Source organism: Rhodococcus sp. D-46 (assembly GCF_011290655.1).
Taxonomy (GTDB): domain Bacteria; phylum Actinomycetota; class Actinomycetes; order Mycobacteriales; family Mycobacteriaceae; genus Rhodococcus_F; species Rhodococcus_F qingshengii.
Map to the genome: position 1 here is coordinate 395,505 of NZ_JAANTF010000008.1, position 47,615 is coordinate 443,119.

The window sequence follows — 47,615 nt, forward strand, 5'->3', positions numbered from 1 at the left end:
GCTGCCGAGTATCCCTCGAGATCGACGGCCAGAATGTCCAAATCGACATCTTCGGCGAGCGGTACCGATTTTCCGGAAGCGCGCAGAATTGCTTTGCGAGCCTCCGCATCCGGCGGCGGTACGAATACGAGACGTTCGAGTCTGCCGGGGCGCAGGAGAGCCGGGTCGATCAGATCCGGTCGATTGGTGGCGCCCAACACCACGACGTCGCGTAGCGGTTCGACGCCGTCGAGTTCGGTCAGCAACGCGGCTACGACGCGATCCGACACCCCGGAGTCGGAACTTTGACCACGACGCGGGGCAAGGGCGTCGATTTCGTCGAGGAAGATCAACGAGGGCGCCGAATCGCGTGCGCGCTGGAACAACTCTCTTACGGCCTTTTCGGAGGCGCCGACCCACTTGTCCATCAGCTCCGCGCCTTTGACGGCGTGGACGCTGAGGTGACCTGAGCTGGCAAGGGCACGAACGAGATACGTCTTACCGCAGCCGGGAGGGCCGTAGAGGAGCACGCCGCGAGGTGGGTCGACACCGAGGCGTGCGAAGGAGTCGGGGTGCTGTAGCGGCCACAGCACCGCTTCGGTGAGCGCCTGTTTGGTTTCGACCATGTCGCCGACGTCGTCGAGGGTGACGCTGCCGATCGACAGTTCTTCGGTACTCGAACGGGACAGTGGCCGAATCACTTCGAGGGCCCCGACAAGATCTTCCTGCGTGATCTCCGGAGAATCACCGGATTTGGAGGCCCGCGTCGCCGCTCGCAAAGCAGCTTCACGGCAGAGCGCCGCGAGGTCGGCGACCACGAATCCGGGTGCGCGCGAGGCGATGGCGTCGAGTTCGAGGGTTCCGGTGGGCACTCGGTGGAGCAGGAGTTCGAGCAATGCCTTTCGAGTTGCGCCGTCCGGCAGGGTAAGTGCGAGTTCTCGATCGCAGAGATCCTGGCCGCGAAGGCGCGCGTCGACGGTCTCCGGATGGGCGGAGGTCGCGACGAATGCCACGCCCGGGGTTGCGACGGCGCTGCGCAGTTGTTCGAGGATCAGTGCGGACACCGGTTCCGCGGTGGCCGGAAGCAGAGCGTCGATGTCACTGATCAGCAGTACACCACCGCCGCGCACGGCAGCAACGGCGTCGACGATTCGCTGCAGGCGGGTATTCGCCTCGGTGGCACCGACTCCCGGGCCGTCGAGTTCGACCAGTTTGCGCGAGGACAGGACCGAGCGGGCCAACGTGGCTTTGCCCACGCCGGCGGGGCCCGTGATGAGGACGCCGAGGTGCGGGGAGGCGCCGAGCGTACGGAGCAGTTCTGGTTCGTCGAGTGCCAGGCCGAGCCACTCGGTCAGCTTGGCTGCCTGCGCTTGCGCGCCGACGAGGTGATCCAGCGGAACCGACGGTGCAGGCTCGATCGCGACGGCGGCCGGACTGGAAACAAGCGCACTCGGTGTCAGTGTGCCCGCCGAGCCGGAACTCCAGTTGACCGCCGAATTCGGCTGGACGCTGACCGGACCACCGGCAGGTTCGACGGCCGTGACGGTGAGCAGTTCGGATGTCCACGCGACGCCGAAGGTACGGGAAAGCGCTTGGGTGGCTTCGGAAGTGCTCGTACCCGGACCAAGATCGCGGGGGAGGAGCGAGACCGTGTCGCCGACGCTGACGACCTTGCCCAGAAGGGCTTGTCGCAGAACCGTCGAGCTGATCGAATTTGTCGCCATGGACGAGCCGGTGACGGAGACGGATCGCGCTCCGTACACCGTCACCGGACCGACCACGACGGATGAGTTCTCGGTCAGGCCGACGTTCGACATGGTGACGTCGTCGAGAAGGATCGTGCCTGCCGGGGTTCCGGTGGGCGCACGGCCCGCGACGGTCGCGGTGCCGCGGGCTCCCATGAGTGCGATGGCATCCCATTCGCGGATGCCCAACGCCGCCAACGCTTCGGGGTGCAAGCGCACTACCCCGCGGCGTAGGTCGGCGGCAGAGGTGTTGAGTCGAACGGTGAGGGCGAGTTCCGGCGAAGTCACCTCTCGAGAGTACGTCGTGGACTAGCGGGGTCGCCGCAATCCGAGACGAGCGGCCGAGCGGCGGCCACCGACGTTGGGTTGGCGTCGGATCGCGCGGCGTTCGGAAGGCTTGATGTCCCAGGTTTCGGGACGTGCTGCCACCCACCGCTTCGAGTGCACGGCAAACGGGATGTGCACCAGGTAGATCGCGATGAGAACGATCAGCAGGATGTACGGGTAGGTGATGAGTGCGGCTGCAGCCAACGTCACCAGGACGAGCAGGCCGGCCGCCATGTGCGGCGGCACGGATACCGACTTCATCGCCAGCGTCGGGATGCGGCTGACGATCAGTGCAGCCGAGAAGAGCGTCCACACGATGACGACGAAGTGCGAAGACCACCAGCCGTCACCCCACTGAGCCGTCGCGGCCAGGGGAGTGAGGGCGATGAGTGCGCCGGCCGGAGCCGGAACGCCGACGAAGTACTCACGTGCATACGCGGGGACGTCGTCGTCGTCGAGCAGGGTGTTGAAACGTGCGAGTCGCAACACGATGCTGACCGCGTAGATCAACGCGATGATCCAGCCGATGCTGGTGCCGTCCAGCAAGGTCACGTACAGGACCAGGGCCGGGGCGACGCCGAAGGAGATGGAGTCGGCCAGTGAGTCGAGTTCGGCGCCGATCTTGCTGGTGGCGTCGAGCAGTCGCGCGATGCGGCCGTCGAGTGAATCGAGGACGGCAGCTGCGCCGATCATCGCGAGCGAGGTACCGGGTTGTCCGTCGAGAGCGAATTTGACGGCGGACAGCCCGGCGCACAGCGCCAGGATGGTGATGACGGACGGCAGCAACCGCACCGCCTGGGTGCGTTTGGGCATCTTCGCGCCGGGTTGGGCTGCTCCCGGCTTCTTCACGGCTGACTTCATCTTCGGCGTCTTCACGGCAGTTGCGCGATAACTGTTTCAGCACCGATCGTGCGTTGTCCCGGCTCGACCAGGAGTGTGGTTCCGGCGGGGAAATAGGTGTCGACGCGTGAGCCGAAACGGATCAGTCCGTACGTGTCGCCGATCGGCAGGACGTCACCGACACCGGCGTAGCAGACGATGCGGCGTGCAAGCAGTCCCGCGATCTGGACAACCGCAACGTCGTGACCATCGGCGGTTTCGATCAGCATGCTGTTGCGCTCGTTGACCTCGCTGGCGTCGGCGAGATCTGCGGAGAGGAACTTGCCTGCCTGGTGAACGACCTCTTTGACCGTTCCACCGACAGGGCTGCGCTGGACATGCACGTCGAGAACCGACAGGAAGATGCTGACGCGCGGGCGCGGCTCGCTTCCGAGATTGAGCTCGGCGGGCGGAACGGCGTTGTCGACCAACGCCACCTCGCCGTCGGCGGGTGCGACGACGACGCCGATGCGGTTGGGCGGCACCCGGTGCGGGTGACGGAAGAACGTGGCGCATGCGGCGGCGGTGGTCAGACCGGCTCGGCGCACCCACTTACGGTTGCGGCCCAGAGCTGCAACTCCCAGCGGGGCCAGCACGAACGGCAGGCCGGCGGGATGAAGTGGCGGAATCGCATGGCGAACCAGATCGACGATATGTCCGATCCCGGTGGGTTGCGGGGTTCCGGGGGGTGTGGGTCGGCGTGCCACAGGCTCCTCTAACTACTCGGTAGGTCTTCTGCTGGTCGCACTGACAGTACGGGGTGGTAGAGCATCCATAGATTACGTGAACGCCTTCTCTCCTACAGGCTGTAGTGGCATCAAGTACGAGTAGTACCCGACACAGTCGCCGGTGCGTATCGCCAGCGGGAGCGTCGCACCGCTTACTCGGATCACCAGTTGCCGCCCCGGTTGGGCTGCGGCGGCGTCGCGCAGTCGCTGCCGGTCGACCAGTACTCGGAACTTCTCACGGGGATCCGTTCCGCCCGGATCCACCCGGGCACCACCGTCTTCGCCGACGCTGACGACGGCACTGTCCTCGGTGCCGTTGAGCAGGGCGGCAAGGTGGTCGCCGCTCAGTTCGACGGCGTTGTGGTGCTCGCGCAGGATTCGGTGATCGGGGAACTCTCCGTCCTCGATCAGGGGGCTGGACACCTCACCTCCCGGATACGACGCAGTCACCGTGCGCGCGGAGAAAGTCAGCGTCACGACGCCGGCGACGTCGCGCAACAATCGCGCGAAGGTGACGGGAACGACAGCGGACACCGTCAGAGCGGAGTGAACTGTCACCTCGGCGACCGCGAGCCGGAACTGATCAGTGGTGACAAACGCAGCGACGCCGTCGTGAATGTCGAGGTGGACGCCGCGAAGTATCGGGAACTCCGATTCCTCGTTCACGGCGAACAGCACGGCGTCGAGTGCGCGTCGTAGATCCCACGAGTCGATGTCCACGCCGCCGGAGATAGGTAGCGCGTCGATCAGGCGGTGGATTCGTCCCAGTTCGGCCCGGGCGTCGGCGAGACCGTCCTCGAGGTTGCGCAGATGGGCGTCGAGGCACGAATGGGGTTCCGGTCCGGTCAGGACGGCCATCATGTCGCGGATCGGAACACCGACGCGCCGCATACCGGCGATCACGCGTGCGTCGCGGAGTTGGTCGTCGGTGTACCAGCGGTAACCGGTGTGCGGATCGACGGAATGCGGGACGAGCACGCCTTCCTTGTCGTAGAACCGCAGCGCGCTGATCGGGAGCGCCGACGCCCTGGACATCTCGCCGATCGTCAAGAGGGCGGAACTAGTGGTCACGGATCAATTCTGCCCGCAGTCGCTCGATAGCGCCCCTGATCATCCGGCCGTAACCGTCGTCGGCGAGTGTGCCGACCGACGCCTCGGCCTTCGTCAGATGCTCGACGGCCTCGCCGTCGCGTCCGAGTTTGCGGTAGTCGGCAGCCAGGTTGAGGTGCAGCGATGGATAGAAACCGGCGACCTGCAGCGATGCGTGGTGTTCCTGGGCTCGCGCGTCGGTCAACGAATCTGCAGCGTCGAGGGCGCGCAGGTCCCAGCAGAGCTCTTGAGCCGGATCGTCTTGAACGTCGGCCATGTAGTGCGCGAGGGAGACGATGTGGAGCGCATCGGGGGCGGCGCTGATCTCTTCCCACACCTTCTCGAACGCAGAGCGAGCCCCGGCTCGATCGCCGGAGCTCGCCAATTCTTGTGCCTGCGCTATCTGTGTCATCACGGGATCCATGGAACGGATCCTGATGCCTCGACCAGGTCGAGGGTCAAGCAGAGGTGCGTGCAGCCGCCTCGGCCTCGCTCTTCACACGCTTCAAGGTGGCATTCATGCCTTCAACGAGCTCGACCTCGAAGTCGGCGTTTCCGCCCAGGACGGTCTTGACGAGGAACTGCGAGACCTTCGACGTTCCGGTGGGAGCCTCGCGACGCTCGGTCACTTTGGTGCCGGTAGCGGTCGGCTCGAGTTCGTAGGACCAGATCGTGCGGTTCTCCGCGATGCGGAACGCCACCGACTTGTTGGGCTCGAAGCGAACGACCTTCGACGACGTCGGCCAGACCAGCAGGCCCTTGCGGTTGACGTTGATCGTCTTGGCACCCTCACGGACGGTCCCGCCGATTACCTTCATCACCTTGCACTGGGGGCTCCATTCGCCCATGCGCTGCAGGTCGGCGACGATTGCCCACACGTCCTGCGGTGATGCGTCGATGTCGATGCTTGCTTCGAGGGTGTTGGACACAGTCTCTCCAGTCGAGTTGATGCTACGTAAAGTTACAAACACTTTTGTCGATCGTAAGCGATCCGTCAATGGACCATGTGTGTCAGGTCACTGTACGGCCGTCCAACAGGGTCGTGCGGGAACACGCGCGGTGGTAGCGGACAATGGTTCGCGCACGTATGACGATCCATCCGACTGGAGTACCGAGAAGTGAACAGCGACGCAGCGACGCAGGATGGCCTCAAGCGAGGGCTGACAGCGCGCCATATCCGCTTCATCGCCCTCGGATCAGCCATCGGAACCGGACTGTTCTACGGCAGCGCCGAGGCCATCAAACGAGCCGGCCCGTCGGTGCTCCTGGCCTACCTGATCGGCGGTATCGCGGTCTACCTGGTGTTGCGAGCGCTCGGCGAGATGGCGGTCCGTAACCCGGTTTCCGGTTCGTTCAGCGAGTACGCGAACAAGCACCTCGGACCACTCGCCGGTTTCATGACCGGGTGGACGTACACGTTCGAGATGGTGATCGTGTGCCTCGCCGACGTCACCGCCTTCGGCCTTTACATGCAGTTCTGGTTCCCGGACGTACCGAGATGGATCTGGGTTCTGGCTGTCGTCTTCTTCATCGGCGCGATAAACCTGTTGAGCGTCAAGGTCTTCGGCGAACTGGAATTCTGGTTCACGCTCGTGAAGATCACCGCCATCATCGCGATGATCGCCGGGGGCATCGCGATCATCGTGTTCGGATTCGGCGTTCACGACACCGATGCCGGAATCAGCCACCTCTGGTCGGACGGCGGGTTCTTCGCGACGGGCTTCGGCGGATTCGTCGCGTGCTTTGCGATCGTGATGTTCGCGTTCGGCGGCACCGAGATCATCGGTATCACCGCGGGCGAAGCCGAGGATCCGGCGCAGACCATCAGGAAAGCCGTCAACACGGTCCCGGTGCGCATCATTCTCTTCTACATCTGCACCCTGGCTGTCATCATGGCGATCATTCCGTGGCAGACCATCAACTCCGACAACAGCCCGTTCGTCCAGATCTTCGAGAATCTCGGATTGGGAACGGCCGCTTCGATCCTCAACATCGTCGTCATCACCGCAGCCCTGTCGGCCATCAACAGCGACGTTTTCGGTGCGGGTCGCATGATGTTCGGAATGTCGCATGCCGGCCAGGCCCCGCAGGTGATGAAGAGAGTCTCCGCCAACGGTGTTCCGTGGATGACCGTTGTCATCATGACCGTTGCCCTGTTGGTGGGAGTACTGCTCAACTACCTGATCCCGGACCAGGTGTTCCTCGTCATCGCCTCGCTGGCGACCTTCGCCACCATTTTCGTCTGGATCATGATCCTGCTCTCGCAGTTCCGTTCCCGCGCTCAGATGAGTGCAGACGAAACAGCGGCACTGAAGTTTCCAGTGCCGCTGTGGCCGTACGGTCAGATCTTCGCGATCGTGTTCCTGGCTTTTGTCATCGTGTTGCTCGGCGTCATCGTCGATACCCGAGTTGCCTTGCTCGTCGGTGCCGGATGGCTGGTTCTGCTGACGGGCGCGTACTACAAGTGGGTGAAACCGGCTGTCAGCGCAGCGGATCGAAGCGGCGCATGACGGTCGGCGTCTGAGCGCCGGTCATCGAGTCGGCCACCATCTTTCCGGTCAACGGACCCAGGGCGATTCCCCACATTCCGTGACCACCGGCGACGTGCACGCGCGGCGAGCGCGTGGCGCCGATCAACGGCAAACCGTCGGTAGTGCACGGCCGTGAGCCCACCCACTCCTCTTCCCGTGCAGTCCAGTCGATGCCGCTGAGCATCGGCTTGGCTGCATCGATGATCGCCTGCACCCGGCGCGGATCCAGCGGCGCGTCGGGGCTGCGGAATTCCATCATTCCGGCCACGCGGAAGCGATCGTGCAACGGCGTGCACGCAACGCGCTGGGTGGGGAAATACACAGGGTTCTTGGGGAGGTGCTCAGGCTTGACACTGAAGCTGTATCCGCGTCCGGCCTGCACCAGTTTGCGCACACCGAACGGTGCGGCGAGCTTGTTCAAGCGGGCACCACTCGAGATGACTACGGAGTCACCGTCGCGTGAATCACCCTGTGCACTGCGAACACTGACTCCGCCGACCCGATCGTCGATCTGCGTGACCTCGAAACCGCTGACGATTTCTCCACCGCGTTCACGAACCGCGTCCGCCAACGAGTTCACGAACAACGGGGGATCGATGAAACGCTGATTACGCAGACGCAAACCGGCTTTCACACCCTGGCCGAGTGAAGGCTCGAGCGAATGAATCGCGTCGTAGTCGAGGAGGTCGAAGTCGACCTCGCCGCCGGCAGCTTCGACGTGATGGAACTCGTCCACCAAGGTCTGTCGGTCCTTCTCGGACGCAAACGCGGCGAGGAAAGGATCGGCAAGGCGCGTCAGCTCTTTGACGCCACCGTCGGCGAGTTCGTCGTACGCGCCCAAGGCTGTTCGGTTGACCTCGGTGTAGACCGACATCGCTTCCTGCCACTTCGACTGCGTGCAGTGGCGCGCGAACCCGACCAGGAACCGAATCAGCTTCAGATCGGTGGTCAGTGGCACGTACACCGGGGACGACGGGCTGAGCATCGCGCGCAAGCCGTATTGGAGCACTGCGGGTTCGGGCAGCGGAAGCGTCAATGCGGGGGCAAGCCAACCGGCGTTGCCCCAGCTCGCGTCGGCTGCGACCCCGTCGCGATCGACGACGGTGACCTCGACTCCACGTTCCTGCAAGAACCAGGCCGTCGACAATCCGACAACGCCCGCACCGACCACGACCACACGATCGGGGCTCTGACGAGTTCCCATGACGCACTCCTTCTACAGACTCTGCTCGAACCGAGACGCCGGTCACATCCGGCTCTTCTCTCAAGCATGAATCGCGGGGGCGGCAAAAGGACTGGCCGTTCGGCCATCGTCGGAGCTACCTCGTTGTGGATTCGCACAACGCACCGCCGCGCCTGCTCAGCGAGCGAGTTTGAACTGCAGCATCAGAATCAAGCGGGTGTCGGCGTCGGTCAGGTCGACGCCGCACATCTCCTTGCCTCGACGCAGGCGGTTGCGGAGCGTGTTGGGGTGAACATGCAGTGCGGCAGAAGAATTCGCCACGTCACCGCCGTGCTCGAGAAAGGCCTTTGCCGTCGCGACCAGATCGCTGCCGTGCTGAGAGTCGTGACGTTCGAGGCTTCCGAGTGGTGTGGAGTCGCCGAGTCCGTCGATGATGTCGGCGACGTGCAGGGCGAGAACGGAGGCCAACGTGTCCCTCATTCCCGCGACGGTTCCGCCGGACCGGCCATGACGAAGCGCTCCGAGAACATGGTCGGTGTCCGAGCGCGAAAGATGTGATTCGCTTGTAGACTTCACTGTCCGACCGACGGCCACTGCCAGGAATTCGCGGCCACGGGCGCGGGTGAGGAAGTCGGCGGACAATCGGCGAGCGTTGGTCTCGTCGGTCGCGATGACAAGGTAGATGGTCTCGGACAGTTGAGCGGCAACGGCGTCGACGGCCAGAGTGTCGAGGTACAAGCTCAAGGACGCGACCAACCCCGCCGGCAGTGGTCCCGCAACGGTTCCGACGGCGACGACGGTGAGCGGGCCTGCCAACCGCAAGTCGTCTGCGGCGCGGAATGCGGGTTCGCCACCGCCGATCAGAGCTTGGACGCGCTGGGATTGGCGACGGCGTGTGCTGTCGACCCGGTCACGCTCCGAGGCGATTCTCTCGGCCACGACAGATACCGCGGATCGAAGTATCGATTCCTGTGTGGGCGTCGGTGTTCCGGCGAGTGCGACCCAGATCGAGCCGACGGGGTGATCGTTCTCGCGAACTGCGATGACCAGGCGCGGCGTGATCGCAGGGTCTTCGAGATCAACGTAGATTGGGTCGCTCTCTCGGTGGAGACGATCGAATACTCCTGCATCGGAGAGTAATTGGCGGAATCGGCTGGGTACCTGCCGGCCGAGGATCGTGCCGATGCGGGCTTCGTCCACGGCCTGCTCGCCGCCGGAGTACGCGAGGACAGTCGAGTTCTCGTCCTCGATCGTGACGGGAGCGCCGAGCAATTCGGCCAGAGAACCGGCAACGGAGAATAGGTCGTCGTCGCGCAGGTCCATGGGTGGGAGCCTACTGAGCGATCGACGGATTTCGGGTTCCGACGCCTCGGCAGGACCTCGATGGCGAATATAGGCTGGTGCAATGGCCGACATCGAAGGTGTTCTGTTCGATATCGACGGAGTCCTGCTCACGTCCTGGCAGCCGATCGAGGGAGCAGGGGAAGCCGTACGCGAAGTTCGGCGGCGGGGATTGGCCTGTGGGTTTCTGACCAACACCACTTCGCGCAGTTCGTCGCTCATCGCGCAGGGGTTGTGCGACGCCGGTATCGAGGTCGAGGCGAGCCAGATAGTTACTGCCGCCAGGCTCACAGGGGAGTACGTGCGGGCGACGTATCCGGACGCGCGGGCGTGGGTCCTCAATCACGGTGACGTGTCTGCCGATCTCGAGGGAATCGAATTCGACGACGCCGATCCTGAGGTCGTGATTCTCGGCGGTGCCGGCCCGGAGTTCACTCACGAGGCGCTGAGCCGAGTGCTCGAACTTCTGCTCGCCGGTGTGCCCGTCGTCGCGATGCACCGCGGGATGATGTGGGAGACCGTAGACGGCCTTCGGATCGACACCGGAACGTACTTGCCGGGCTTCGAGGAAGTGGCAGGTGTAAATATCGCCGCAGTGGGTAAACCGTCTCTCACGGGGTTCCTGACAGCCACGGAGCTGATGCATGTCGAACCTGAGGCGACGGTGATGGTCGGCGACGACCTGATCGGGGACGTCCTCTCCTCACAACGAGTCGGCTTGACCGGAGTTCTGGTGCGCACAGGCAAGTTTCGGCAAACAGTGCTCGATCTGTCGGTTCAGAAGCCTGATCATGTCATCGATTCGGTCGCGGATCTTCCGGCCCTTCTCGGGGTCGTCCTCGAGGCTTGACCAGGCGGGGGTGACGGACTTCACTCGAGCGGGTACTCTCGCGCCCGAATCCAATGAACTTGTTCCACGAAGGAGTTTTCTATGCCCTTGATCTCGTCAGTCTGGTTCCGTCGCTCATCCTCTCGAGTCAGCGGAATTTCCAGTAGTCGGTTGGGGGGCCGCCTGGCGAGAACAGGGGCTGTGATGACTGTAGGTATGGGGCTCGCCGCCGGGCTGGCGCTGACCGGTGCGGGAGCTGCTTCGGCAGCCCCCGTCACGTGTGTCTCGCCGCCGTCGGCCAATGACATCCAGGTCTCCGAGACCGCGAGCTGCGGCGCGCAGTCCGTCGGAGCCGGCCGTTCGCAGGCCGGTGCTGCCGAGAGCGGTACCGCTGTGAGCGTCGCCGCCGACAACGGCTACTCCAATTCATATGCAAACGGCTTCGGAACCGCGCTGGGGGCTTCTCGCGGTAACGGTCAGGCGCAGGCATTTGCGCTCGGCGGCGGTATCGCGCGGGCCGGGGCGGCTGACGGCAACGTCACCTTCGCCATCGCTGGTTACGGAGCGGGCGCTACGGCCGATGCCAACGGCGTCGACTGCGTCGGAGTGCTCTCGTTTGCGGTCAATTTGAGTAACGGACAGTTCTGCATCGCGGGCTGAGGCTCAACCTTGCACTCGGCACGCTCGAGTGCTAAAAATGCAGTTGGCACTCGCGAACCGTGAGTGCCAGGTCGAGGCAGTGAGACCGGGAACCATAGACACCCCCGGTCGTCCGTCGCGGGCACTGACTAGACCACAGGCGTAGATGGGTGACCAGGCAAATCGGTCGCCCGTGTAATGAGGTGACTGGTCAAACGGTCGCCTTGTGCCGATGAGGTGACCCGACGAGCGGTCACCTTGTGTGTCACCCCCTATCCGGAGGATCACTTCGCAATGGCAAAGATCATCGCGTTCGACGAAGAGGCACGTCGTGGCCTCGAGCGAGGCCTCAACGCCCTCGCCGACGCTGTCAAGGTGACGTTGGGCCCCAAGGGTCGCAACGTCGTTCTCGAAAAGAAGTGGGGCGCCCCCACGATCACCAACGATGGTGTTTCCATCGCCAAGGAGATCGAACTCGACGACCCGTACGAGAAGATCGGCGCCGAGCTCGTCAAGGAGGTCGCCAAGAAGACTGACGACGTCGCTGGCGACGGCACCACCACCGCTACCGTTCTCGCACAGGCTCTGGTCCGTGAAGGCCTGCGCAACGTCGCAGCCGGCGCGAACCCGCTCGGCCTCAAGCGCGGCATCGAGAAGGCTGTCGAGGCTGTCACAGCTCGCCTGCTCGAGACCGCCAAGGAGATCGACACCAAGGAGCAGATCGCTGCTACCGCCGGTATTTCCGCCGGCGACCCGTCCATCGGTGAGCTCATCGCCGAGGCTATGGACAAGGTCGGCAAGGAAGGCGTCATCACGGTCGAGGAGTCCAACACCTTCGGCCTGCAGCTCGAGCTCACCGAGGGCATGCGCTTCGACAAGGGCTACATCTCGGCGTACTTCGCCACCGATGCAGAGCGTCAGGAAGCCGTCCTCGAAGACGCGTACATCCTGCTCGTCAGCTCCAAGATCTCCACGGTCAAGGACCTGCTGCCCCTGCTGGAGAAGGTCATCCAGTCCGGCAAGCCGCTCCTGATCATCGCCGAGGACGTCGAGGGCGAAGCTCTCTCCACCCTCGTGGTCAACAAGATCCGTGGCACCTTCAAGTCTGTTGCCGTCAAGGCTCCCGGCTTCGGTGACCGTCGTAAGGCTCAGCTCGCCGACATCGCCATCCTCACCGGTGGCGAGGTCATCAGCGAAGAGGTCGGACTCTCCTTGGAGACCGCAGGCCTCGAGCTCCTCGGCCAGGCACGCAAGGTCGTCATCACCAAGGACGAGACCACCATCGTCGAGGGTGCCGGCGACGCCGACGCAATCGCCGGTCGTGTCAGCCAGATCCGCGCCGAGATCGAGAACAGCGACTCGGATTACGACCGTGAGAAGCTGCAGGAACGTCTGGCCAAGCTGGCCGGCGGCGTTGCAGTCATCAAGGCCGGCGCTGCTACCGAGGTCGAGCTCAAGGAGCGCAAGCACCGCATCGAAGATGCAGTGCGTAACGCAAAGGCAGCCGTCGAAGAGGGCATCGTCGCCGGTGGTGGCGTTGCACTTCTCCAGGCAGCTCCCGCACTGGACGACCTCAAGCTCGAAGGTGACGAGGCAACCGGCGCGAACATCGTTCGCGTTGCACTGTCCGCTCCGCTCAAGCAGATCGCATTCAACGCAGGCCTCGAGCCCGGCGTTGTTGCGGACAAGGTCTCCAACCTGCCCGCAGGTCACGGCCTCAACGCTGCGACCAACGAGTACGGCGACCTGCTCGCTGCAGGCATCAACGACCCGGTCAAGGTCACCCGCTCGGCACTGCAGAACGCAGCGTCCATCGCGGCTCTGTTCCTGACGACCGAAGCCGTTGTCGCTGACAAGCCCGAGAAGGCCGGAGCGCCTGCAGGCGATCCGACCGGCGGCATGGGCGGCATGGACTTCTGAGTCCATCTCCACCTAGCTCCTAGAGCCCGGCCCACCGTTTGGTGGGCCGGGCTTTTGCTTGTGCGGAGGTATTTGCGGGCATTTTTGTCCACTACTGCGACGCGATCGCGGTTTCCCGTTGCGCGCTCGATGCTGTGTGCGTTTACGCCCGCGCTTACGCCCGGTTGTGTCGGCGTCTTCGGACCACTGTGATGATTTCGTCCGCCACAGCGTCGAGATGGGCCATCGCGGTGGCGGCGGAGTAACGCAACACCATCCATCCGTCGAGAACGAGTGCGTTCTGACGCCGTCGATCGTTGTTGAAAGTTGCGGGGTCGGTATGGAATTCGCGCCCGTCGATCTCCACGATCACCCGGGCTCGCGTGTCGACCAGATCGCCGAAGTAGGGTCCGACCCGAGCGTTGATCTCCAGGTGAACGTTGCGCGCAGTCAGTGCACGGGCGACTGCTCGCTCCGGTTCCGAACGAGTGAGCGGGCAACAGGTGCGGAGTTGTTCGCGTACGGCGGGGATCCCGTGCCTGCCGCGGCTCGCATCACACAGTTGGGCTATCGACTTCCACGGCACTCGGGTCGATACCGCCGCGTCGAAGAAGGCCTCGAGTGCGGGCCGTGGCAACGTGGTCGCGACGTCGATGAAGCACTGCTCGATCGGCACGATCGGTAAACCCATCCACTCATCCGACGAGACTCCTGTTCGTCGGTGAAGCCGTACCCACTGCGGACTGGCTGCTCGGACGCTGGGAGCCACGGTGGCCTCGACGAAGAGTGGTTCCTCCGGCAGGAGATCCCACAGCCAGGCTGCGCTGGTATGGCTGAGGACGGCCTCAGGCTTCCACAGTGTGACCGCGACGCAACGCTCGAAGTATCCAGGTTCTTCGGTGGAGTACACCGACGGCAGGATTCGATGGAGTCGCCCTGACCGCGTGGATCGGGAGATCGAACTGCGCGAAGTGCCCTGCTCGAGCAACTGGTTTCTTGTGACAACTTCCACGTATGCACTGTGGCGGCAAGAGCCTGACGACGCGGATTCAGAAGCCACTTTGTGGATGGCCGCGTGTGTGTGGACAACCTCATGGCGTAACAGGTGTATCGAGAAGGTGGGGAACGAGAAGCTTCATCTATCCGAATGTTGAAGGATGTTTGATATTTTCCGTCCCGATTGTTCGCCTCCGCTAACCTGTGAAGTGCGGATACGTCTAGTTCTTTTGGTGGATAATTCTGTCCTGAATACCCTCAAGTACTAAGCCTTTCGGACGACGTAAATTCCGGTTGCTATTCCATTTTGCTCGATTTTCAGGCGTCTTGGACGCTAGACCTGCGAATATGGAACAGGTTTCAGATCCATCTGAAATTCTTGGGCAAAAAGCACCCAAACCGGATCCTATTGCACTACCTTGATGTCAGTCACAGCCGCGGAAAGTGGGCACCAGCCCCGGAGGATCTCGGCTTCATCGTTCGACTGGGATTCTTTAATTGCTGCTCGGACCGGTTCTTTGTGGGCTGCATCAAGCATTCCAATGTAAATGTTCCGTGAGTATTCGCGGCCAATCGAAAGCGTGGGATTCAATATGATCGTCATGTTCCTGCAGACAACGGCGGCATTGTTCACCGACCTGCTGGGTAACGTCTGGTCCGGTTCGCTCATGCCGGGAATCGACGGGGTCACCGGATCGTTGGTTTCGGCAATCGACCTCAGTTGACGGCACCTGCAAGTTCTTCTTCCAATGTTTTTGATGACAGGAGCGAATGATGGATCTGGGATCGATTGCGGACGTTCTCGAGGGCGAGGCCGGGGGGTTGATCAAAAACATTCTCGGGATGGCTTTGTTTACCCCGTTTATCGCCTCGGTTGACTTCGGCTGGTTCCCGAACGTCGACTGAGAAGTGAATTGCTTTAGCCAGTGAACGAAATCAATCTCAAGGAGTGTGAAATACGGTGGACACAGCTAGTTTGATAGGTGCGCTCGCAAGCGTTGACGTCGGATCCCTCGTGGATCCACTGTTCTACTTGGTCAAGGTCGTTGACGGAATCTTCGTGTCGATCACCGGAAGCCTCAACATGGGCGGTGCGCTCGGTGAGGCTGCGGCGGGCAGCGTCCAATCGGTCCTCGGCTCCGTAGCCGGCCTGTAAAAGGAGAAGGAGAAAAGATGTTCGATCTCTTCCTGGACTACCTGTCCAAGATCGTCGATTTCGGATCGGTCGATCTCGTGGGCACGTTTGTGAAGTATTTGAACGCGCTGTCGTCTTCCCCCACGCCATAGAAAGAACGGAATCGGTCATGCTGCAAACTTATTTAACCGGAATGATCACGTGGGTATCGAACATGCTTGGTCTCACTTCCACTGGAAGCAAGATCATCAAGGATCCTCCACAAAAGCCGTGATCACTCCAGCGACTGCATCATATTGTTCGGTTGTCGAGGACAGCATCGTAGCGGAGCAGTCAGGCGAACCTGCACAACCTGCACTTGCTTGAAACTTTGGTCCCCGTAGCCCTCTGGCTTCGGGGACCATCGGTTTTGCAATCACTGGCCTCATAGTCACAAGCTTTGCACTCAGGCGAATGTGCGGGCAACCAGCCGCGATACAAGGAGTTCAATGGGCGCGTCCAACACGTCAGGCGCAAGGATGGCGCAGCTGAACCCACGCGATGCCGAATTCATCTATCACGAGGGCGCTGGTCACCTGAACCATCTGATCGCTGTGTACTTCTTCGAGACATCGTTGCACCCAAGCGCGGAATTCACGGCAGAACAGGCAGTGGACTGGGTTACCGCACGCCTCGGATGTGATCGCATGTTCACTCAACGAGTCCAACGGACTCCGTTGGGACTGGACCATCCCTACTGGGTGACAGACCCTGACTTCGACGTCCGAAAGCACGTGTACGTCAACAAGATCAACGACACAGGATGGGCAGCGCTGCAAAAGCCGTTGAGCGCGTTGTTGACCACGAAGATGGACCTGCGCCGTCCGCCGTGGGAACTGCACTTCTTCGTAGGTTTGGAGGGACTTGAAGAATTGCCGGGCCGACTGACGGCGGTGGTGCTCAAGTCTCACCACAGTGCAGCTGACGGTATCGCCATCAGGACGTTGGGCGAGGCTATCTTTTCGGGCAAGGTGCAGCAGGCTGGGTCCGAACCGTCTGTGCCGTTTGTGCGAGCGAGGATATTCACCAAGTCGCTACTGGGGTTTCCCGGCCGAATATATCGCTTCGCAAGGCAGGTACCAGGCAACCGACGCGCTCAGAGAGATGCTGACGCTGCGAAGAAGGCAGGAGAATGGGTGGAGAGCCTCAACGAGAGGCCTGCAATTCGATTCAACGGCAAGGTGAGTGGAGCTGCCTCACTCGAACCGATGACAATGTCCGGGGAGCAGGTCCGTGAGATCAAGGATTCGGTGCCCGGTGCCACTGTCAACGACGTTCTACTCGCCGTTGTCGGAGGCGCTCTGACGCGCTACCTCACGGAAAAGGATGAAAGGCCAAGCGATTCCTTGATCGCGATGGTTCCTCGCTCGGTGCGTAAGGTCGAAGCGTGGGAGTCGGCGAATCAGTTGGTGGCTCTGCTGGTGGATATGCACACCCAGGTCGAGTCCCCATTGGAGAGGTTGGCGCTCATTTCGAGTTCGGCACGGTCGGAGAAGGCGCGCACGTCCCATCCCGCGGTCAGGCGTGCCGGGGCCGCAGTCGAGACCACGCCCGCGCCTTTGATGAGATTGATGGCGTATGCGCGCAAGCAGAACGATCACAGCCTCGATCGACCGCGTTACCAGCACACGATGGTGAGTAACATTCCACTCTCGGTCGAAGGGTTGACGCTTGCCGGCGCCCCGGGCGCGGCTGTGCTTGCAGTGCAAGCGCCCATCGACGGGGATGGGCTACGGCATTTCATGGTCGCCGCAGCAGGTGGGGGACTGACCCTCAACGTCATCGCGGATACCGCGACCATGCCCGATCTCCACCATTACATCGAACTACTGCGAGCAAGTTTCGATGACTTGGCAGCGGCAGCCGCGATGCAGACTGCGGATTCACCTAACCAAGAGGTTGCCTCCTGATCGATCGGAATCGCAGGCACCTTCTCCGATTGCTGGATTTGGTGACACCCAACGATTCCGAGCAGAACCCAGAGGATCTGCATGTCAGCTCGCTACAATTCGGACATTCGTTCAGCGTCGGAATTGAGGGGAATGCATGATCTTTCGGAACTCGTTGCCAGCCGCGGTATCTCAGATGGGACCGCGAGACGCGGAGTTCGTCTACAACGAGTCCGGCGGACATCTGAGCCACATGGTCTGCGCCTACTTCTTCGACACGACGGGCCATCCGCTCGCAGAGATGACGCACGACGACGCGGTTCGGTGGATCACCGAAAGATTCGGGTACTGGCCACTGTTCACGAGTCGACTCCAGCGAGTTCCGCTGGATCTGGACTATCCCTATTGGGTCCCGGCCGATTTCGACGTCGATGATCACGTGCACGTCCATCGTGCCCCTGTTGCCGGGTGGGCCCCGGTTCGTGAATTGCTCGGGCGCTCGCTCGGGGAGCCGATGGACCTGTCCCGGCCGCCCTGGGAGTTGCACGTCATGACCGGCGTGCACGGGATCGACGAGCTGCCGGGCAATCTGACGCTGATCATGCTCAAGACCCACCACGGGGCTGGTGACGGTCTGGCGATCCGCGATCTGACCAACCTTCTGTTCTCCGGTCCGCCGAAGCCGGAGACGAAGCGTGCCGGTTCGGGGCTTTCGTCGCTGGATTTGATCGGGCGCACGGTCGTCGGTTTGCCCGGCCAGGCGATCCGTTTCGGCCGGGGTCTGTCCGTGACAAAGGTTGCGGCCGAGACGGTTCGGGAGGCGGAAGAGGCCGGAGAGCTGCCTACGTACTCGGCCGACCGCCTACCGACCCGATTCAACGGCGTGCTGGGCGGAGACATCACGATCGATTTCCTGACGCTGGACGGCGCAGACATCAAAGCGATCCGAGCGGCCGTTCCGGACGTGACGGTCAACGACATCTTCCTGACCGTGGTCGCCGGTGCTCTCGACGCATACCTGTCGGAAAAGGGCGAGAAGTCGGCCAGTGGGTTGGCGGCGATGGTTCCCCGATCGATGCGGCAGATAGCCGAATGGGAATCGGCCAACCAACTGGCGCTGTTGACGGTCGATCTGCACACGGACGTCGAAGATCCGGTCGAGCGGCTGACACTGATCAGGGATTCGGCGCTGATGGCAAAGGGGCGGAGTTCGCACCCAGCCGTCCGTCGTTACGGCACACGCATCGAAACCTCGCCTGCGGCTCTGCTCAGACTCACCGGTCTCTCGCGTCGGCTCAACAAGCTGGACCCTTCGCACAAGGTCATTCAGAACACGACGATCAGCAATGTCCCGGTATCGGTCGACGGCAATGTTTTCGAAGGTGCGCCGGCGGTGGCAGTTCTCGGCGGGCAGGCGCCGGTCGACGGAGATATTCTGCGCCACTTCCTCATTGCCGCGCGTGGAGGTTCTCTGACGCTCAATGTCATCGTCTCGCAAGAGACGATGCCGGATATCGAGCACTACGTCGAATTGTTGCGGGTGGGGTTCACGACGCTTTTGCAGGCAGTTTCTGACCAAAATCGTGAGGTAGTCGAACGATAAAGTGCAACTTGCGTCGGAACTTGTGGTGAATCGACGATTTGTGTTCGGGAAATTTCTGTCGAATTCATCCTAATTAAGGTAATTGTCCGTAGTGGTGTCGAGTCGTTATCTCGCGGATTAATGTGACTGTCGACACGTCGAGTGTCTACCGCCGGACTGGTTCGATAATCGTCACCGACGGTAAAAAGAATCACCTACGCGAGGAGCTGAACATGGGTTCGTTGATGGATATTCTCGGTGGTCCGAATGGGGACGGTGCACCGATGCAGGCTTTGCTGACAATGCTGCTGGGATTGGACAATGTCGGTGCAAACCTCTTCGGTTCACTGGCTGACACCGCCGGTGGAATCTTCGGATCTCTCGACACCCTCAGCTTTACGCCGCCTGTCGTTCCCTGAGTTTTCTGATCGGCGTCATTTGCTCGTCCCAAGTGAACCACTGAACATCTAAAGGAGAACGTCATGCTTGAAGGATCTGTCATGGACGCTGCCGGCTCAGTCGGTGCGATCATCGGTCAGGGGTTGGGCAGCGTCAGTGGCCTGGCCGTCAAGGGTCTCGAGGCCCTCGCTGCGCTCAGCGGTGGAGAGTTGAAGGCCGCCAAGTAGATTGTTGATTTCGGGGCCTGCTCGTGTTGGCGCGTAGGCCCCGAAATACCTTTTGTCGGCGCGTAATTCTCGCCATGTCAGGTGCCGGAATCCTCAACCTAACGGCATGAGCATCCAGGCGGCGAGATATACCAAAGCCGCGGTTCCGCCCGTGCAAATAGCGGCGATAACGGCGAGTAGACGGACAAGATTGACGTCGGCGCCGAAGTAATCTGCAATTCCGCCGCACACTCCGGCGAACATTTTCTTGTCGTTGGAACGGGTGAAGGGGCGAGGTGTGTTGCTTTCGAATGTCATGCTTCAATTCTGAAGCGAGATCGCATCAGGCACCATCGGGGACGACCCCCATCTGCACCCTGATCTTTTGAGCCCGTCGTGTCATACCCCGGTAGTTCATCCCAGCTTCACCGAACGGTTGCTGCGGGAGACTACCTTGTCGGCGGTGACCGATTTAGCAGAACGCCGACCGTTCCTCAGCGCCTTCGCGGATCTCTCGACCGCCGTCGATCTGGCCGACACCGCCGCCTTCACCGTCGACGACAATGACGACGACGATCCGGTGCTGCTGACGTCGCCGGACGGTTTCGAGGTCGACACCTGGCGGGAGGGCTACCCGTACGACGCACGGATGCCTCGGGACGAGTACGAAATGTCCAAGCGTCTGCTGCAGATCGAACTCCTCAAGCTGCAGAACTGGTCGAAGGAAACCGGCGCACGGCACGCCATCGTGTTCGAAGGACGCGACGCTGCCGGCAAGGGCGGAACGATCAAACGATTCATGGAGCACCTCAATCCTCGCGGCGCACGGGTCGTCGCATTGGAGAAGCCGTCGGCCCGCGAGTCGACGCAGTGGTACTTCCAGCGCTACGTGCAGCACCTTCCGGCTGCCGGGGAACTGGTGATGTTCGATCGGTCTTGGTACAACCGGGCCGGGGTCGAGCGGGTCATGGGTTTCTGCACCGACGAGGAGCATGAGCGATTTCTGCGCCAGGTGCCGTTGTTCGAGCAGATGCTCGTCGACGACGGCATCAGCTTGATCAAGTTCTGGTTCTCGGTTTCCCCGCTGGAGCAGCGCACGCGGTTCGCGATCAGACAGGTCGATCCCGTGCGGCAGTGGAAGCTTTCGCCGATGGACATCGCTTCTCTGGACAAGTGGGATGCGTACACGGCGGCGAAGGAAGAGATGATCCGGTTCACCGATACCGACACCGCTCCGTGGACCGTCATCAAGAGCAATGACAAGAAACGCGCACGGATAAACGCGATGCGTCACGTGCTCAGTCAGTTCGATTACGACAACAAGGATTACGAGATCGTGGGTACTCCGGATCCGCTGATCGTGGGAAGCCTCGAATAGTCGGCGCGTGGGCTCTGCCCATCCGCGGCGTGGGTGGTTAGTGTGAGTTGAATGGAGACCGTACCGATCCAACTCCCCGACGGCACCGTGACCCCGATCCGTCTGTTTCCCGGACCGAACGACGACGCACCCGTGGTGGTGATGTTGCCCGGGCTCGGAGTTCCCGCCGGGTTCTACGATCCGGTGGCGCAGGCCCTGGTCGAAGCCGGCTTCAATGCGGCCATCGGTGAACTGCGTGGCCAAGGTGACAGCAAACCGCGCCCGAGCGCGTCGAGTGTTTTCGGATATCAGGAACTGGTCTCGATCGATTGTCCGGCGACGTTCGAGGTGGTGCGTGAGCGGTTTCCGGCCAGCACACCATTTCTGATGGGGCACAGCATGGGCGGCCAGATCGGGGTCATGTACGCGTCGAGGATTCGGGGCCGGCTCGGCGGACTGATCCTGGTTGCCTCCGGATCGCCGTATCACCGCGGATTCCCCGGAATCCGTGCGCCCGGACTCTATCTGGGTTCGTCCGCGATGTCGGTGACAGCCAACATCGCCGGCTTCTGGCCTGGAGACCGGGTCAACGTCGGCGGCTTCGGTCGACAGTCGAAAGTACTGATCACCGATTGGGCCCGGTTCGCCAGGACCGGTCGCATGGAACCCGTCGGTGCGGATATCGACTACGAGGAGCGGATCGCTCGCCTGACCTTGCCGGTTCTGTCGATCACGATCGAAGGGGACGATCTCGCTCCACGCCGGTCGGCAAAGAACCTGGTGGACAAGCTCTCCGGGGCCCAAGTGACGATGACGCACATCGACGAACCACTCGGTCACAACGGTTGGATACGCAATCCCACCGCTGTGAGCGAGCGCGTCGTCGCGTGGTTGCGCGACCGCTGAAAGATCAGGCGAGTTTCTGCCAGAGGAACTCGTAGGTCAGCGCAGTCTTGAAGGCCAGCTGAGCATTGTCCGCGGCGCCGCCGTGGCCACCCTCGATGTTCTCGAAATACAGCACCGGCTTGCCCAGCTCTTCCAGCCGTGCGGCCATCTTGCGGGCATGCGCGGGGTGGACGCGGTCGTCGCGGGTGGACGTCGCGATCAGGATCGGTGGGTACGACGCGGCGGCGTCGATGTTCTGATACGGCGAGTACTCCGAGATGAATGCCCACTCCTCCGGGACATCGGGGTCACCGTATTCGGCCATCCACGAAGCGCCGGCCAGCAGGAGATGGAATCGGCGCATGTCCAGCAGCGGGACCTGACAGACGATGGCGCCGAAGAGCTCGGGGTACTTGGTCAGCATGATGCCCATCAGCAGGCCGCCGTTGCTACCGCCCTGAGCTGCCAGAAGATCCGGGGTCGTGATTCCGCGATCGACGAGGTCTCTCGCGACGGCAGCGAAGTCTTCGTGCACCTTGTGGCGCCCGGCCTTGAGAACCTGTGTGTGCCAACCGGGTCCGTACTCGCCGCCACCACGAATGTTCGCAACCACATAGGTTCCGCCCTGCGTCAGCCAGGCACGGCCCAGAGAACCGCTGTACGACGGTGTCAGCGAGATCTCGAATCCGCCGTACCCGTAGAGCAGGGTAGGGCCGGGCTCGCTACGCGGACTGCGCACCACGAAGTACGGAACTTGGGTGCCGTCGGCAGAGGTGGCGAAGAACTGCTCCGTGGTGATGCCCTCGGCGTCGAAGAACGCGGGAGCCTGCTTGAGGGCAGTGGGTTCGGTTTCGCCGATCACGCCGTGCAAAAGAGTTGCAGGGGAGGTGTATCCACTCGAATTGACGAAGTACTCGTTGCTGACATCAGGGTCGGTGTCGAGAATTTCGATACTGGTCAGTTCTGGAAGCCCTTCGAAAGGTCGATCCTCCCAGCCGTTTTCGCCCGGCGTCAGGATTCGCAGCGTCGTGCGCACGTCGGTCAGGACCACCAGAATCAGATGATCGCGTGTCCAGGTGTAGTGCTCGAGCGAGGAATGTGCGTCGGGTTCGAAGATCGATGTCAATGCTCGTGAGCCGGCAAGGAAATCGTCGTAACGGATGGCAAGCAGTGCGCCGGTCGGATATTCGGTGTCCTCGACGGCCCACACGGACTTGGTGCGGATCAACAACCACTCGTGGTGAATCGAGATCCCGGCGTCCTCGGGGACGTCCACGAGCACCAGTTCACCGTCGGGGCGAACTTCGAAATGCTGAGAGTTGTAGAAATCGACCGAGCGAGTGACGAAGTCCCGTTCGAACCCGGGCGTCGGATCGTGCGAAGCCGAGATGGCCACGTCCGTGGCCTGGCCCTCGTAGACGGTCTCGGCGCTGGAGAGGGGAGTGCCGCGCTTCCACCGCTGGGCCAGACGGGGATATCCGGAATCGGTGAGCGACCCCGGTCCGATATCCGTTCCGACGTAGACGGTATCGATGTCGATCCAGTCGATGTCGGTCTTGGCCTCGGGAAGGTAGAAGCCGGGATTCTCGCCCTCGGGAGCGAGGAACTCGCGCTTGTCGATGTCGAACTCGCGAACGACCGCCGCGTCTGCCCCGCCGCGGGAGAGGCTGATCAATGCACGGTTGCGGTGTGGCCGTAGAAGTTGCGTGCCCTTCCAGACCCAGTTCTCGCCCTCGGCCTCGGCCAGGGCGTCGAGGTCGACGAGGACGTCCCATTCCGGGTCGTCGGTGACGTACTGATCGAACGTCGTGCGTCGCCACAATCCGCGAACGTGGGTGCTGTCGCGCCAGAAGTTGTAGAGGAACTCACCTCGACGGCGGACGTAGGGGATTCGCGCGTCGGTATCGAGGATCTCGCGCACGTCGCTCTGTAGTCGATCGAAGCGCTCGTTGTCGGTGAGCTGCTCCTCGGTCACGGCATTGTGCTGACGGACCCAATCGAGTGCAGACTCACCGGTCACGTCTTCGAGCCAGAGGTAGGGGTCGTCGCCGGTGGTGGGCTGCTGATCGGAAGTCATACGTCCATTCTTACTGCTCGCTCCCGACAGCACTCGACCCCGCTCCCGAAACACTGGAGCGGGGTCGAGTGAGAACGAATCGGGTCAGACGCCCAGGGAGTGAGCGAGCATCGGCCAGGAGTTGTGGAGATCGTCCTGCCAGTAGCCCCACGAGTGGGTGCCGGTCGGCTTGAAGTCGAAGGTGGCCGGGATCTTCAGATCGCTCAGGCGGTAGGCGAGGTTGTGGGTGCAGTAGTTGACCGCTGCCTCGATGACGCCGCCGACGATCGCCTGGTTGGCGAGCGCACCGACCTGACCGTTGATCGCGGGATTGGCGAGAGTGTCGTGTGGGCCGGGGAGTCCGGAGCCGGTGGAGACGTAGAGTTCGGTGCCGCGGAGCTTCTCGGCGTTGAGGACCGGATCGTTGTCCTTCCAGCCCTGACCGTCGAGCGGGCCCCACATGTTGGTGATGTCAGCTCCGCCGCGGGTACCTGTGACAAGTTCGATCGCACTCTGACCGACGGGGGTGCTGGTCTCAGCGCATCCGCTGTACGCCCCGACGCCCTTGTAGAGGCCGGGAGCCGCGATGGCGAGGTTGAGGACCGAGGTCGCGGTCATGGAGATCGCGGAGATCGACTGGACCTTGTTGGTGTTGAACTCGGCGTCGATGACGGGCGGGAGTTCCTTGGTGAGGAACGTCTGCCACTTCTGGCGACCGAGAACCGGATCGTCGTTCACCCAGTCGGTGTAATAGCTGAACGCGCCTTCGAGTGGAGTGACGACGTTGACGTTCTTGTCCTGGAAGAAGTTCATGACGTCGGTCTTGCGTTGCCAGGTCGCCGAGTCTTCGCCGCCGCCTGCACCGTTGAGCAGGTAGAGCGTCGGGCGGGGTTCGCTGCCATCTGCGGGGAGGATGACCTCGAGCGGGATGTTGCGATCCATCGCCGGGGAGAAGACCGAGATGGTGACCTTGCGGTCGCCGGTCTTGGTGTTGCTCACGACGTGCGATCCGGACGTGTCACCGCCCGCAGAAGCTGTCGCCGGACTGATCAGCATCGGCAGCACCGTGGCCACTGCGAGAGCTGCGATCACACTGCCACGCTTGAAAATTCGAGCACGCATACGTTCGGATCCTCCACCTGAATGTCTTCGGATCCGGAACGGATCGAAGTGCCTGTGAGCCCTTACTGGAACAGGTTCACTTTTTGTTATGTGTCAGTAAAGCAGAGCGGGCGCAGAAAGTGACGCGATTCGATTGCCTGACAATTGAATTGGCCCCGGAATTAACCCCCGAATCAACCCCCGAATCGGCCCAGACAAGCACTCGACCCCGCTCCCGGAAGTGCAGGGAGCGGGGTCGAGTCGGAACGATTTCGGTCAGATGCCCATCGAACGAGCGAGCATCGGCCAGGAGTTGTGGAGATCGTCTTCCCAGTAGCCCCACGAGTGGGTGCCGGTCGGCTTGAAGTCGAAGGTGGCCGGGATCTTGAGATCGTTGAGGCGGTAGGCGAGGTTGTGGGTGCAGTAGTTGACTGCTGCCTCGATGACGCCGCCGACGATCACCTGGTTGGCGAGTGTGCCGACCTGTCCGTTGATCGCCTCGTTGTTCAGGGTGTCGTGCGGGCCGGGGAGTCCGGAGCCGGTGGAGATGAAGAGCTCGGTGCCGCGGAGCTTCTCGGCGTTGACGACGGGGTCGTTGTCGATCCAGCCCTGGCCGTCGAGGGGGCCCCACATGTTGGTCACGTCAGCGTCGCCGCGCATGCCCACAACCAGTTCGATGGAGGACTGGCCGACCGGTGTGCTGGTCTCGGCGCATCCGCTGTATGCACCGACGCCCTTGTAGAGGCCCGGAGCTGCGATGGCGAGGTTGAGGACCGAGGTCGCGGTCATCGAGATCGCGGAGATCGACTGGACGCCGTTGGTGTTGAACTCGGCGTCGATGACGGGCGGGAGTTCCTGGGTCAGGAACGTCTGCCACTTCTGACGGCCGAGGGACGGGTCGTCGTTCACCCAGTCGGTGTAGTAGCTGAATGCACCTTCGAGCGGGGTGACGACGTTGACGTTCTTGTCAGCGAAGAACTCGTTGACGTCGGTCTGACGCTGCCACGTCGCCCGGTCTTCGCCGCCGCCTGCACCGTTGAGCAGGTAGAGGGTCGGGCGGGGTTCGCTGCCGTCTGCCGGGAGGATGACCTCGAGCGGAATGTCGCGTCCCATGGAAGGGGAGTACACCTTGATGGTGGCGATGCGCCCGTTGTCCGTGCGGCTCGAGAGCTTGGAACCCGTTGTGTTTGCCTTGGCAACAGTTGCCGTGGTGGTCGACGGATCTCCGCCTGCGGACGACACTGCAGGGCTGATCAGCATCGGCAGCACGGATACTGCGGCTACAGCGGCGACCAGACGGCCACGCTTGAAAGTGCGAGCACGCATACGTTCAGAAACCTCCACCTAAAATTCCTTCGAATCCGCCCAGGAGTGAACGGTCCTTTGTTGCTGTTCCCGTACGGGAATTCATGCTGGGTACATGCTCTGTCGATAGGTACAGGGCGTGTGAGTCTTGTAAGTTCTACCGCATCGGTGCGTTATCCGCCAGTGAACCAGAGATTTGCTGAACGTACGACCAGTTTCAGGTGAATTTCCCTGATCATCGACGGGATTAGTGAGTGAACCGGACATATCCACTATGGGAACAACATTGTTGCCTACCTCTGCAGTCGAACGCGTCTGTCGAAGATCTTCTCCGATATCAGCGCCCAGCGGGGAGTTACGTTTCGGTGAACGTCGGTTACTCGCCGCAGACTCGCGCGGACTCGACGGCAATCGCCAAGAGTTTCGCGTGGCAGGCGCGGGTCGAGTTCCCGGAGATCACCCCTGTCTTCACCGTCGACGGCGTCGTCGAGATTCAGGAGTCCGGCGGAATCGCCCTGGCCTTCGACCTGGAGGACTCGAATCCGCTGGAGGGAGACCTGGCCAACGTCTCGTACTTCTACGACCTCGGAGTCCGCTCGATGTTGCCGACGTATAACTACATGAACGCTGCCGGCTGCGGCTGCTTGGACCTGGCGGACACGGGGTTGAGTGGATACGGCCGTGACCTGGTTGCCGAGATGAATCGCGTCGGAATGACGGTCGACGGCTCACATTGTTCTGTACAGACGGGGTTGGACATCTCAGCTATCACCCAGCGAGCAATGATCTACAGCCACTCGAACCTCCGAAGGTTGTGGGAGCATCCGCGCAACATCACCGACGATCAGGCCAGAGCGTGTGCGGAGACCGGCGGCGTCGTCGGGATCAACGGCGTGGGCATATTCCTCGGCGTCAACGGACCGGATGACGACCAGGCTCGGCTGTCCGCGATGGCCGACCACATCGAAGAGGCTGTGGGACTCGTCGGCATCGATCATGTCGGGATCGGCTCCGACTTCTCATTCGACGCCGACGACTTCCGCGAAGAGATCGAGCAGAACCCGTCGTCGTTCTCCGAGGCGTACACCGCGTGGGGGCCACTGCAGTGGACTCCTCCGGAGGAGGTGCTGACACTTGATCAGGTATTGCGTGAGCGGGGCTTCGACGAGCCGTCGATCGAGGCCGTGTACGGCGGAAATTTCGCCCGAGTTGCCCGAGAAGTGTGGGCTACCGACGGGTAATACGACCATCTGGGGACAGCGAAACGATGCAGGACTACCCTGGTGAATCGTGACCTCACACTATGACGTCGTTGTCCTCGGAGCCGGCCCCGGTGGGTACGTCGCTGCTATCCGCGCGGCACAACTGGGCCTGAGCACCGCCATCATCGAGCAGAAGTACTGGGGCGGTGTATGCCTGAATGTCGGCTGCATTCCGTCCAAGGCGCTTCTCCGTAACGCCGAACTCGCGCACATCTTCACGAAAGAAGCGAAGACGTTCGGCATGTCCGGAGACGTGTCCTTCGATTTCGGCTCCGCTTTCGATCGCAGCCGCAAGGTCGCGGACGGGCGAGTCAAGGGCATTCACTTCTTGATGAAGAAGAACAAGATCCCGGAGTACGACGGCAAGGGCACGTTCGTCGACGCCAACACCATCAGCGTGGAGCTGAGCAAGGGTGGCACCGAGACGATCACGTTCGACAACGCGATCATCGCGACGGGTTCGTACACCAAGCTGCTGCCCGGCACCTCGCTGAGCGAGAACGTCGTGACCTACGAAGAGCAGATCCTCACCCGTGACCTTCCGGGTTCGATCCTGATCGTCGGTGCCGGCGCGATCGGCATGGAGTTCGGTTACGTCCTCAAGAACTACGGCGTCGACGTCACGATCGTCGAGTTCCTCGATCGGGCATTGCCCAACGAGGACGCCGACGTCTCGAAGGAAATCGCCAAGCAGTACAAGAAGCTCGGCGTCACCATCAAGACCGGTGCCGCTGTGCAGTCCATCAGCGACGACGGCAGCAAGGTCACCGTCTCGATCAAGGACAACAAGTCCGGCGAGATCGAGACCGTGGTCGTCGACAAGGTTCTGCAGTCCGTCGGCTTCGCACCGCGCGTGGAGGGCTTCGGTCTCGAGAACACCGGTGTCGCGTTGACCGATCGCGGCGCCATCGCGATCGACGACTACATGCGCACCAACGTCCCGCACATCTTCGCCATCGGTGACGTCACCGCCAAGCTGCAGCTCGCGCACGTCGCAGAAGCTCAGGCTGTCGTTGCTGCCGAGACCATCGGCGGCGCGGAGACGCAGACACTCGGTGACTACCGGATGATGCCGCGTGCGACGTTCTGCCAGCCGCAGGTCGCCTCGTTCGGTTTGACCGAGGAGCAGGCCAAGGCCGAGGGCTACGACGTCAAGGTCGCGAACTTCCCGTTCGCCGCCAACGGCAAGGCACACGGTCTCGGTGACCCGACCGGTTTCGTCAAGCTGATCGCCGACAAGAAGTACGGCGAACTGCTCGGCGGGCACCTCATCGGACCGGACGTTTCGGAACTGCTGCCCGAGCTGACCTTGGCCCAGAAGTGGGACCTCACGGTCAACGAGTTGGCACGCAACGTCCACACCCACCCCACACTCAGTGAGGCACTGCAGGAAGCGATCCACGGCCTCGCAGGCCACATGATCAACTTCTGACGGCAGGGCCTTCGGCCCCGTGCGCCTTTTCGGTAGTTCGCACTACCGGAAAGGCTCACGGGGTTTTTCGTCTTTTGTGTCGCGTTGTGTTGCGAAACCGCCATCTGAGGCCTTCGAGTCGGGGTGTAGGCGCGCAACGCATTAGCGTCCCGAGTCGACCATTCGGCTTTCGAAGGACCACTCATGAAAACTCGTTCCGTACTGCTCGCGGCTTGCGTCGCGCTGACGCTCTCCGCCTGTGGAACCTCAGGTGACTCCGGATCGGACGCCGAAGCTTCGGGTGCCGCCGAGGTGGGGGCGTTCCCCGTGACCGTCGACCACGCCTACGGTTCGACGACGATCGACGCGGAGCCTATGCGCATCGTGACCATCGGATGGAGTGGCCAGGATGCGGTGATCGCACTGAACAAGGTTCCGGTCGCCATGGAGAGCTTCTCCGGCGCCGGCATCGAGAACAACATCCTGCCCTGGGACGCTTCGCGTCTGAACGGTGCCAAGCCTGTTCTCATGACGACCAATCCCGATATCCCGTTCGAGCAGATCCTCGGGCTCGATCCCGACGTGATCCTCGCCGTGTACTCCGGCATCGACGAGGGCGAGTACAAGCGTCTCAGTGACATCGCGCCGACCGTCGCGTTCCCCGACCAGCCGTGGGATACGGCGTGGGACAAGCAGATGAGCATGATCGGTGCAGCGCTCGGACAGCCGGAGCAGGCTCAGACGCTGATCGACGAGACCGGGGCGTACTTCGAGAAGCAGGCCGCTGATCACCCACAGTTCCAGGGCAAAACCGCAACGTATGCAATGCGCACCGACGAGGGCCTGATCGTCTTCTGCGGCACCGACCCGCGGATCCGTCTTCTCGGCCAGCTCGGGGTGAAGACCTCGCCCGGTGTCGACGCAGTGTGCACTTCCGGCGACAGTTCGGTGTCCGTGGGCATGGAATCCATCGACACACTCGACGCCGACGTCTTCATTCTCGTCGACGCCGACGGCACCAACCTGGACAAGCTGATGTCCTTCGGTCCGTTCGCGAACATGACCTCGGTGTCGAACGGCCGTCTGGTTCGTCTGGTCGGAATGGACTACGCGATGGCTACGTCCGCTCCGACGGTGCTGAGCGTTCCCTACGCATTCGACGAGTTCATCGCTCAGCTCTCGGACAAGTTGAGCTGATTCCGGGCGTCGTACGACGCTTGTGACGCAACGATTTTCGGCACCTGCGATTCGAGTAGTTCGATCAGGGCCGTGATCTTTGCGGCGACGTCGGCGCCGAGTTCGGTCAGGCTGTATTCCACTTTGGGCGGGATGGTTTCGAGTACCTCACGGTGCACGAGGCCATCCCGCTCGAGTGTTTGCAGGGTCTGCGAGAGCATGCGCTCGCTGACTCCGTCGACGCGTCGGCGAAGGGCACTGAACCGGTACGGGCCCTCGTTCAATGCCGCCAGCGCGAGTGCTCCCCAGCGTCCGGTTGCATTCTGCAATGCCGCCCGAGAGTTGCACCCGCGAGCGAAGACGTCAGCCTCGAGCGTTGGGTCCACGACGTCGGCATTCGGATCAGGGGTCTGGGCAGCACGTGAAGGTGAGTCGGTGCTGGTCATGAACCCAGGCTACTACTGCACGATCCCATAGCGCTAACTCGACGTGTTGCACTTACGAAAAATAAGTGCATGATGGTTGCAGAACGCATTTACGCTTCAACCTGGATCGGGAGTTCGCATGAGCATTGCAGTCACCGGCGCAACCGGAAACCTCGGACAACTGGTAGTCGAGTCGTTGATCGAGCGGGGAACCGCCGCGTCCGACATCGTCGCAGTGGTCCGCAATCCACAGAAGGCGGAAAGCCTCGCCGCCCGCGGAGTAGTTGTACGCCAAGCGGACTACGCCGATGCCTCGGCGTTGGAAACCGCACTGGCGGGCGTCGACAAGCTGGTTCTGATCTCGGGAAGTGAAGTGGGGTCACGGCTCGCGCAACACACCAACATCATCGACGCGGCGAAGGCTGCCGGCGTCGGATTCATCGCCTACACGAGCATCTTGAATGCTCAGGACACGCCGATGAAGCTTGCTGCCGAGCACAAGGCGACCGAGGACGTGCTCACTCGGAGCGGTATTCCGTTCGCGCTGTTGCGCAACGGTTGGTACTGGGAGAACTTCACCAACGACCTGGCCGGTGTGATCGAACGCGGCGCACTGGTCGGTGCGGGAGCGGAAGGCAAGATCGCGGCTGCGGCGCGTGCGGATTACGCCGACGCCGCAGCAGTAGTCGCGACCACCGATGGCCACGAAGGCGCAGTGTACGAGTTGGGCGGTGACGAGAGGCTCACCTACGCCGAATTGGCCGCAAAGATCAGCGAATTCGCGGGCAAGCCCGTCGCGTACCAGTTCGTGGACGAGCAGGCATACGAAGGCATTCTCGAGAGCGTCGGACTGCCTGCACCGGTTGCGCAGATCCTCGCCGATTCCGATGCTGCAATTGCCAAGGGGGCGTTGGACACCGAGTCGGGTGACCTGCAGAAGTTGATCGGCCGCAGCAGCACTCCGGTGGCTGAGGTGTTGAGGAAGGCCTGACCTGCTGTGCGCCTTTATTAACCGCGGGCGGTTAATAAAGGCGCACAGGGGTTACCCCATGTGGACTGCACCCTCGGCGGGCAGATCACCCTTCTTGGCGCGGACCAGAACCAGCACTACCGGTGCGATGATCGCCAACAGGACTGCCGCCCAACCGAATGCGGCCGAGTATCCGGATACCTCGGCGCCGAAGAAGTAGTCCGTCATCGAGGCGACGAAGTCCTGCACCGGCTGGGGGAGTAGCGCCAATTGGTCACCAGTCGGGATGGTCGCGTTCGACATGTCGACAGGAATGCCTTCCGGCGGGATCGGCGCCGCGTTGTCGGCGGTGAAGGCCGACTTGGCCGAAGCGTAGATCGTGGTGAACAGTGCGGTTCCGAGTGCGCCGCCGATCTGCAGGGTGGCGTTGACCAGGGCACTGGCAGCGCCGGCGTCGTGGTCGGGGACACCGATCAGTGCGAGGTTCTGCATCGGCACCATCAGCAGACCCAGTCCGAAGCCGAAGATCGCGAGGCCGGGGAACACGTGCGTCCAGTAGGAGCTGTGTACCTCGATCTGGGTCAGCATGAGCAGTCCTACTGCTGCCACCAGCGGGCCGGCGACCATGAGCGGCTTGGGGCCGATCTTGGTGGACAACTGCGCTGCGATGGTCGACGCCAAGACGATGAAGAACGCCATCGGCAGCGATCCGACGCCGGCCATGACCGGGCTGAATCCGAGCACGATCTGCAGGTAGAACGTCAGGTACAACGTGCCGCCGAGCAGGGCGGCGCCCACCAGCATGGAGCCGATCAGAGCAGCGCCGCGATCACGATGCCACGGAACGCTCAGCGGTAGAAGCGGATTCTTGCTGCGGCTCTCGACGACCACGAAGATGGCGAGGAAGACCAGGCCCAGTGCGATGAACAGCAAAGTGTCCGCCTGACCCCAGCCGTGCTCGGCGCGTGTGAATCCGTAGACCAGTGAGCCGAGCCCCAGGGCGATGAGGACAGCGCCGGGAAGGTCGTAGCTCGTGTCGCCGTGCGCTTTGGTTTCCTTGACGATCGGGACGGCTGCAGCGATGGCTATCAGCGCGATCGGGATGTTGACGAGCAGGCACCAACGCCAGTCGACGTACTGCGTCAGCACTCCACCGAGGAGCAGGCCGATGGCAGCGCCACCGCCGGAGATCGCGCCGTAGACGGCAAAAGCCTTGGCGCGCTCCTTCTCTCCGATGAAGGTGGTGGTGAGCATCGACAGCGCAGCGGGCGCGAGCAGTGCTGCGAAGACGCCCTGGCCGGCGCGAGCGATGAACAGTTCGATACCGCTCTGCGCGATGCCGCCGATGCCGGAGGCAACCGCGAAGCCCGCCATGCCGACGATGAAGGATCGCTTTCGGCCCCAGTAGTCCGCGATACGTCCGCCGAGGAGCAGCAGCGCACCGAACGCCAAGGCGTACGACGTGACCACCCACGCGCGGTCAAGGTCGCTTATGCCCAGTTCCTCCTGGGCTGCCGGTAGGGCGATGGAGACGATGGTGCCGTCGAGCACCACCATGAGTTGAGCGAACGCGACGATGCAGAGCACCAGCCAGCGACGTTGATGATTCGGATTCTCGGAGACAGCCGGGATCGGTGGCAGAGTGCCGCCGTCGACGTGGGACGTGGTGGTCATTGGAAAAAGGTATTCCAGCCTTCTCGGGTGAGTCAAACGAAATAGTTCGTTCGGTTACCATCATCACTATGGCTCCCACTGACGTGACCGCGACGAAACAGCGAATCCTCGACGCTGCGCAAGAAGAATTCGGCACCTACGGGCTTGCCGGTGCGCGCATCGATCGGATTGCGAAGAACGGAAACGCCAGTAAGGAGCGCCTCTACGCCTATTTCGGTGACAAGGTCGCGTTGTTCCACGCGGTGCTCGACGTCGACTTCGAGCAGGCGATGGAATCCGTCGAGTTCACCGGTGAAGACATGCCCGCGCATGCCGTCGAACTGTTCGACGCAATGCTCGGCAAACCACAGATTCAACGGATGATGATCTGGGGTCAATTGCAGGGTGAGGCACCACGGATGAAGAAGCTGGCCGAGGAACATTCCAGCTGGGTTCCGCGAATGGCCACGATCCGCAAGGCTCAAGAAGACGGCCTCATCTCGAAGCACTGGGACCCCCAGGACCTGATCACGATGCTGTTCGGCCTCGTGTTCGGCTGGGTGGTGGCCCCCGGTGTGGCCGACAACCAGAACGTCGACGCCGACGAGATCGCGCGCCGCCGTGAAGTGGTGCGCGAGGCCGTCACTCGAATCTGCAAGCCGTGACTGTCAGCGAGAGAGGTACGCGGCCCAACCGCCGTAGTCGGTGATGTCAGCTGCGCCGTTTACGGCGTCATGAGTGCAGCTGAAACCGACTGTCGTTCTGCCGTCGGATAACTCGACGCTCGTGAGCGCCATCGGTGCAGGCAAGGCGGCGAGGAACGTTCCCAGCCCGGCCGGTGAGATTCGGAAGATCTCGCCGACGACCGGTGCGCCGAGTCCAGGGCCACGGCGTACCAGGCCGGGCTTCGGTGGCGTCGTGTCGAGAGCGAAGAGCCGGTAGGCATCCGAGGTCGTGACGGTTTCGACGTACCGCGCGCCGAGGTCGACCAACTGTGTGTTGAGGGGTTGCCCGCGCAGGTGAGCGCCGAATACTGCGAGGTCGATTCCGGTATCGACGAGGGTGGGTGAAGGCGCACCGCCGAGTCGCGCAGCGAGGTCGATGGCGATCTGGTCGTCGAAAGCGGGTACGACGAACATGACGCCGAACGGGTGATCTTCGGCAGTGCGGTGTCCGGGCGCCGCGACGGCCGCCATGTCGAGCAGGTTGCAGAAGTTGGTGAAAGTTCCCATCCGGCGGTTGATTCCGAACGGATCCTCGGTCACGGCGGCAATCGTCGGGTGTTCGGTGGTGGTGGGAAGCAGTAGGGCGTCGAACCCGGCGAGGAGTTCCCGGGCGGCAGCCTTGGCGCGGGTGAGAGCATCGAGATCGTCGACTAGCTGGTATCCGGTGGGGTGCTTCGCACCGAGCACGATGTCGGACACCGCGGGATCTGCTCCGGCAGGACGAGTTTCGAGGAACTCGCCGGCAGCGGCGTACCGCTGCGCCACCACGGCGCCGTCGTAGAGCAATCGGGCCGCGCCGAGCAGTCCGGATATGTCGACGGTCTCGGTCTCGGCGCCGCCGGCTACCAGAGCTGTCACAGTGTCCTGAAATGCTGCTGTATACGACGGGCTCAGTTGAGCGAGATCCTCGATTCGGGGGACGCCGACGCGGGGATTCGGCGCCGCCGCGAGACGAACGTCGGAAGGCCAGACGCGGCTGCGGGGATCCCGAGGTTCGTGGCCGATCATGATTGCCGCTGCCGCGGTTGCCGATTCGAGGTCGTCGGCAAATACCGTCAGAGCGTCGTAGTCGACGCAGGCGGGCACTACTCCGTGGGCGGGGATGACGCCGAGCGAGAGCTTGAGTCCGTAGATCCCGTGGAACGCTGCCGGCACCCGGCCCGAACCGGCAGTGTCGGTGCCGATTCCGATGTCTGCAATTCCCAGCGCGACAGCGACGGCGGATCCGGAGCTACTACCGCCCGAGATCAACTCTTCGTCCCAGGCGCAGCGAACGGCTCCGTACGGACTGCGCGTTCCGACCAGTCCGGTGGCGAACTGGTCCAGATTGGTCTTCCCCAGAACAACAGCCCCGTGCTCGATCAACCGCGCAACGGCACTGGCGGTTTCGTCCGGCGAATACGCGAATTCGGGGCACGCCGCTGTGGTCGGCAGACCGGCGACGTCGACGTTGTCCTTGACGGCGACCAGACGCCCAGCCAGAGGAAGATGCTCGCCCGCGGCGATTCTGGCTTCGACCGAAGCGGCATCGGCAAGCACATCTTCCTTGCGGCGCAACGTGATCCAGACTTCGGGGCGATCTACTTCCTCGATCCGCTGGAATGCCTGCTCGACCCGGGCTGTCGGGGTGAAAACTTCTGCTGCGATGGTCATGGTGTGTACTGCTCCGATCAGTCCGTGATGTTGGCGAGTGAGAGCGCGGTGATCGCGCGGGTCACCCGGTCGAGGACGACGTCGAGAGACTCGCCGATGTGCTGGTGCAAAAGCGTGCGGGCCTCGGGCAGATTGCCGGCACGTAGTTCTTCGAGGATTCGAATGTGCTCCGCGATCGAGGTGTCGATGCGGCCGTTGACCATGAAGTCGTACATCCGAACGTGCCGGATACGGGAATTCACCGACAGCAGCGACGCGACCAGTTCATTGTTTCCCGACGCCCTCAGTACGGCGACGTGGAATTCCTCGTCCAGTTCGACGAACCCCGGTTCCTGAGCGGGCGGATCGAGAGCCAGGGCACGCCACCGCACCAATTCGTCGTCGAGGATTGTTCGGTCGTGCCGGATCGTCGGATCTGCGATCGCCCGGGTAATTCCTTGTAGTTCCAGCGTGATTCGGAGTTCATACAGATCTCGGATCCGCGGGATACTCGGGCGCACGGCGGAGAACCCGTACTCTTCCCGGCGCAGGAGTCCATCGGCGCACAGCATCGTCAACGCTTCCCGTACTGGTGTGCGAGAAATGCCGAAACGCGTGGAGAGTTTCGGTTCCGTCAGGCGCTGATCGAACCCGATAGTCCCGTTGACCAGTTCGGTGCGTAGTTCCCGGTAGACCACCTCACGCAGTGGCTCCGGCGCCGTATTCATCCCTGTCGACATACCTGTATACGCTATTGATCAGGTGTTTCGTCCAGATGTCTTCGGGTTAGAGCTGAGTTACGGCCGCCGCGGAACTTCAGGAGAAGTCGCGCTGAACCCGCAAGGTTCCGATCGTGGTGGCCAGGCCGTCGTACTGAGTGACCAACAAGGTGAATTCGATCAACCGACGATCGTCGAGATGCTGCGAGAGCGTTCCCCACGTGTCGTCGGTGACGTCCTTGGTGGTGACCAACTCGTCGACCGCAGTCAAGATCGCACGGTGACGCGGACTCAACTCGGAAGCGCCAGGGCCCTCGATGATTCGGGCCAGTTCTTCTGCGTCGATTCCGGCTTTGCGGCCGAGCCTGATGTGGTGATCCATCTCGTAACCGCAGTCCCGCAGGTGCGCGACCCGCAGGATGATCAGTTCGGTGTCGTGGCGAGAGATCTTGCCGCCGGGCATGAGTGAGCCGGAGTAGTGCAGCCAACCGCGGAAGAGTCCGCCCGTGCGCCCCAAGGTGCTGAACAGATGCGCATCGGGTGCTCCGGCAGCCTTCGACAGGACACGCCAGATTCCCCAGTTGATCGGACCGAGGTCCTTGAATCGGCCGGGCGGGATGCGGGGGTTCATGCGACTCCACGGATGTGAGAGGGACGGAGGTCGATAGCTCGTTGCGCGATGTGGCGAACCGCGGCGCTGCGGCGGGGCGCGTGTACGCGTGACTTCCGGCCGACGATACCGCGCTCGAACGCGTCGACGGCGTCAGCGACGGTCGTGGTGCCGGCGCTGGCGAGGGTTCCGCGAGCGCCGTCGAAAGAGAGTGCGGTGGTATCGGTGTCGATGTCGCCGATGTACGCGACGCCCACCTTGGTGCCGAGGTGTTTCATTTCCAAGCGCAACGCGTCACCCAACGCTTCGACGCCGGCGCGCGAAGCACCGAACGGTCCGCGAAACGGATGCTTGGCGGCGCCGTGGGCCGAGGCGACCACCAGGGCGTAACCGTTTTCGTGACTGATGTGCGGACCTGCTGCGCGCAGGGTGTAGTACGTGCCCATGAGGTTGACTTCGACGGCGCGGCGCATGTCCGCAGGGTCGCCGCCGAGGATCGACGAGTTCGCCTCGACCCCGGCATTGGCGACGACGACGTCGATGCCTCCCAGCTTCTCAGCGATGTAGTCGACGCCGCGAGATACCTGCTCGAGGTCGGCGACGTCGCACAACTGCCACGGCGCGCGGCCGCAGGAAGTGGCGACTTGTTCGAGAAGTTCAGGCTCGAGGCCGAGCAGTCCCACGGACGCACCACGGTCGTACAGGCGTCTGGCCAGCGAAGAACCGATATTGCGGGCAGCGCCGGTGATCAGGATGCGCCGACCCGTCAGGTCGTCCGCACTACTCTTGGCCGATTCGGCCTTGCCCGCCTCGCTCTTGCCCATTGCTGTGTCCCTACGCAGTGACCTTCTGGTCCTCCGACGCTAACACCGCCGGGTAGCTGCGACTGCAAGTACCGCCAACTCCGTCCGAATGGACGCTCAGACCGATGCGACCTCGAGACGCGGATGTGACGCGGAAGCCTGGGTCGACCGCAATCGACGGAATCGGACCACGGCAACGACGGCGGCAACAGCGGCGAGGATCACCAACGGCAGCGACGGACCCATCGTGGGTTCGATGACAACCAGTAGCACCGGCAGTCCGAATCCGAGATAGGTGCCGACGTAGAAGATCCCGGTCAGGGCGCCCCGCGAGGCCGGGGGAGCCAGCGACTCGAGGTCGAGCAGTCCCTCACGCAGACACAGTCCGTAGGCCGTACCGAGGACGAGCGCGCAGACGATGAACAACCCGAGCGCGGGGTGCGCGCCGCCGACTGCGACCAGGCAGTATCCGAGTGCCGCCAGTGCGGCGCCTGTCGTGCCGGCCTGAGGACCCCAATTGCGATGGCGCGCAGCGGTTTGAACCAGGATTCCAGCACCCAGAGTCAGCGCCGCCGCGAAACCCGGAAGGAGAGGACCTGAGTAGCGGTCCCCGAGCCTGGCCGTCATGGTCACGAAAGAGACTGTTGCGCTGGCGAACACCCACGGCGCCAACGGAAGTGCCCAGAGCAGCGCATTTGCGACGGAGCGCTCCGCGCCGTCTGGCGCATTTGCGACGGAGCGCTCCGCGCCGTCTGGGACGGGTGTGATGGTCGCGGCTTCTACGGAAACAGGTGTACGACTCCACACAGCTGCCGCGGTAACCGAACCCACCGACAAGAAGGCCGAGACGACAAAGGGCGTAGCGAGTGGGAAGGCGGCAAATTGTGCCAACAGACCCGAAAACAGTGGTCCCAGTGCAAAACCCGAGGTGAGTACTACGCCCGCCATCACGGTTCCGGACTTGCCGCGAAGGTCAGCCGCCCACGCGGTGCCGGCGCCGATTGCCAGACCGGCACCGATACCGACAACGAGGCGCCCGACCATGAGCCCGGGCGCGTCGTGCCAGAGAAGAAGAATCAAGGTTCCGAGCGAGGCTATGAGCGCTCCGGGCAGGACGACTACAGCTCGGCCGACGCGATCCGACAGTGCTCCACCGGTCAACAGGCCGGGTAGGAGTCCGAGCGCGTAGATACCGAAAACACCGTCGAGCACGGTATGCGAAAGGCCCTCGTCCACCCGGAGAACCGGGATGAGCGAAGCAAAGTGGTTGGCGGCCCAACCCGTCGAAAGTAGAACTGCCAGTACCGAGATGAACCCGCGACGGGATGGATCGCCCATACCGGCAGCTTAGGCGGGTACCAGATCGCTCACGTCGGCGAGGAGTTCGAACGTGCGCAACCAAGCCTCGCGGTTGGTGCCGGTCGACACCGTGATCAGCTCGTCGGCCTGTGCATGCTCGGTGAACTCGTCGAGGTAGGCGCGGACCTCCGTGGGCGTGCCGATGGCGCTGTACTTGGTCATCTGCAGAACCTGCTGACCCGCGGGGGAGTCGAGCAGCATGTCCGCTTCGTCGTCCGTGAACTTGCGTCCGCGTCCGAGAAGAAGGCTGACGCGCGAACGCTTGGCCGCGAGGAAGTCCTGCTGAGCCTGCTCATGGGTGTCGGCGGCGATGACGTTGACGCCCGCGATGACGTACGGCTCCGCCAACTGCTCCGACGGCTTGAACTCGCGTCGATAGATCGCGACGGCGTCGCGCAGGGCGTTGGGGGCGAAGTGCGAGGCAAATGCATACGGCAGGCCGAGCATCGCGGCGAGCTTGGCTCCGAACAGTGACGATCCGAGAATGTAGAGCGGAACGTGAGTGCCCTTACCGGGAACGGCATTGATTCCGGGGACGCGCGAAGTGTCGCCGAGGTAGCCCTGAAGCTCGAGTACGTCCTGCGGGAAGCTGTCCGAAGAACTCGGGTCGCGTCGCAAAGCCTGCATGGTCTTCTGATCACTACCGGGCGCGCGACCGAGACCGAGATCGATGCGACCCGGGTGCAGAGTCTCGAGGGTGCCGAACTGCTCGGCGATCGTCAGCGGCGCGTGGTTGGGCAGCATGATTCCACCGGCGCCGAGGCGGATTTTGCTGGTGTGCGCGGCGACGTGGCTGATCAGAACGCTGGTGGCCGAAGACGCGATGGAACCCATGTTGTGGTGCTCGGCATACCAGATTCGCTTGTAACCCCACTCCTCGGCGCGCTGCGCCAAGGTCACGCTGGCGTCGAAGCTGTCTTTGGCGGTTTCGTTGTCGCCGATGTGGGCGAGATCGAGGATGGAAAGTGGGACGGCCATGAATGTGGTGCCTTTCTCAGCGAATAGAACGCAAGCGTCGTTGTGAGGTGCAACCGCTGTGAGTCCATTCCTATTTCCGAGAGCCTTCCCACGCTGAGCAAGTGCGATTTTCGGAGGGGCGGTGACTCCCGCTCGATCAGTTCCGCACAGCGTTGGCCATGGCGGCCAACGAGAGGGCCTGCCGAGCGCGGTCGAGGACAACCGCACGAGAGATGTCGATGTGCGACACCAGTGCCTCGTGTGCTTGCGGAATCTTGCCGTCCAGCACCAGTTCGACGACGGAGATATGTTCCTCCACGGTGGCCTTCATACGGTCGGGAGTCAGGTAGTCGAACATCCGCACGGGGCGCAGCTTCGAGTTGACGGCCTGCAAGGCGTCGACCAACGCGTGGTTTCCGGATGAGGCGAGGAGCGCGATGTGGAACTCCTCGTCGAGCGTCACGAAGCCGGCGTCCGGTACCGGCATCTGTTTGAGAAATGTGTACCACTTGTCGAGTTCGGAACCGAGCGCGTCTCGATCATGAGCGGGGGCCTCACCGTCTAGTACCCGCCGAAGCCCGTGCACTTCGAGGAGTATGCGCAGCTCGTAGAGGCCACCCAACTCGTCGAGGTGCGGTCGGTACGGAAAGAGTCCATGTTCGTCGCGCTCGACCAGCCCGTCGGATTCCAACTTCGCGAGCGCTTCGCGCACCGGTGTTCGCGAGACACCGTAGAGATGAGCCAACCGTTCTTCGCCGAGTCGTTCGGATGGCGCGATCTGACCCGACATCAGATCGTTCCGGATCGACCGATAGACCTGCTCGCGCAGCGGCGGGCGCACACTCATGTCAGATTGCCATCGCTCGACGAACCGCCTCGGTGGACGTGGTGCCGCCCTCACCGGTCGAGGTCACGTGTCCCGCCGCGAGAATGCTGTAATGCTGCGCAGATTGGAGCGCGAAACCGATGTGCTGCTCTACGAGGAGGACACCGAGATCGCCGCGCTCGGTGAGTTCCATGACGGTTCTTTCGATTTCGGCGACCACGTTGGGCTGAATGCCCTCGGTTGGTTCGTCCAGAATGAGGATCTTGGGCTCGGTGATCAGGGCGCGAGCGATGGCAAGCTGTTGTCGCTGCCCACCGGAGAGAAGTCCCGCGCGACGGTCGAGGAGCGTGGTGAGTGCGGGAAACAGATCCAATGCCTCTGCGATGAGTGCCTTTCCGCGTTTGCGCCCGTCGGCGACCACCCGAAGATTCTCGGCAGTTGTCAGTTGTCCGAACGACTGCTGACCCTGGGGTACGTAGGCAAGTCCGCGAGCGACGCGGGCGCTCGGCCGTAGACCGGTGATGTCCTCACCGTTCAGAAGTACCTTTCCCCGTGTAGGTTTGATCAGACCGACGGCGGCGCGCAGCAAGGTGGTTTTACCCGCACCGTTGTGACCCATGACTGCCGCAACTCCGTCGCTGGGAACCAGCAGGGATACGCCGTGGATCACTTCGGTGCGTCCGTAGCCGGCGCGGATGTCGACGAGCTCGAGCATGATTCAGTCCTCCGGGGTCGGTTCGGTGTCGGCGCCGAGATCGGTTCCGGCAGCGGCTGTGCCGAGGTAGACCTCTTGCACCTTGGGGTCGGCTTGGACCTCCGCCACAGTTCCTTCGGCAAGCACTTTCCCAGCGGCGAGCACTGTGACGGACGTGGCGAAGGATCGCATGAAGTCCATGTCGTGCTCGACTACGACGACGGTTCGCGCACCGCCGATGCGCCGCAGAAGGTTCCCGGTCTCCTCGCGCTCCTCGAGGCTCATGCCTGCGACGGGCTCGTCGAGCAGGAGCACGGAACAGTTCTGTACCAACAACATTCCGATTTCGAGCCACTGCTTCTGTCCGTGCGCCAGAATGCCTGCGGCGGTGTCCCTGAGGTGCTCCAACCCGGTTGTCTCCAGCGCCTCTTCGATCTCGGGAAGCACACCTTTGCGTTTTCTGAGCAGGTTCCACGGTGATCGGCCGGCTCCGGCCGCGATGTCGAGATTCTGCAGCACCGAGAGCTCTTCGAAGACGCTTGCCGTCTGGAAGGTTCGCCCGACGCCGAGGCGGGCGATCTTGTGAACCTTCTTGCCGAGCAGTTGCTCGCCGGACTTCGTGATGGAACCCGTCGCGGGAACGAGTCCGGTGATGGCGTCGACCAACGTTGTCTTTCCAGCCCCGTTCGGGCCGATGAGAAACCTCAGGTCGCCCTGCATGAGGGTCAAGTCGACGCCGTCGACGGCCTTGAAACCGTCGAAGCTGACCGAAAGATTTCGTACTTCGAGGTACTCGGACGACATTCCGGCGTTGCCACCCAGTGCCGGTGTGGGTTCGCTGGTGGCGGTTGTGTTGGTCATGACGACACCTCCACTGGTTCGGGTTGGGAGACCTTGACCGGCGGGTCGGCCGGGGTCTCACGCTTCTTGCGGTGGCGCATCAGGGCGAACAATCCGGCCACACCTGCCGGGAAGAACCCGACCACGACGATGAACATCAACCCTTGTGCGTAGATCCATCCCGAAGGGAGTTTCTCCGAGAATGTCGACTGCGCCCACGCGACGCCGATCGCACCGAGTACCGGACCGAGAAGCGTTGCGCGGCCGCCGATCGCGACCCCGATGAGGAAAGCGATGGACGGGACGATCCCGACGTCGGCGGGGGAGATGATGCCCACGATCGGAACGAACAGCGCGCCGGCGATACCGGCGAGGAACGCCGCGGTCACGTAGGCGACCAGTTTGATGTTCGCCGGATCGTATCCGAGGAAACGTACTCGCTCCTCTTGATCACGGACGGCGACGAGGAGTTCGCCGTATCGGGAGTTCATCAGCTGGCGAATCAGAGCGACCGATGCGAGAAGAACTCCGGCGGCGATGAAGAACAACATCTGCTTGTTCGCCGGATCGTTGAGATTGAAACCGAAGAACGTGCGAAAGCGGTTGAGGCCGTTGCTGCCACCGATCGACTGCTGGCCGATCAAGAGGATCGCGAAAGCCGCGGCGAGTGCCTGCGAGAGGATCGCGAAGTACGCGCCCTTGACTCTCCGCTTGAACACACCGAGTCCGAGGAGAAAGGCAACAGCGGCCGGCAGGAAAAGGATGGCGAAGATCGCCACGAATGGCGAGGCGAACGGTTGCCAGTATCCCGGCAGTTCGGTCTTGCCGGCGATGGACATGAAGTCCGGGACCGCGTCGCCCTTGAGTTCGGCATCGGCGATCTTGAGGTGCATCGCCATCACGTATGCGCCGATTCCGAAGAAGACGCCCTGGCCGAGCGTGAGCATTCCGCCTCTGCCCCAAGCCAAACCGATACCGACAGCGACTATGGCGAAGCACAGGAATTTTGCCAACAGTGACAGCCTGAAGTCCGAGAGCACAGCCGGAGCGACGGCGAACAGCACGATCGCGGCAAGTGCAAAACCGCCCCACACCCGAATTCGGGAATTGTTCAGGATGCTCATACGAGGCTCCTCGTCTTGACTGCGAACAGGCCCTGCGGCCGAACTTGAAGGAAGACGACGATGATGACGAACACGATCACCTTCGCGATCGACGCTGTCGTCGAGTACTCGATGAACGAGTTCAAGATGCCGAGGGCGAAGGCTGCGATCACGGCTCCCTTCATCTGACCGAGACCGCCGACGACAACAACCAGGAAGGCGTCGATCAGATAGGACTGGCCGATGGTCGGGCTGGTGGAACCGATGAGCGTCAACGCGACACCCGCGACGCCGGCGAGCCCGGAACCGAGGAAGAAGGTCGTGATGTCCGTACGACGAGAGGAGATTCCGCTCGTCTCGGCCAGATCGCGATTTTGGACGACGGCCCGGATGCGTCTACCCATCGACGACTGCTTCAGTGCGACCGAAAGTGCGATCACCGCTGCGATCGCCAACACCAGAATGAAGATGCGGGTTTTCGGCACCACGGCGCCGAAAATATCGACCCCGCCCGAAAGCCAGCTCGGCGCCGAAACATTGACTGCCGGCGCGCCGAAGATGTCGCGCGCCAACTGCTGAAGGATCAATCCGACGCCGAATGTCACCAACAGGGTGTCGAGGGGTCGGTGGTACATCCGCGATACCAGGACCACTTCGAGCACAACACCCATCAGTCCGCCGACGACGAAACCGACGAGCAGAGAAATGATCAACGATCCCGTTGCATTCGAGATCACCTGCTGCACTACGTATGCGGTGTACGAGCCGGCCATGATGAACTCGCCGTGTGCCATGTTGATGACACCCATCTGCCCGAACGTGAGAGACAACCCCAACGCTGCCAACAGGAGAATCGATCCGATACTCAAACCCGTGAACAACTGCCCGATCACAACATCCATGACAGACGCTCCACCTCTCTACTCGTCGATTCCGTCAATTCCGCCTTTTGTCGATCAGCTACCGAGGCCCTCAGCCCAGGGGTAGTTCTTCAGGTACGGATCCGGCTCGATCGGCTGTCCCGAATCCCAGACCGTGTAGATCAGTCCGTCGGAACGGATTTCGCCGATCCGGGCAGTCTTGGTGATGTGGTGGTTGTCGCCGTCGATGGTGACGAGTCCTTCGGGCGCCTGGAAGGTCACACCGTCGGCGTTGTCCTGAATATCCTTGACCGCAAACGAGTTGGCCTTCTCGACGGTGTTCTTCCAGAGGTAGACGGAGGTATATGCCGCTTCCATCGGATCGGACGTGGGCTTGTCCTGCCCGAACTTCGCCTTGTACGCCGCGACGAACTTCTTGTTCTCGGGGGAGTCGATGGTCTGGTAGTAGTTCCACGCCGTCAGCTGGCCTTCGACGTTCTGGACTCCGATACCACCGACCTCTTCCTCCGCAATGGAGACGGAGACGACGGGCATGTCGGCGGGTTTCAGGCCGACATTCGAGTATTCACGGAAGAACGCAACGTTGGAATCGCCGTTGAGTGTGTTGAACACGGCATCGGCGTCGGCTGTGCGGACCTTGTTCACGATGGTGGAGAAGTCGGTCGAACCCAGAGGCGTGTAATCCTCGCCCTTGATCTCGATGCCGTTCGCTGCCGCGTACGCCTTGATGATGCGGTTGGCGGTCTGCGGGAACACGTAGTCGCTGCCGACCAGATACAGCGACTTGACGCCCTTCTCCTTCAGGTAATCCAGCGCCGGGATGATCTGCTGGTTGGTCGTTGCGCCCGTGTAGAAGATGTTCTTCGAATCTTCCAGTCCCTCGTACTGGACCGGGTAGTAGAGCAAAGAGTTGTTGTCCTCGAACACGGGCAGCATGGCCTTGCGGCTCGAGGAGGTCCAGCCACCGAAAACTGCTGCGACGCAATCGCTGCTGATCAGTTTCTCGGCCTTCTCGGCGAACACTGTCGGCTCCGACGCACCGTCCTCTGCCACGATCTGGATCTTCTTACCCAGTACACCGCCGGAATCGTTGATCTCCTGCACCGCCAACGAGATGGAGTCGCGGACCGTCACTTCACTGATGGCCATGGTGCCCGAGAGTGAATTCAGGGAACCGACCTTGATCGTGTCCCCCGAGGTGTCGACGCACGACGTAGCCGTCGAATCTCCCGATGCGGTGTCTGTTGCCTTGCTTCCGCAGCCGGTGAGAACCAAGCCCAGCGCGGCGAGAGCGGCCGGCGCGGCAAGGGTGCGCTTCGAGAAGGTTCGCATGTACGGGCCTTTCGTGTCGATGGCTCTGGCAGACAATGGCTCTGACAGATCTGTATCCGGAGTGCGTATACAACGCTGTATTCGTCGAGTGCACAGAGTAGGTGGAAGTTGTTGCGGTGGAATGACTGTCGGTGACAAGTGTGTGTCCGGTGTTTCGATTGGGTATCCAGGACCTCACACCGCAGGTCAGCGAGGGTGCGGTGTTAGCATCGACGAGAAATTGATCAAGCACTCGCTTGACGATCGGAACGTCGGAAGGATCTTCTCGTGCGCTCGACCCGACGGGACGAAATACTCGCTCATGCGGCCAAGCTGTTCAGTGAGCGGGGAATCGCCGCGACGACGGTGCGCGACATCGCCGACGAAGTCGGGATCCTCTCCGGCAGCCTCTATCACTACTTCGACTCCAAGGATGCGATAGCCAACGAGATCGTCGTCCGGTTCCTCGAAGATCTCAACGTCCGGTACGAGGACTCGATCGAACCGGAAGGTTCGGCTCGAAATCGCCTGGCCACGATGGTGTCGGTCTCCTTTGCCTCGGCGGTGGATCACCCGTATGCCACGGAGGTCTATCAGGGAGAAGCCATACTTTCGTCGCAACCGGCGGACGCGCCCATCACCATCCTGGTTCAGAAGGCACACAGCTACTGGCGATCGGCTATCGCTCGCGGAATTGCCGACGCGGAGTTTCGGGAAGACATCGATCCCGAACAGTTTCACCGTCTCCTGCGTGAATCCGTCTGGTCCACCGTCGCGCAGTATCGCCCACAGCTTTCCGAATTGGCCGAAGATCTGCAGCGCAATCTGATTTCGGTTTTCCTGGACGGCTTTGCCGCACGTTCCGTCGACGGTGAGCCGGTGGCACGCATTGCGCGGCGCACGGCGAAGAAGGAAGCGCAGACCGAATCTCCCGACTCGGACCTTGCCGAACTCCGCTCTGATGTCGACGAATTGAAGTCCGTCATTCGCGAACTCAGCTCGTCGATCCGGCAGCTGCAGAAGCCGTAACACCGCAGTTCCTGCGCGTGTAGTTCGGATTTTGACTATCAGTGTGACCCAGTGCATACTTCTGTCCACACTCGTAAATCAAGCGCTTGTTTGATTTACCAAGCACAGTTTGGACGGGAGTTCGATGTGAGACTCGGAAAGGCGATCGCCGTCTGCGCGGCAGTGGTCCTCGGGGCGAGCGCGTGCGCATCTGCCGGTGTCATTCCCGAAGACACCATCGTCATCGGTTTGGACGAGGACTCCACCGGGCCCGGTGCGTCGTACAGCACGATCGCCGGCAAGACGGTGCGGATGACCGTCGACCTGATCAACCAGGCGGGCGGAATCAACGGTAAGCAAGTCGAATTGGTTGTCGAGAACGACGAGAGCAGTCCCACCAAAACCCCGTCGATCATTCGGAAGTTGGTCGATCACGGGTCCAGTGCGGTCATCCTCGCCACGGGCAGCGGGTCGGTGCTGCAGGCCAAGTCGATTCTCCAGCAGTCGAAGATTCCTGCGATAGCTCCGGTCGTTCTCAGCGACGCCTTTGCCTCGGCGCCCGACAACGACTTCTCGTTCATGATTCCGAACTCGTTGAAGCAGTACGCCCAGGTGTACTGCGGGGCTTTCGAGAAGATGGGGTACAAGTCCCTGGGAATTCTCGGTGACGCGAGTGCGTCCATCGACGGAATCATCAAGACCCTGCGGCCGGCGCTCGAGAAGTGCGCGAGAGTGACGGGCGTCGAAAAGGCGCCGGTCGATGCCGCGGACATCACCGCACAGGTCTCACGTCTCGCGGAAACCGAACCGGACGCGATTCTGGTCGCCAGTATCGGCGGGCACTTCGAAATCCTCGCGCACAACACCTTGTCGAAGGTCACCCCGCAGACGCAACGCTTCTCACTCGCTTCCATCGGAAACCAGCCCGCATCTTGGGCTTTGGCGGACCCGAAGGCGTTGAGCGGCATGGTGTACATGGGCTCGCTCAGTGAGAACAACCCGAGAACCGCCGAACTGCGTCGCAAGGTGCAGGCGGTGAAGGGGCCTGATTATCAACTGACCGCCTACGACGCACAGGCGTACGACGCCGTCATGATGTTGGCCGAGGCAATCGAAATTGCCGGCGACCAC

47 protein-coding genes (1 of these 47 only partly in view) are annotated in these 47,615 nt (G+C 62.3%); 20 read left to right on the forward strand and 27 right to left on the reverse strand.

Features of this window, described 5'->3' with window-relative positions:
* The 6 genes from G9U53_RS22780 to G9U53_RS22805 all read right to left on the reverse strand — a co-directional run.
* Positions 1–2,012, reverse strand: partial view of an AAA family ATPase gene (locus G9U53_RS22780; protein WP_165639222.1) — the 5' portion only. 166 nt of this gene lie to the left of the window's left edge; the window shows 2,012 of its 2,178 coding nt (coding positions 1–2,012); its start codon is at positions 2,010–2,012; its stop codon lies off the left edge, out of view.
* Positions 2,013–2,033: 21 nt separating this feature from the next.
* Entirely contained in the window at positions 2,034–2,864 is an 831-nt protein-coding gene (locus G9U53_RS22785) for a phosphatidylcholine/phosphatidylserine synthase (RefSeq protein ID WP_029254795.1), read from the reverse strand.
* A 59-nt stretch (positions 2,865–2,923) separates the two neighbouring features.
* Positions 2,924–3,637, reverse strand: coding sequence for a phosphatidylserine decarboxylase (locus G9U53_RS22790; RefSeq protein WP_003941540.1), 714 nt, complete (start codon positions 3,635–3,637; stop codon positions 2,924–2,926).
* A 72-nt stretch (positions 3,638–3,709) separates the two neighbouring features.
* Positions 3,710–4,729: a MerR family transcriptional regulator gene (locus tag G9U53_RS22795; RefSeq protein WP_042450437.1), complete on the reverse strand. Its 1,020-nt coding sequence runs from the start codon at positions 4,727–4,729 to the stop codon at positions 3,710–3,712.
* Positions 4,719–5,171: a hypothetical protein gene (locus G9U53_RS22800; RefSeq protein WP_165639223.1), complete on the reverse strand. Its 453-nt coding sequence runs from the start codon at positions 5,169–5,171 to the stop codon at positions 4,719–4,721. Before G9U53_RS22800 ends, G9U53_RS22795 begins: the two co-directional genes overlap by 11 nt.
* 34 nt (positions 5,172–5,205) lie before the next feature.
* Positions 5,206–5,676, reverse strand: a complete 471-nt coding sequence (locus G9U53_RS22805; RefSeq protein ID WP_003941500.1) for an SRPBCC family protein — start codon at positions 5,674–5,676, stop codon at positions 5,206–5,208.
* A 189-nt stretch (positions 5,677–5,865) separates the two neighbouring features.
* On the opposite strand from G9U53_RS22805, the gene G9U53_RS22810 reads away from it, so the two are divergent.
* Entirely contained in the window at positions 5,866–7,257 is a 1,392-nt protein-coding gene (locus G9U53_RS22810) for an amino acid permease (protein WP_165639224.1), read from the forward strand.
* Here G9U53_RS22810 and G9U53_RS22815 read toward each other — a convergent pair.
* Together G9U53_RS22815 and G9U53_RS22820 are read right to left on the reverse strand one after the other, a co-directional pair.
* Positions 7,229–8,482, reverse strand: a complete 1,254-nt coding sequence (locus G9U53_RS22815; RefSeq protein WP_165639225.1) for an FAD-dependent oxidoreductase — start codon at positions 8,480–8,482, stop codon at positions 7,229–7,231. The two genes, G9U53_RS22810 and G9U53_RS22815, sit on opposite strands and share 29 nt — an antisense overlap.
* Positions 8,483–8,638: 156 nt before the next feature.
* Positions 8,639–9,784, reverse strand: coding sequence for a PucR family transcriptional regulator (locus tag G9U53_RS22820; RefSeq protein ID WP_165639226.1), 1,146 nt, complete (start codon positions 9,782–9,784; stop codon positions 8,639–8,641).
* An 82-nt stretch (positions 9,785–9,866) separates the two neighbouring features.
* Between G9U53_RS22820 and G9U53_RS22825 the strand changes: the two genes are divergently transcribed.
* From G9U53_RS22825 to groL, 3 genes are all read left to right on the forward strand, one after another.
* Positions 9,867–10,652 (forward strand): HAD-IIA family hydrolase, encoded by a 786-nt coding sequence (locus G9U53_RS22825; protein WP_020906711.1) that lies wholly within the window; start codon positions 9,867–9,869, stop codon positions 10,650–10,652.
* 81 nt (positions 10,653–10,733) lie between these two features.
* Complete coding sequence (locus G9U53_RS22830; RefSeq protein WP_019744475.1) at positions 10,734–11,291, forward strand: DUF6764 family protein; 558 nt, start codon at positions 10,734–10,736, stop codon at positions 11,289–11,291.
* A gap of 273 nt (positions 11,292–11,564) precedes the next feature.
* Positions 11,565–13,190 carry a chaperonin GroEL gene (gene groL, locus G9U53_RS22835; protein ID WP_003941476.1) on the forward strand — a complete coding sequence of 542 codons (1,626 nt, stop codon included), beginning with the start codon at positions 11,565–11,567 and terminating at the stop codon, positions 13,188–13,190.
* Between the two features lie 154 nt (positions 13,191–13,344).
* On the opposite strand, the gene G9U53_RS22840 is transcribed toward groL, so the two are convergent.
* Complete coding sequence (locus G9U53_RS22840; protein WP_054781533.1) at positions 13,345–14,181, reverse strand: DUF559 domain-containing protein; 837 nt, start codon at positions 14,179–14,181, stop codon at positions 13,345–13,347.
* Positions 14,182–14,767: 586 nt separating this feature from the next.
* Between G9U53_RS22840 and G9U53_RS34020 the strand changes: the two genes are divergently transcribed.
* The 7 genes from G9U53_RS34020 (at position 14,768) to G9U53_RS22870 (ending at position 19,436) form a co-directional block, all read left to right on the forward strand.
* Positions 14,768–14,890 carry a hypothetical protein gene (locus G9U53_RS34020; protein WP_257217655.1) on the forward strand — a complete coding sequence of 41 codons (123 nt, stop codon included), beginning with the start codon at positions 14,768–14,770 and terminating at the stop codon, positions 14,888–14,890.
* Positions 14,891–14,936: 46 nt separating this feature from the next.
* Positions 14,937–15,071, forward strand: a complete 135-nt coding sequence (locus G9U53_RS34025; RefSeq protein ID WP_257232983.1) for a hypothetical protein — start codon at positions 14,937–14,939, stop codon at positions 15,069–15,071.
* Between the two features lie 55 nt (positions 15,072–15,126).
* A complete protein-coding gene (locus G9U53_RS22850) occupies positions 15,127–15,321 on the forward strand; it encodes a hypothetical protein (RefSeq protein WP_031331808.1) in 195 nt (64 codons plus the stop codon).
* Positions 15,322–15,788: 467 nt separating this feature from the next.
* Complete coding sequence (locus tag G9U53_RS22855; protein ID WP_058038503.1) at positions 15,789–17,249, forward strand: wax ester/triacylglycerol synthase domain-containing protein; 1,461 nt, start codon at positions 15,789–15,791, stop codon at positions 17,247–17,249.
* A gap of 136 nt (positions 17,250–17,385) precedes the next feature.
* Positions 17,386–18,831 (forward strand): wax ester/triacylglycerol synthase domain-containing protein, encoded by a 1,446-nt coding sequence (locus G9U53_RS22860; protein WP_054781531.1) that lies wholly within the window; start codon positions 17,386–17,388, stop codon positions 18,829–18,831.
* Positions 18,832–18,953: 122 nt separating this feature from the next.
* Positions 18,954–19,229: a hypothetical protein gene (locus tag G9U53_RS22865; protein ID WP_003941513.1), complete on the forward strand. Its 276-nt coding sequence runs from the start codon at positions 18,954–18,956 to the stop codon at positions 19,227–19,229.
* Positions 19,230–19,292: 63 nt separating this feature from the next.
* Entirely contained in the window at positions 19,293–19,436 is a 144-nt protein-coding gene (locus tag G9U53_RS22870) for a hypothetical protein (protein ID WP_003941503.1), read from the forward strand.
* 93 nt (positions 19,437–19,529) lie between these two features.
* Here G9U53_RS22870 and G9U53_RS22875 read toward each other — a convergent pair whose 3' ends face one another.
* Entirely contained in the window at positions 19,530–19,733 is a 204-nt protein-coding gene (locus G9U53_RS22875; protein ID WP_003941534.1) for a PspC domain-containing protein, read from the reverse strand.
* A gap of 145 nt (positions 19,734–19,878) precedes the next feature.
* On the opposite strand from G9U53_RS22875, the gene ppk2 reads away from it, so the two are divergent.
* Together ppk2 and G9U53_RS22885 are read left to right on the forward strand one after the other, a co-directional pair.
* On the forward strand, positions 19,879–20,793 hold the full coding sequence (gene ppk2, locus G9U53_RS22880; protein WP_024487730.1) for a polyphosphate kinase 2: 915 nt from the start codon (positions 19,879–19,881) through the stop codon (positions 20,791–20,793).
* A gap of 51 nt (positions 20,794–20,844) precedes the next feature.
* Complete coding sequence (locus G9U53_RS22885; RefSeq protein WP_020906717.1) at positions 20,845–21,678, forward strand: alpha/beta fold hydrolase; 834 nt, start codon at positions 20,845–20,847, stop codon at positions 21,676–21,678.
* A 4-nt stretch (positions 21,679–21,682) separates the two neighbouring features.
* On the opposite strand, the gene G9U53_RS22890 is transcribed toward G9U53_RS22885, so the two are convergent.
* The 3 genes from G9U53_RS22890 to G9U53_RS22900 form a co-directional block, all read right to left on the reverse strand.
* Complete coding sequence (locus G9U53_RS22890) at positions 21,683–23,734, reverse strand: prolyl oligopeptidase family serine peptidase (protein ID WP_075832594.1); 2,052 nt, start codon at positions 23,732–23,734, stop codon at positions 21,683–21,685.
* Positions 23,735–23,818: 84 nt separating this feature from the next.
* Positions 23,819–24,835, reverse strand: a complete 1,017-nt coding sequence (locus tag G9U53_RS22895) for an alpha/beta hydrolase family protein (RefSeq protein WP_003941485.1) — start codon at positions 24,833–24,835, stop codon at positions 23,819–23,821.
* 255 nt (positions 24,836–25,090) lie between these two features.
* On the reverse strand, positions 25,091–26,140 hold the full coding sequence (locus G9U53_RS22900) for an alpha/beta hydrolase family protein (protein ID WP_021343370.1): 1,050 nt from the start codon (positions 26,138–26,140) through the stop codon (positions 25,091–25,093).
* Between the two features lie 233 nt (positions 26,141–26,373).
* Here G9U53_RS22900 and G9U53_RS22905 point away from each other — a divergent pair, with 233 nt between their 5' ends.
* The 3 genes from G9U53_RS22905 (at position 26,374) to G9U53_RS22915 (ending at position 29,989) form a co-directional block, all read left to right on the forward strand.
* Positions 26,374–27,360 (forward strand): membrane dipeptidase, encoded by a 987-nt coding sequence (locus G9U53_RS22905; RefSeq protein ID WP_058038501.1) that lies wholly within the window; start codon positions 26,374–26,376, stop codon positions 27,358–27,360.
* Positions 27,361–27,409: 49 nt separating this feature from the next.
* Positions 27,410–28,813, forward strand: a complete 1,404-nt coding sequence (gene lpdA, locus G9U53_RS22910) for a dihydrolipoyl dehydrogenase (protein ID WP_003941477.1) — start codon at positions 27,410–27,412, stop codon at positions 28,811–28,813.
* A gap of 183 nt (positions 28,814–28,996) precedes the next feature.
* Positions 28,997–29,989 carry an iron-siderophore ABC transporter substrate-binding protein gene (locus tag G9U53_RS22915; RefSeq protein WP_054781530.1) on the forward strand — a complete coding sequence of 331 codons (993 nt, stop codon included), beginning with the start codon at positions 28,997–28,999 and terminating at the stop codon, positions 29,987–29,989.
* Here the strand turns inward: G9U53_RS22915 and G9U53_RS22920 are convergent.
* Positions 29,965–30,414, reverse strand: a complete 450-nt coding sequence (locus tag G9U53_RS22920) for a helix-turn-helix domain-containing protein (RefSeq protein ID WP_007735410.1) — start codon at positions 30,412–30,414, stop codon at positions 29,965–29,967. The two genes, G9U53_RS22915 and G9U53_RS22920, sit on opposite strands and share 25 nt — an antisense overlap.
* Positions 30,415–30,532: 118 nt before the next feature.
* On the opposite strand from G9U53_RS22920, the gene G9U53_RS22925 reads away from it, so the two are divergent.
* The gene (locus G9U53_RS22925; RefSeq protein ID WP_064074220.1) at positions 30,533–31,384 is read left to right on the forward strand and encodes an SDR family oxidoreductase; all 852 of its coding nucleotides are present in this window, start codon (positions 30,533–30,535) and stop codon (positions 31,382–31,384) included.
* Positions 31,385–31,435: 51 nt separating this feature from the next.
* Here G9U53_RS22925 and G9U53_RS22930 read toward each other — a convergent pair whose 3' ends face one another.
* Positions 31,436–33,037 carry an MFS transporter gene (locus tag G9U53_RS22930; RefSeq protein ID WP_064074219.1) on the reverse strand — a complete coding sequence of 534 codons (1,602 nt, stop codon included), beginning with the start codon at positions 33,035–33,037 and terminating at the stop codon, positions 31,436–31,438.
* A 68-nt stretch (positions 33,038–33,105) separates the two neighbouring features.
* Between G9U53_RS22930 and G9U53_RS22935 the strand changes: the two genes are divergently transcribed.
* On the forward strand, positions 33,106–33,681 hold the full coding sequence (locus G9U53_RS22935) for a TetR family transcriptional regulator (protein ID WP_003941498.1): 576 nt from the start codon (positions 33,106–33,108) through the stop codon (positions 33,679–33,681).
* A 3-nt stretch (positions 33,682–33,684) separates the two neighbouring features.
* On the opposite strand, the gene atzF is transcribed toward G9U53_RS22935, so the two are convergent.
* From atzF to urtA, 12 genes are all read right to left on the reverse strand, one after another.
* On the reverse strand, positions 33,685–35,394 hold the full coding sequence (atzF, locus tag G9U53_RS22940) for an allophanate hydrolase (RefSeq protein ID WP_064074218.1): 1,710 nt from the start codon (positions 35,392–35,394) through the stop codon (positions 33,685–33,687).
* A 17-nt stretch (positions 35,395–35,411) separates the two neighbouring features.
* Complete coding sequence (locus G9U53_RS22945; RefSeq protein ID WP_019744458.1) at positions 35,412–36,113, reverse strand: GntR family transcriptional regulator; 702 nt, start codon at positions 36,111–36,113, stop codon at positions 35,412–35,414.
* Positions 36,114–36,189: 76 nt separating this feature from the next.
* Positions 36,190–36,723, reverse strand: a complete 534-nt coding sequence (locus G9U53_RS22950) for a carboxymuconolactone decarboxylase family protein (protein ID WP_003941526.1) — start codon at positions 36,721–36,723, stop codon at positions 36,190–36,192.
* Complete coding sequence (locus G9U53_RS22955) at positions 36,720–37,526, reverse strand: SDR family NAD(P)-dependent oxidoreductase (RefSeq protein WP_042923321.1); 807 nt, start codon at positions 37,524–37,526, stop codon at positions 36,720–36,722. The genes G9U53_RS22950 and G9U53_RS22955 overlap by 4 nt, the downstream gene beginning before the upstream one ends.
* 96 nt (positions 37,527–37,622) lie before the next feature.
* Positions 37,623–38,843: an MFS transporter gene (locus G9U53_RS22960; RefSeq protein ID WP_165639227.1), complete on the reverse strand. Its 1,221-nt coding sequence runs from the start codon at positions 38,841–38,843 to the stop codon at positions 37,623–37,625.
* Between the two features lie 9 nt (positions 38,844–38,852).
* Positions 38,853–39,842 carry an LLM class flavin-dependent oxidoreductase gene (locus G9U53_RS22965; protein ID WP_039973481.1) on the reverse strand — a complete coding sequence of 330 codons (990 nt, stop codon included), beginning with the start codon at positions 39,840–39,842 and terminating at the stop codon, positions 38,853–38,855.
* Positions 39,843–39,978: 136 nt separating this feature from the next.
* Positions 39,979–40,668, reverse strand: a complete 690-nt coding sequence (locus G9U53_RS22970; RefSeq protein ID WP_063314792.1) for a GntR family transcriptional regulator — start codon at positions 40,666–40,668, stop codon at positions 39,979–39,981.
* 1 nt (position 40,669) lies between these two features.
* Complete coding sequence (gene urtE, locus G9U53_RS22975; protein WP_003941544.1) at positions 40,670–41,362, reverse strand: urea ABC transporter ATP-binding subunit UrtE; 693 nt, start codon at positions 41,360–41,362, stop codon at positions 40,670–40,672.
* A gap of 3 nt (positions 41,363–41,365) precedes the next feature.
* Positions 41,366–42,202, reverse strand: a complete 837-nt coding sequence (gene urtD / locus G9U53_RS22980; RefSeq protein WP_003941545.1) for an urea ABC transporter ATP-binding protein UrtD — start codon at positions 42,200–42,202, stop codon at positions 41,366–41,368.
* On the reverse strand, positions 42,199–43,305 hold the full coding sequence (urtC, locus tag G9U53_RS22985; protein ID WP_007735392.1) for an urea ABC transporter permease subunit UrtC: 1,107 nt from the start codon (positions 43,303–43,305) through the stop codon (positions 42,199–42,201). Before urtC ends, urtD begins: the two co-directional genes overlap by 4 nt.
* Complete coding sequence (gene urtB / locus G9U53_RS22990; protein WP_003941514.1) at positions 43,302–44,186, reverse strand: urea ABC transporter permease subunit UrtB; 885 nt, start codon at positions 44,184–44,186, stop codon at positions 43,302–43,304. The genes urtC and urtB overlap by 4 nt, the downstream gene beginning before the upstream one ends.
* A gap of 54 nt (positions 44,187–44,240) precedes the next feature.
* Positions 44,241–45,497: an urea ABC transporter substrate-binding protein gene (gene urtA, locus G9U53_RS22995; RefSeq protein WP_007735391.1), complete on the reverse strand. Its 1,257-nt coding sequence runs from the start codon at positions 45,495–45,497 to the stop codon at positions 44,241–44,243.
* A gap of 267 nt (positions 45,498–45,764) precedes the next feature.
* Here urtA and G9U53_RS23000 point away from each other — a divergent pair, with 267 nt between their 5' ends.
* The gene (locus tag G9U53_RS23000) at positions 45,765–46,505 is read left to right on the forward strand and encodes a TetR/AcrR family transcriptional regulator (protein WP_003941474.1); all 741 of its coding nucleotides are present in this window, start codon (positions 45,765–45,767) and stop codon (positions 46,503–46,505) included.
* A gap of 126 nt (positions 46,506–46,631) precedes the next feature.
* On the forward strand, positions 46,632–47,615 hold a 984-nt coding region (locus G9U53_RS23005), incomplete at its 3' end, for an ABC transporter substrate-binding protein (RefSeq protein ID WP_165639228.1).

Excerpts from the sequence above, each read along its gene's own strand:
- G9U53_RS22785 (WP_029254795.1), bottom strand. The coding sequence starts at position 2,864 with ATGCCCAAACGCACCCAGGCGGTGCGGTTGCTGCCGTCCGTCATCACC.
- G9U53_RS22800 (WP_165639223.1), bottom strand. The coding sequence starts at position 5,171 with ATGGATCCCGTGATGACACAGATAGCGCAGGCACAAGAATTGGCGAGC.
- G9U53_RS22815 (WP_165639225.1), bottom strand. The coding sequence starts at position 8,482 with ATGGGAACTCGTCAGAGCCCCGATCGTGTGGTCGTGGTCGGTGCGGGC.
- G9U53_RS22820 (WP_165639226.1), bottom strand. The coding sequence starts at position 9,784 with ATGGACCTGCGCGACGACGACCTATTCTCCGTTGCCGGTTCTCTGGCC.
- G9U53_RS22825 (WP_020906711.1), top strand. The coding sequence starts at position 9,867 with ATGGCCGACATCGAAGGTGTTCTGTTCGATATCGACGGAGTCCTGCTC.
- G9U53_RS22830 (WP_019744475.1), top strand. The coding sequence starts at position 10,734 with ATGCCCTTGATCTCGTCAGTCTGGTTCCGTCGCTCATCCTCTCGAGTC.
- groL (WP_003941476.1), top strand. The coding sequence starts at position 11,565 with ATGGCAAAGATCATCGCGTTCGACGAAGAGGCACGTCGTGGCCTCGAG.
- G9U53_RS34020 (WP_257217655.1), top strand. The coding sequence starts at position 14,768 with ATGTTCCTGCAGACAACGGCGGCATTGTTCACCGACCTGCTGGGTAAC.
- G9U53_RS34025 (WP_257232983.1), top strand. The coding sequence starts at position 14,937 with ATGATGGATCTGGGATCGATTGCGGACGTTCTCGAGGGCGAGGCCGGG.
- G9U53_RS22855 (WP_058038503.1), top strand. The coding sequence starts at position 15,789 with ATGGGCGCGTCCAACACGTCAGGCGCAAGGATGGCGCAGCTGAACCCA.
- G9U53_RS22860 (WP_054781531.1), top strand. The coding sequence starts at position 17,386 with ATGATCTTTCGGAACTCGTTGCCAGCCGCGGTATCTCAGATGGGACCG.
- G9U53_RS22870 (WP_003941503.1), top strand. The coding sequence starts at position 19,293 with ATGCTTGAAGGATCTGTCATGGACGCTGCCGGCTCAGTCGGTGCGATC.
- G9U53_RS22875 (WP_003941534.1), bottom strand. The coding sequence starts at position 19,733 with ATGACATTCGAAAGCAACACACCTCGCCCCTTCACCCGTTCCAACGAC.
- G9U53_RS22885 (WP_020906717.1), top strand. The coding sequence starts at position 20,845 with ATGGAGACCGTACCGATCCAACTCCCCGACGGCACCGTGACCCCGATC.
- G9U53_RS22890 (WP_075832594.1), bottom strand. The coding sequence starts at position 23,734 with ATGACTTCCGATCAGCAGCCCACCACCGGCGACGACCCCTACCTCTGG.
- G9U53_RS22895 (WP_003941485.1), bottom strand. The coding sequence starts at position 24,835 with ATGCGTGCTCGAATTTTCAAGCGTGGCAGTGTGATCGCAGCTCTCGCA.
- G9U53_RS22900 (WP_021343370.1), bottom strand. The coding sequence starts at position 26,140 with ATGCGTGCTCGCACTTTCAAGCGTGGCCGTCTGGTCGCCGCTGTAGCC.
- G9U53_RS22915 (WP_054781530.1), top strand. The coding sequence starts at position 28,997 with ATGAAAACTCGTTCCGTACTGCTCGCGGCTTGCGTCGCGCTGACGCTC.
- G9U53_RS22920 (WP_007735410.1), bottom strand. The coding sequence starts at position 30,414 with ATGACCAGCACCGACTCACCTTCACGTGCTGCCCAGACCCCTGATCCG.
- G9U53_RS22925 (WP_064074220.1), top strand. The coding sequence starts at position 30,533 with ATGAGCATTGCAGTCACCGGCGCAACCGGAAACCTCGGACAACTGGTA.
- G9U53_RS22930 (WP_064074219.1), bottom strand. The coding sequence starts at position 33,037 with ATGACCACCACGTCCCACGTCGACGGCGGCACTCTGCCACCGATCCCG.
- G9U53_RS22935 (WP_003941498.1), top strand. The coding sequence starts at position 33,106 with ATGGCTCCCACTGACGTGACCGCGACGAAACAGCGAATCCTCGACGCT.
- atzF (WP_064074218.1), bottom strand. The coding sequence starts at position 35,394 with ATGACCATCGCAGCAGAAGTTTTCACCCCGACAGCCCGGGTCGAGCAG.
- G9U53_RS22945 (WP_019744458.1), bottom strand. The coding sequence starts at position 36,113 with ATGTCGACAGGGATGAATACGGCGCCGGAGCCACTGCGTGAGGTGGTC.
- G9U53_RS22950 (WP_003941526.1), bottom strand. The coding sequence starts at position 36,723 with ATGAACCCCCGCATCCCGCCCGGCCGATTCAAGGACCTCGGTCCGATC.
- G9U53_RS22955 (WP_042923321.1), bottom strand. The coding sequence starts at position 37,526 with ATGGGCAAGAGCGAGGCGGGCAAGGCCGAATCGGCCAAGAGTAGTGCG.
- G9U53_RS22960 (WP_165639227.1), bottom strand. The coding sequence starts at position 38,843 with ATGGGCGATCCATCCCGTCGCGGGTTCATCTCGGTACTGGCAGTTCTA.
- G9U53_RS22965 (WP_039973481.1), bottom strand. The coding sequence starts at position 39,842 with ATGGCCGTCCCACTTTCCATCCTCGATCTCGCCCACATCGGCGACAAC.
- G9U53_RS22970 (WP_063314792.1), bottom strand. The coding sequence starts at position 40,668 with ATGAGTGTGCGCCCGCCGCTGCGCGAGCAGGTCTATCGGTCGATCCGG.
- urtE (WP_003941544.1), bottom strand. The coding sequence starts at position 41,362 with ATGCTCGAGCTCGTCGACATCCGCGCCGGCTACGGACGCACCGAAGTG.
- urtD (WP_003941545.1), bottom strand. The coding sequence starts at position 42,202 with ATGACCAACACAACCGCCACCAGCGAACCCACACCGGCACTGGGTGGC.
- urtC (WP_007735392.1), bottom strand. The coding sequence starts at position 43,305 with ATGAGCATCCTGAACAATTCCCGAATTCGGGTGTGGGGCGGTTTTGCA.
- urtB (WP_003941514.1), bottom strand. The coding sequence starts at position 44,186 with ATGGATGTTGTGATCGGGCAGTTGTTCACGGGTTTGAGTATCGGATCG.
- urtA (WP_007735391.1), bottom strand. The coding sequence starts at position 45,497 with ATGCGAACCTTCTCGAAGCGCACCCTTGCCGCGCCGGCCGCTCTCGCC.